Annotated in this window: 53 protein-coding genes, 1 tRNA gene and 1 pseudogene; 32 read left to right on the top strand and 23 right to left on the bottom strand. The window is 73.2% G+C overall.

Annotated elements, in window-relative coordinates; genetic code table 11:
• The 4 genes and pseudogenes from ACXJKA_RS01410 to ACXJKA_RS01425 all read left to right on the top strand — a co-directional run.
• Nucleotides 1–352: pseudogene (locus tag ACXJKA_RS01410) on the top strand (DNA polymerase III subunit gamma and tau); the annotation flags it as partial.
• A 102-nt stretch (nt 353–454) separates the two neighbouring features.
• Nucleotides 455–898: a VOC family protein gene (locus tag ACXJKA_RS01415; RefSeq protein ID WP_456823378.1), complete on the top strand. Its 444-nt coding sequence runs from the start codon at nt 455–457 to the stop codon at nt 896–898.
• 10 nt (nt 899–908) lie between these two features.
• Nucleotides 909–1,508, top strand: a complete 600-nt coding sequence (recR, locus tag ACXJKA_RS01420) for a recombination mediator RecR (protein ID WP_456823379.1) — start codon at nt 909–911, stop codon at nt 1,506–1,508.
• A 9-nt stretch (nt 1,509–1,517) separates the two neighbouring features.
• Nucleotides 1,518–2,084 (top strand): DUF5063 domain-containing protein, encoded by a 567-nt coding sequence (locus ACXJKA_RS01425; RefSeq protein WP_456823380.1) that lies wholly within the window; start codon nt 1,518–1,520, stop codon nt 2,082–2,084.
• 84 nt (nt 2,085–2,168) lie between these two features.
• On the opposite strand, the gene ACXJKA_RS01430 is transcribed toward ACXJKA_RS01425, so the two are convergent.
• The 3 genes from ACXJKA_RS01430 to ACXJKA_RS01440 all read right to left on the bottom strand — a co-directional run bounded on the left by ACXJKA_RS01430 (nt 2,169) and on the right by ACXJKA_RS01440 (nt 5,451).
• A complete protein-coding gene (locus ACXJKA_RS01430; protein ID WP_456823381.1) occupies nt 2,169–3,275 on the bottom strand; it encodes a hypothetical protein in 1,107 nt (368 codons plus the stop codon).
• Between the two features lie 71 nt (nt 3,276–3,346).
• Nucleotides 3,347–4,474: an ABC transporter permease gene (locus tag ACXJKA_RS01435; RefSeq protein ID WP_456823382.1), complete on the bottom strand. Its 1,128-nt coding sequence runs from the start codon at nt 4,472–4,474 to the stop codon at nt 3,347–3,349.
• A complete protein-coding gene (locus ACXJKA_RS01440) occupies nt 4,471–5,451 on the bottom strand; it encodes an ABC transporter ATP-binding protein (protein ID WP_456823383.1) in 981 nt (326 codons plus the stop codon). Before ACXJKA_RS01440 ends, ACXJKA_RS01435 begins: the two co-directional genes overlap by 4 nt.
• A gap of 199 nt (nt 5,452–5,650) precedes the next feature.
• Here ACXJKA_RS01440 and ACXJKA_RS01445 point away from each other — a divergent pair, with 199 nt between their 5' ends.
• From ACXJKA_RS01445 to ACXJKA_RS01495, 11 genes are all read left to right on the top strand, one after another.
• Complete coding sequence (locus ACXJKA_RS01445) at nt 5,651–6,925, top strand: aspartate kinase (protein WP_456823384.1); 1,275 nt, start codon at nt 5,651–5,653, stop codon at nt 6,923–6,925.
• A 4-nt stretch (nt 6,926–6,929) separates the two neighbouring features.
• Nucleotides 6,930–7,979, top strand: a complete 1,050-nt coding sequence (locus tag ACXJKA_RS01450) for an aspartate-semialdehyde dehydrogenase (protein ID WP_456823385.1) — start codon at nt 6,930–6,932, stop codon at nt 7,977–7,979.
• A 260-nt stretch (nt 7,980–8,239) separates the two neighbouring features.
• Nucleotides 8,240–8,596, top strand: a complete 357-nt coding sequence (locus ACXJKA_RS01455; RefSeq protein WP_456823386.1) for a GntR family transcriptional regulator — start codon at nt 8,240–8,242, stop codon at nt 8,594–8,596.
• On the top strand, nt 8,593–9,480 hold the full coding sequence (locus ACXJKA_RS01460) for an ATP-binding cassette domain-containing protein (RefSeq protein ID WP_456823387.1): 888 nt from the start codon (nt 8,593–8,595) through the stop codon (nt 9,478–9,480). Before ACXJKA_RS01455 ends, ACXJKA_RS01460 begins: the two co-directional genes overlap by 4 nt.
• Nucleotides 9,477–10,217 carry a hypothetical protein gene (locus tag ACXJKA_RS01465; RefSeq protein WP_456823388.1) on the top strand — a complete coding sequence of 247 codons (741 nt, stop codon included), beginning with the start codon at nt 9,477–9,479 and terminating at the stop codon, nt 10,215–10,217. The genes ACXJKA_RS01460 and ACXJKA_RS01465 overlap by 4 nt, the downstream gene beginning before the upstream one ends.
• Before the next feature lie 70 nt (nt 10,218–10,287).
• Entirely contained in the window at nt 10,288–11,184 is an 897-nt protein-coding gene (locus ACXJKA_RS01470) for an ABC transporter ATP-binding protein (RefSeq protein WP_456823389.1), read from the top strand.
• 2 nt (nt 11,185–11,186) lie between these two features.
• On the top strand, nt 11,187–11,951 hold the full coding sequence (locus ACXJKA_RS01475; protein WP_456823390.1) for an ABC transporter permease: 765 nt from the start codon (nt 11,187–11,189) through the stop codon (nt 11,949–11,951).
• A gap of 243 nt (nt 11,952–12,194) precedes the next feature.
• Nucleotides 12,195–15,491: a glycoside hydrolase family 48 protein gene (locus ACXJKA_RS01480; protein WP_456823391.1), complete on the top strand. Its 3,297-nt coding sequence runs from the start codon at nt 12,195–12,197 to the stop codon at nt 15,489–15,491.
• A gap of 129 nt (nt 15,492–15,620) precedes the next feature.
• Nucleotides 15,621–16,955, top strand: a complete 1,335-nt coding sequence (locus tag ACXJKA_RS01485; protein WP_456823392.1) for a sensor histidine kinase — start codon at nt 15,621–15,623, stop codon at nt 16,953–16,955.
• The gene (locus tag ACXJKA_RS01490) at nt 16,943–17,602 is read left to right on the top strand and encodes a response regulator (protein WP_456823393.1); all 660 of its coding nucleotides are present in this window, start codon (nt 16,943–16,945) and stop codon (nt 17,600–17,602) included. Before ACXJKA_RS01485 ends, ACXJKA_RS01490 begins: the two co-directional genes overlap by 13 nt.
• Nucleotides 17,599–18,459, top strand: coding sequence for a hypothetical protein (locus tag ACXJKA_RS01495; protein ID WP_456823394.1), 861 nt, complete (start codon nt 17,599–17,601; stop codon nt 18,457–18,459). The genes ACXJKA_RS01490 and ACXJKA_RS01495 overlap by 4 nt, the downstream gene beginning before the upstream one ends.
• Nucleotides 18,460–18,516: 57 nt before the next feature.
• On the opposite strand, the gene ACXJKA_RS01500 is transcribed toward ACXJKA_RS01495, so the two are convergent.
• From ACXJKA_RS01500 to ACXJKA_RS01510, 3 genes are all read right to left on the bottom strand, one after another.
• A tRNA-Pro gene (locus ACXJKA_RS01500) sits at nt 18,517–18,590 on the bottom strand.
• A 48-nt stretch (nt 18,591–18,638) separates the two neighbouring features.
• Nucleotides 18,639–19,598 (bottom strand): metallophosphoesterase, encoded by a 960-nt coding sequence (locus ACXJKA_RS01505; protein WP_456823395.1) that lies wholly within the window; start codon nt 19,596–19,598, stop codon nt 18,639–18,641.
• Nucleotides 19,595–22,084, bottom strand: coding sequence for a penicillin-binding protein (locus tag ACXJKA_RS01510; RefSeq protein ID WP_456823396.1), 2,490 nt, complete (start codon nt 22,082–22,084; stop codon nt 19,595–19,597). Before ACXJKA_RS01510 ends, ACXJKA_RS01505 begins: the two co-directional genes overlap by 4 nt.
• Nucleotides 22,085–22,325: 241 nt before the next feature.
• Between ACXJKA_RS01510 and ACXJKA_RS01515 the strand changes: the two genes are divergently transcribed.
• The 3 genes from ACXJKA_RS01515 to ACXJKA_RS01525 are packed head-to-tail and all read left to right on the top strand — an operon-like array spanning nt 22,326 to nt 23,314.
• Nucleotides 22,326–22,619: a WhiB family transcriptional regulator gene (locus ACXJKA_RS01515; protein ID WP_456823397.1), complete on the top strand. Its 294-nt coding sequence runs from the start codon at nt 22,326–22,328 to the stop codon at nt 22,617–22,619.
• Nucleotides 22,620–22,661: 42 nt separating this feature from the next.
• The gene (locus ACXJKA_RS01520; protein ID WP_146847999.1) at nt 22,662–22,820 is read left to right on the top strand and encodes a DUF4177 domain-containing protein; all 159 of its coding nucleotides are present in this window, start codon (nt 22,662–22,664) and stop codon (nt 22,818–22,820) included.
• Nucleotides 22,820–23,314, top strand: coding sequence for a RidA family protein (locus tag ACXJKA_RS01525; protein ID WP_456823398.1), 495 nt, complete (start codon nt 22,820–22,822; stop codon nt 23,312–23,314). The genes ACXJKA_RS01520 and ACXJKA_RS01525 overlap by 1 nt, the downstream gene beginning before the upstream one ends.
• A 19-nt stretch (nt 23,315–23,333) precedes the next feature.
• On the opposite strand, the gene ACXJKA_RS01530 is transcribed toward ACXJKA_RS01525, so the two are convergent.
• Nucleotides 23,334–24,011 carry a Crp/Fnr family transcriptional regulator gene (locus ACXJKA_RS01530; RefSeq protein ID WP_456823399.1) on the bottom strand — a complete coding sequence of 226 codons (678 nt, stop codon included), beginning with the start codon at nt 24,009–24,011 and terminating at the stop codon, nt 23,334–23,336.
• A 131-nt stretch (nt 24,012–24,142) separates the two neighbouring features.
• The gene (locus ACXJKA_RS01535) at nt 24,143–24,559 is read right to left on the bottom strand and encodes a hypothetical protein (RefSeq protein WP_456823400.1); all 417 of its coding nucleotides are present in this window, start codon (nt 24,557–24,559) and stop codon (nt 24,143–24,145) included.
• A 176-nt stretch (nt 24,560–24,735) separates the two neighbouring features.
• Here ACXJKA_RS01535 and nth point away from each other — a divergent pair, with 176 nt between their 5' ends.
• Entirely contained in the window at nt 24,736–25,434 is a 699-nt protein-coding gene (gene nth / locus ACXJKA_RS01540; RefSeq protein ID WP_456823401.1) for an endonuclease III, read from the top strand.
• A 4-nt stretch (nt 25,435–25,438) separates the two neighbouring features.
• Here nth and ACXJKA_RS01545 read toward each other — a convergent pair whose 3' ends face one another.
• From ACXJKA_RS01545 to ACXJKA_RS01555, 3 genes are all read right to left on the bottom strand, one after another.
• A complete protein-coding gene (locus tag ACXJKA_RS01545; RefSeq protein ID WP_456823402.1) occupies nt 25,439–26,371 on the bottom strand; it encodes an alpha/beta fold hydrolase in 933 nt (310 codons plus the stop codon).
• Between the two features lie 11 nt (nt 26,372–26,382).
• On the bottom strand, nt 26,383–27,663 hold the full coding sequence (gene nhaA, locus ACXJKA_RS01550; protein WP_456823403.1) for a Na+/H+ antiporter NhaA: 1,281 nt from the start codon (nt 27,661–27,663) through the stop codon (nt 26,383–26,385).
• A gap of 67 nt (nt 27,664–27,730) precedes the next feature.
• Nucleotides 27,731–28,459: a winged helix-turn-helix transcriptional regulator gene (locus ACXJKA_RS01555; protein WP_456823404.1), complete on the bottom strand. Its 729-nt coding sequence runs from the start codon at nt 28,457–28,459 to the stop codon at nt 27,731–27,733.
• A 235-nt stretch (nt 28,460–28,694) separates the two neighbouring features.
• On the opposite strand from ACXJKA_RS01555, the gene ACXJKA_RS01560 reads away from it, so the two are divergent.
• On the top strand, nt 28,695–29,429 hold the full coding sequence (locus ACXJKA_RS01560) for a hypothetical protein (RefSeq protein WP_456823405.1): 735 nt from the start codon (nt 28,695–28,697) through the stop codon (nt 29,427–29,429).
• Between the two features lie 308 nt (nt 29,430–29,737).
• Entirely contained in the window at nt 29,738–30,190 is a 453-nt protein-coding gene (locus tag ACXJKA_RS01565) for a DUF4395 domain-containing protein (RefSeq protein WP_456823406.1), read from the top strand.
• Here ACXJKA_RS01565 and ACXJKA_RS01570 read toward each other — a convergent pair.
• Entirely contained in the window at nt 30,187–30,558 is a 372-nt protein-coding gene (locus ACXJKA_RS01570) for a DsrE family protein (protein ID WP_456823407.1), read from the bottom strand. The genes ACXJKA_RS01565 and ACXJKA_RS01570 overlap by 4 nt on opposite strands.
• A gap of 180 nt (nt 30,559–30,738) precedes the next feature.
• On the opposite strand from ACXJKA_RS01570, the gene ACXJKA_RS01575 reads away from it, so the two are divergent.
• The 9 genes from ACXJKA_RS01575 (at nt 30,739) to ACXJKA_RS01615 (ending at nt 37,428) form a co-directional block, all read left to right on the top strand.
• Nucleotides 30,739–31,323 (top strand): FABP family protein, encoded by a 585-nt coding sequence (locus ACXJKA_RS01575; RefSeq protein WP_456823408.1) that lies wholly within the window; start codon nt 30,739–30,741, stop codon nt 31,321–31,323.
• Nucleotides 31,320–32,516 (top strand): CAF17-like 4Fe-4S cluster assembly/insertion protein YgfZ, encoded by a 1,197-nt coding sequence (ygfZ, locus tag ACXJKA_RS01580; RefSeq protein WP_456823409.1) that lies wholly within the window; start codon nt 31,320–31,322, stop codon nt 32,514–32,516. The genes ACXJKA_RS01575 and ygfZ overlap by 4 nt, the downstream gene beginning before the upstream one ends.
• Before the next feature lie 7 nt (nt 32,517–32,523).
• On the top strand, nt 32,524–33,624 hold the full coding sequence (locus tag ACXJKA_RS01585) for an FUSC family protein (protein WP_456823410.1): 1,101 nt from the start codon (nt 32,524–32,526) through the stop codon (nt 33,622–33,624).
• A 33-nt stretch (nt 33,625–33,657) separates the two neighbouring features.
• Nucleotides 33,658–33,924 carry a type II toxin-antitoxin system Phd/YefM family antitoxin gene (locus ACXJKA_RS01590; protein ID WP_456823411.1) on the top strand — a complete coding sequence of 89 codons (267 nt, stop codon included), beginning with the start codon at nt 33,658–33,660 and terminating at the stop codon, nt 33,922–33,924.
• A gap of 1 nt (nt 33,925) precedes the next feature.
• A complete protein-coding gene (locus tag ACXJKA_RS01595) occupies nt 33,926–34,345 on the top strand; it encodes a type II toxin-antitoxin system VapC family toxin (RefSeq protein WP_456823412.1) in 420 nt (139 codons plus the stop codon).
• A 19-nt stretch (nt 34,346–34,364) separates the two neighbouring features.
• On the top strand, nt 34,365–34,706 hold the full coding sequence (locus ACXJKA_RS01600) for a DUF2516 family protein (protein ID WP_456823413.1): 342 nt from the start codon (nt 34,365–34,367) through the stop codon (nt 34,704–34,706).
• A gap of 2 nt (nt 34,707–34,708) precedes the next feature.
• Entirely contained in the window at nt 34,709–35,665 is a 957-nt protein-coding gene (locus tag ACXJKA_RS01605; protein WP_456823414.1) for an asparaginase, read from the top strand.
• A complete protein-coding gene (gene dtd / locus ACXJKA_RS01610; RefSeq protein ID WP_456823415.1) occupies nt 35,662–36,099 on the top strand; it encodes a D-aminoacyl-tRNA deacylase in 438 nt (145 codons plus the stop codon). Before ACXJKA_RS01605 ends, dtd begins: the two co-directional genes overlap by 4 nt.
• A 774-nt stretch (nt 36,100–36,873) precedes the next feature.
• Nucleotides 36,874–37,428 (top strand): O-acetyl-ADP-ribose deacetylase, encoded by a 555-nt coding sequence (locus ACXJKA_RS01615; RefSeq protein ID WP_456823416.1) that lies wholly within the window; start codon nt 36,874–36,876, stop codon nt 37,426–37,428.
• A 76-nt stretch (nt 37,429–37,504) separates the two neighbouring features.
• Here the strand turns inward: ACXJKA_RS01615 and ACXJKA_RS01620 are convergent, their stop codons facing one another.
• The 10 genes from ACXJKA_RS01620 to ACXJKA_RS01665 form a co-directional block, all read right to left on the bottom strand.
• Nucleotides 37,505–40,273 (bottom strand): cation-translocating P-type ATPase, encoded by a 2,769-nt coding sequence (locus ACXJKA_RS01620; protein ID WP_456823417.1) that lies wholly within the window; start codon nt 40,271–40,273, stop codon nt 37,505–37,507.
• 111 nt (nt 40,274–40,384) lie between these two features.
• Nucleotides 40,385–42,487, bottom strand: coding sequence for an MMPL family transporter (locus ACXJKA_RS01625; protein ID WP_456823418.1), 2,103 nt, complete (start codon nt 42,485–42,487; stop codon nt 40,385–40,387).
• 165 nt (nt 42,488–42,652) lie between these two features.
• Entirely contained in the window at nt 42,653–43,705 is a 1,053-nt protein-coding gene (locus tag ACXJKA_RS01630; RefSeq protein WP_456823419.1) for an aminotransferase class V-fold PLP-dependent enzyme, read from the bottom strand.
• Nucleotides 43,706–43,728: 23 nt separating this feature from the next.
• Nucleotides 43,729–44,379, bottom strand: coding sequence for a SanA/YdcF family protein (locus ACXJKA_RS01635; protein ID WP_456823420.1), 651 nt, complete (start codon nt 44,377–44,379; stop codon nt 43,729–43,731).
• Between the two features lie 41 nt (nt 44,380–44,420).
• Nucleotides 44,421–44,960: an alpha/beta hydrolase family protein gene (locus ACXJKA_RS01640; RefSeq protein WP_456823421.1), complete on the bottom strand. Its 540-nt coding sequence runs from the start codon at nt 44,958–44,960 to the stop codon at nt 44,421–44,423.
• The gene (locus ACXJKA_RS01645; protein WP_456823422.1) at nt 44,957–45,763 is read right to left on the bottom strand and encodes a Cof-type HAD-IIB family hydrolase; all 807 of its coding nucleotides are present in this window, start codon (nt 45,761–45,763) and stop codon (nt 44,957–44,959) included. Before ACXJKA_RS01645 ends, ACXJKA_RS01640 begins: the two co-directional genes overlap by 4 nt.
• Nucleotides 45,764–45,775: 12 nt before the next feature.
• Complete coding sequence (locus ACXJKA_RS01650; protein ID WP_456823423.1) at nt 45,776–47,020, bottom strand: allantoate amidohydrolase; 1,245 nt, start codon at nt 47,018–47,020, stop codon at nt 45,776–45,778.
• Nucleotides 47,020–48,234: a pyridoxal-phosphate-dependent aminotransferase family protein gene (locus ACXJKA_RS01655; protein WP_456823424.1), complete on the bottom strand. Its 1,215-nt coding sequence runs from the start codon at nt 48,232–48,234 to the stop codon at nt 47,020–47,022. Before ACXJKA_RS01655 ends, ACXJKA_RS01650 begins: the two co-directional genes overlap by 1 nt.
• Complete coding sequence (locus ACXJKA_RS01660) at nt 48,231–49,754, bottom strand: AtzH-like domain-containing protein (protein ID WP_456823425.1); 1,524 nt, start codon at nt 49,752–49,754, stop codon at nt 48,231–48,233. Before ACXJKA_RS01660 ends, ACXJKA_RS01655 begins: the two co-directional genes overlap by 4 nt.
• Nucleotides 49,751–50,830, bottom strand: a complete 1,080-nt coding sequence (locus ACXJKA_RS01665; RefSeq protein WP_456823426.1) for an acetamidase/formamidase family protein — start codon at nt 50,828–50,830, stop codon at nt 49,751–49,753. The genes ACXJKA_RS01660 and ACXJKA_RS01665 overlap by 4 nt, the downstream gene beginning before the upstream one ends.
• A 29-nt stretch (nt 50,831–50,859) precedes the next feature.
• On the opposite strand from ACXJKA_RS01665, the gene ACXJKA_RS01670 reads away from it, so the two are divergent.
• A complete protein-coding gene (locus tag ACXJKA_RS01670) occupies nt 50,860–51,540 on the top strand; it encodes a YoaK family protein (RefSeq protein WP_456823663.1) in 681 nt (226 codons plus the stop codon).
• 4 nt (nt 51,541–51,544) lie between these two features.
• Here the strand turns inward: ACXJKA_RS01670 and allB are convergent, their stop codons facing one another.
• Nucleotides 51,545–52,885, bottom strand: a complete 1,341-nt coding sequence (allB, locus tag ACXJKA_RS01675; protein WP_456823427.1) for an allantoinase AllB — start codon at nt 52,883–52,885, stop codon at nt 51,545–51,547.
• Between the two features lie 599 nt (nt 52,886–53,484).
• Here allB and ACXJKA_RS01680 point away from each other — a divergent pair.
• Nucleotides 53,485–56,070: an ATP-dependent Clp protease ATP-binding subunit gene (locus ACXJKA_RS01680; RefSeq protein WP_456823428.1), complete on the top strand. Its 2,586-nt coding sequence runs from the start codon at nt 53,485–53,487 to the stop codon at nt 56,068–56,070.
• Nucleotides 56,071–56,228: the final 158 nt, after the last annotated feature.

A 56,228-nucleotide genomic window follows, 5' to 3' on the forward strand; every position in this document is an offset into this window, starting at 1 on the left:
GACCGCGGGCGACCGCGCCAACCCCCGCGCCGTGACGCCCGCCGAGGCCGCGGCGTCGTGGGACGACGCGCCTCCTGCGATCGAGCCTCCGGACGACGAGCCCGGAGAGCCCGGCGAGGCCGCCCCGCCGCCGCAGGACCTCGCGCCCGAGCTACCGGGGGCGACGACGGCGCGCGAGCGCGGCATGGCCGCCGCTCGCGAGTCGGCGGCCCGCGTGATCCCCGGTGTGCCCGACGAGCCGTCGCCGGACGACCCGGACATCACCACGTCGAGCCTCGTCGGCGCGCCCCTGGTCGCGCAGATGCTCGGCGGGACGGTCATCGACGAGCAGCTGGACGACGGCACGTCGTGATCGCCGCGCGGTCGGGACGCGTCACGGGTCGGCTCGACGGAAGCCGGACGTGACGCTCTGCCGGTCGACGGGCTCCACCGGCATGCTCGAGGCGGAGGGCGGGTGACCGCCCAGGCGCGCGGAGGCCTGCACCACGTCGAGATCTGGGTGGCCGACCTCGCGTCGGCGGAGTCGAGCTGGGGCTGGTTGCTCACCGAGCTGGGCTACACCGTCCGTGACCGCTGGCCCGTCGGCGTGAGCTGGGCGCAGGCCGCCGGTCCGTACGTGGTGCTCGAGGCCGGGCCGGACGTGGCGTCGGCACCCCACGACCGCCTCCGGCCCGGGGTCAACCACGTCGCCTTCCACGCGGGCACCCGGGCCGAGCTCGACGGGCTCGTGGCGGCGGCTCCGGAGCACGGGTGGTCCCTGCTGTTCGCGGACCGGCACCCGTTCGCCGGCGGACCCGACCACTACGCCGCCTACCTGGAGGACCCGCACGGCTTCGAGGTGGAGCTGGTGGCCACCGACAGGCCCGCGTCCGACGGTCCCGCGCCCTCGACCCCGTAGGCTGGCGGTCGTGTACGAGGGCGCGGTCCAGGACCTGATCGACGAGCTCGGGCGTCTGCCCGGAGTCGGTCCCAAGAGCGCCCAGCGCATCGCGTTCCACGTGCTGTCGGCGGACCCGGCGGACGTCCGGCGGCTCGCCGACGCGCTCACCGAGGTCAAGCTGCGCGTCCGGTTCTGCGAGATCTGCGGCAACGTCGCGCAGGAGCCGCAGTGCCGCATCTGCCGCGACCCCCGACGCTCGCCGCTGACCATCTGCGTGGTCGAGGAGCCCAAGGACGTCGTCGCCATCGAGCGCACCCGCGAGTTCCGCGGCAAGTACCACGTGCTCGGCGGGGCGATCAACCCGATCGCGGGCGTCGGCCCGGACGACCTGCGCATCGCGCCGCTGATGACCCGCCTGGCGGACGGCAGCGTCACCGAGGTCATCCTGGCCACGGACCCGAACGTCGAGGGCGAGGCGACGGCGACATACCTGGCCCGCCTGCTGGTGCCGATGGGCCTGACGGTCAGCCGGCTCGCGTCCGGCCTCCCGGTGGGCGGCGACCTGGAGTACGCCGACGAGGTCACGCTGGGCCGGGCCTTCGAGGGTCGTCGACGGATCAGCGCGTAGGGGATGCAGATGAGCACACCGGCCGACGCCGACCTCCGCGACATCGCGCACGCCGTCGCGACCGAGGCCCGCAGCTACCTGACCACGATCACCGAGGTGGCGGCGGGCGCCAACCCGGACGCGTCGCTCCCGCTGTTGCTGCTCGCGGTGAGCGACGTGCTGGCCGCCGGCGCGCGGCTCGGGGCGACCACCGACGTCGTGCCGGCCGAGCGGTTCGAGCCGGACCTCGGCCCCGACCCGGACGTCGAGCCGCTGCGGGCCAACCTGGCCAACGTGTTCGAGGGCATCGACGAGTACGCCGAGGTGGTCGACCCGCTGCTCGGCGTCGACGTGCAGCCCGCGAGCGTGTCCGGCGACCTCGTCGCGATCGCCGGCGCGCTGGCCCAGGGTCTGCGGCACTACGAGACCGGCGGGGTGCTCGAGGCGCTGTGGTGGTGGCAGTTCTCGTACCTGTCCGACTGGGGCGAGCGCGCCTCGAGCGTCCTGCGCACCCTCCAGACGATGCTGGCGCACCTGCGGCTCGACGTGGAGGATGACGTCGCTGCCGAGGCGGAGTACGACGCCCTGCAGCCGTAACCCCGCCAGGCGACGCGCGGGCATGGTCGCTGAGGCGGAGTACGACGCCCTGCAGCAGTCACCGCGCCAGGCGACGTCCTCCCGTCAGACGCCCACCCGGCGGACTGAGAGCACCAGGCCACCCGCGCCGAGGGCCGCCCAGAACGCGAGCCCCCACCCCCAGAACGGGTCGGCCGCCACCGTCCCCTCGATCTGGAGGTCGGAGACGGCGCCGTAGCACTCGTCCAGCTGCAGCGGCGATCCGGCGCGGAGCATGCGGACGCCATGTCGGAGCCCGTCGAGCGGGTCGACCGCGTGGCTCACGGCGCTGCGCGCGTACGGTCCCGGGTCGGGGGTTCCGGCGGCGTCGGCGACCAGGACGACCGGGTTGACCGCCTGCAGCCACCACGTGCGCTCCGTGTGGGTGATCCGCCGCACCGCCGGCTCGAACCCGCACGTGGGATTGTCGGTGTTGGTCGGGGACGACGCGAGCCGGGTGAACACCTGCACCGGGCCCGTCGTGGTCACCAGGGGCCGGGTGAGGCCGACGAGCACCGGCGTCGCCAGGGCGACCACGACGAACGTGCCGACGGTCCACCGGACGACCCTGGCCGCAGGCCGGCCCGGGGCCACCAGCCCGCGGGCGATCCCGCAGGCCACGGCGACCAGGGCGGCGGCGACGAGCACCACGCGGACCACGGACGCGGCCGGTCCCGCGCCCGCGACCAGGGTGAGCGCGAGGAACGGCACCCCGACGACCACGAACGCGCAGGCGGCCAGCCACGACGCGAGGTAGGCGCCGAGCGCCCGTTCGGCCGGGGCGGCTGACGGGTGGTCGGTCGACGCCGTCGCGGCCAGGGCGGCGCCCACCACGACGCCGCCGGCGAGGATCGTGAACGCGAGGACCGCGAACAGGGTCGGTCCCGCCGACACCTCGAGCCAGGGGAGCTCGAGCGCGGCGGGTCGCGCGCCCGACGCGAGGATCAGGCCACCGGTGGGGGGCCCGGAGTAGCTGACCGTGCCGGGCGTCAGCAGGGGAAGCAGCGCGGTGGCCACGAGCAGGACGCCGGCCAGGAGCGCGCACCACAGGGCCAGCGCGCGGGCCCAGCGCGACGTGCGACGACGACGGCGCAGCTCGACCGCCGCGACGGCGCACACTCCTGCCGCCGTTGGCCGTCGCGCCGCCGGTGCGGCGGCCTCGGTGCTCGACATCGGCACACGGTAGGGCCCGCGGCACCGGCGCCGACGCGCGTCCGGGTGGCCGTCACCCGACCGGCCCAGGGTCAGGCGACCCGCGTACCCCGGGCGAGGGTGCGCGCCGGGACGCGGAGCCGGCGGACCGCGACGACGAACCCGCCGCCGCCCAGCAGCACGAGCGCGGCCAGCCCCCACGGCCACACGGGCGCGTGGGAGACCACCCGCGGGGTGTTGTCGCTCAGGGGGTCGATCCAGCACTCCTGGAGGGGCAGCTGCGGCCCTGCGCGGAGCTCACGGACGCCGTCGCGGATGGCGCCCAGCGGGTCGTTGCTGTTCGGCGACCGGGCGTCGTACTCCGCGGTCCCGGCCGCGTCGGCGACGACGACGAACGGGTTGAGGCCGAGCAGCCACCACGTGCGCTCGGTGTGCGGGACGGACCGCTCCTGGGTCTGGACCGTGCACTCCGCGGTCCCCTGACCGTCCCAGTCGGGGGGCACCGTGTTCACCTCGACCTGCTGCGTCGCGGAGATCGACGGGTACGTCACCCCGAAGAGGATGAGCGTGAGCAGGGCGAGCCCGGCGACCGAGAGGAACGTGAGGACCGTCGACCCGGCCGTGCGGGTGGTCAGCGCGGAGAACCCGAGCCCGATGCCGCAGACCGCCGCGAGGATGACTGCGACCACGACGACCACGCGGACCAGTGCCATCCCCGGGGTGCCCCCGAGCGCCAGGGCGAGCGCCAGGAACGGCAGGCTCGCGACGAGGAACGCGCACGCGGCGGCCCAGGCGGCCAGGAGCTTGCCGGCCGCGATCTCGGCGGGCGTCAGGAGCGTGACCTGCAGCGCCGCGAGGGTGCCCGCGTTGCGGTCGCCGTTGATCCCGGTCGAGGCGAGCGTGGGCGTCACGAGGAGCCCCAGCCCGAGCACGAGGAACGTCACGGCGCCGAACAGCAGCGGTCCCTGCGACGTCCGGCCGGACGCGCCGCCAGGGGCGAGGTTGCTCAGCGCCCCGGACGTGAGCAGCGTGATGCCGCCGACGACGACGAACCACACGATCAACGCGACGACCCACCGGGTCGAGCGCACGCGCTGCCGCAGCTCGAGCACGGCGACGGTGCGGACGCCGTGCCACGTCAGCCCCCATGTCCCCGACCGGGGTGCGGGCGGGGGAGTCGTCGACGGCTCGTGCTCGAGCTCGACCTCGGACATGGTCATCGCCGCTCCTCCTCGAGGGTCAGGTAGGCCCGTTCGAGCGCGCCGCCCGCGGGGACGAGGGACACCAGCGGAACGCCCGCCGCGACGGCGTCACGCACCAGGCGCGCGGCGCCCTCCTCGCCGTCGACGTCGAGCAGCACACCGCCCGCGCCGGTCGGCGAGACCGGTGCGTCGTCGGGCCGCCACGCCGCGCCCGCGCTGGTCAGCCAGGTGGTCAGGGCCTCGCGCGAGAGCGCGCGAACGTGCCAAGTCCTCGTCGGCGACGCGTCGACGACCGGGACGACCGTGCGGCCCTTCGACAGGAACACCGCGTCGTCGGCCATCTCGTCCAGCTCCGAGAGCACGTGGCTGGAGACCAGGATCGTGCGGCCTTCGTCGGCAAGCCTGCGCAGCAGGATCCGCAGGTCGACGCGCGAGCGGGGGTCGAGGCCGCTGGCGGGCTCGTCGAGCAGGAGCACCGACGGGTCGTGCACGAGCGCGCGGGCCAGGCCGAGCCGCTGCTTCTGGCCGCGGGACAGGACGCTGGCCGGGCGGTCGGCGTACTCGGTGAGGTGGACGGTGGCCAGCAGCTCGGTCGCCCGCCGGGCCGCCGTGGCCGCGTCGAGCCGGTAGGCCGCGGCGAACGTCAGCAGCACCTCGCGGGCGGTCAACGAGTCCCAGGTGCCGAACGTGTCGGGCATCCACCCGGTGCGCGCCCGAGCGGCCGGGCCCTGCGTGACGGGGTCGAACCCCCCCACCGTCACCGACCCGGTGTCCGGCACGAGCAGTCCGGCGAGCACGAGCAGCAGGGTGGTCTTGCCGGAGCCGTTGGGGCCGACGAGGGCGGTGACCGCCCCGGCACGCGCGGTCAGGTCGACGCCGTCGAGCGCCTTGACCGACCCGAAGGCGCGGTGCAGGTCGCGTACCTCGATGCCGTCGCGCGCGGCGGCAGGAGGCGGCGGGGCGGTCGCGGTGTCGTCATCGACGGTGCTCGACATGGCGACAACCTAGGACCCCCCGGGGCTCCGGCGGCGCGTCTCCGCCGCGGAACTCTGTGCAGGTGCTGTGGAGGCACCCGATCGGGTCAGCGGGGGATCCTGAGCGCCGAGGATCCGGCATCTGAAACTCGCTGCCCACCTGATGGGCACGCACGTACACTCGCCCGGTCCCGTCCCGAGCCCGCGAAAGACCTGTCCCGTGGCCCTGATCGTGCAGAAGTACGGCGGTTCCTCCGTCGCCGACGCCAGCAGCATCAAGCGCGTGGCCAAGCGGGTGGCCGAGGCCAAGCGCGCCGGCCACGACGTCGTGGTCGTCGTCAGCGCGATGGGCGACACGACGGACGAGCTCATCGACCTGGCCCAGCAGGTGACGCCCCTGCCGCCGCAGCGCGAGATGGACATCCTGCTGACCGCCGGCGAGCGCATCTCGATGTCGCTGCTGGCCATGGCGATCCACAACCTCGGCGTCGACGCCAAGTCCTTCACCGGGCAGCAGGCCGGGGTGATCACCGACGAGGCCTACGGCAAGGCGCGGATCATCGACGTCACGCCCAGCCGCATCCGGCAGACGCTCGCACAGGGGTCGGTCGCCATCGTCGCCGGGTTCCAGGGCGTCAACCCGTCGACCAACGACGTGACGACGCTGGGTCGGGGCGGCTCGGACACGACGGCGGTCGCTCTCGCCGCGGCGCTCAAGGCCGACGTCTGCGAGATCTACACCGACGTGGACGGCGTGTTCACGGCGGACCCGCGCATCGTGCCGAACGCTCGCAAGCTCGACCGGGTCGGGTACGACGAGATGCTCGAGCTCGCGGCCAGCGGCGCCAAGGTGCTCGTGCTGCGCTGCGTCGAGTACGCCCGGCGCTACGGGGTACCGATCCACGTGCGTTCGTCGTTCAGCACACACAAGGGCACGCTGGTGACCGACCAGCCTGCAGACGAGGGAGAGACCGTGGAGCAGCCGATCATCGCCGGCGTCGCGCACGACCGCAGCGAGGCCAAGATCACGGTCGTCGGCGTCCCCGACGTTCCCGGCAAGGCCGCGCGGATCTTCGAGGTCGTCGCGGGGGCCGGTGTGAACATCGACATGATCGTGCAGAACGTGTCGGTCGCCGCCACGGGCCTGACCGACATCTCGTTCACGCTGCCCGCCACCGACGGCGCGGCGGGTACGGCGGCCCTGACGGAGCACCAGCCCGACATCGGCTTCCAGTCGCTGCAGTACGACGACACCATCGGCAAGCTCTCGCTCATCGGCGCGGGCATGAAGTCGCACCCCGGGGTCTCGGCGCGGTTCTTCGCCGCGCTGTCGGACGCCGGCATCAACATCGAGATGATCTCGACGTCGGAGATCCGCATCTCCGTGGTCACCCGTGCCGACTCGCTCGACGAGGCGGTCCGCGCGGTGCACACGGCGTTCGACCTGGACACCACGGAAGACGAGGCCGTCGTGTACGGCGGGACGGGACGGTAGGGCCATGGGACTGAACATCGCGGTGGTCGGCGCCACCGGCCAGGTCGGCGGCGTCATGCGCCGCCTGCTCGAGGAGCGCGACTTCCCCGTCGCCTCGATCCGCTACTTCGCGTCCGCGCGCTCGGCCGGCACGACGCTGCCGTGGAAGGGCACCGACGTCGTCGTGGAGGACGTGTCGACGGAGGACCTCTCCGGCATCGACGTCGCCCTGTTCTCCGCGGGCGGCGCGGCGTCCAAGGTCCACGCGCCCCGGTTCGCCGCCGCGGGTGCGCTAGTCATCGACAACTCGTCGGCGTGGCGTCGCGACCCCGAGGTCCCGCTGATCGTGTCCGAGGTGAACCCGGGCGCGCTGTCCGGCGCGGTCAAGGGCATCATCGCCAACCCGAACTGCACCACCATGGCCGCGATGCCGGTGCTCAAGGTGCTGCACGACGAGGCCGGCCTCAAGCGCCTCGTCGTCTCCACGTACCAGGCCGTGTCCGGCTCGGGCCTCGCGGGGGCCGACGAGCTCGACAGCCAGATCCGCGCCGCCGTCGAGCAGGACACGCTGGCGCTGGTCCACGACGGCTCGGCCGTGACACTGCCCGCGCCGGTGAAGTACGTCAGGCCGATCGCGTTCGACGTCATCCCCCTGGCCGGCTCGATCGTCGACGACGGGCTGAACGAGACCGACGAGGAGCAGAAGCTCCGCCACGAGTCCCGCAAGATCCTCGACATCCCCGGCCTGCTGGTGTCCGGCACCTGCGTCCGCGTCCCGGTGTTCACCGGCCACTCGCTGTCGATCAACGCCGAGTTCGAGCGCCCCATCACGCCCGAGCGCGCGGCCGAGCTGCTCGCCGACGCCCCGGGGGTCCAGCTGACCGACGTCCCGACGCCGCTGCAGGCCGCCGGCCAGGACCCGTCGTTCGTCGGCCGACTGCGCCGGGACGAGGGCGTCGAGGGCGGTCGCGGCCTCGCGCTGTTCATCAGCAACGACAACCTGCGCAAGGGCGCCGCGCTCAACGCGGTCCAGATCGCCGAGCTGGTCGCCGCCCAGCGCCTCACCACCGTCTGACGCACCACCCGCAACGTCCGAGCGGACGGAGGCCCTGACCCCCGTCCGCTCGGACGTTGCTGTGTGTCTGCACCGTCCGCACATTCGCGCGCCCTGACGACCGGATCTGCGGACGTTCCCCTGGGCAGGAGCACTCGTCCGCACTTTCGAGCGTCCCGACGACCGGATCTGCGGACGTCCGCGGGGCAGGGGGGTCTTGTCGGCGGCCGTGGTTCTGTGGTTAGTTGGTCATGTAATGAACCAGGGAACGGAGGCGCGCGGTGTTCGACGGGCGTGACCCCCTCTACGTGCAGATCGCGGACCAGATCCGCGCCGACGTCATGTCGGGGGCTCTCCGGGCGGAGGAGCAGGTCATGTCCACCACGCAGTACGCGACGACGTTCCGCATCAACCCCGCGACCGCCGCCAAGGCGTTCACGGAACTGGTCGACGAGGGCGTCCTCTACAAGCGCCGCGGCATCGGCATGTTCGTCGCGGCGGGCGCCCGGGAGAAGCTCCTGGCCGAGCGCCGGCAGAGCTTCTTCGCCGACGTGGTCGACCCGGTGCTCGAGCAGGCGCGCATCCTGGGCATCGGCGTCGACGAGATCATCCGCAGACTCCAGGAGGGACCGCGATGAGCGGCTTCGGCGTCGAGGTCCGCGACCTCACCGTCCGCTACGACAGGACGACCGCGCTCGAGGCGGTGTCGTTCGGCATCCGCCCGGGCGTGATCACCGGCCTGCTGGGTCGCAACGGATCGGGAAAGACGACCGCACTGTCGGTGGTCGCGGCCTTCCGGCGCCCGAGCGGCGGGTCGGTGCTGGTCGATGGCGAGGACCCGTGGGAGAACGATCGCGTGCTGGCCGGCACATGCCTGATCCGGGAGAGCGGCGACGTGCTGCTCGACCGACCGCTGCGCGAGACGCTCGACTTCGTCGCGAACCGTCGACCACTCTTCGACCGGAACCTCGCCGATCGACTCGTCGACACCTTCGAGCTCGACCCGAAGACTCAGCCCCGCCGGCTCTCGCGCGGCAAGCGATCGGCCTTCGGCGTGGTCCTCGGCATCGCGAGCCGCGCGCCGCTGACGCTGCTCGACGAGGTCCACCTGGGCATGGACGCGCCCTCGCGGTACGCGTTCTACGACGCCCTGCTGGCGGACTGGGTGGAGCACCCGCGCACGATCGTGCTCTCGAGCCACCTGATCGGCGAGATCGAGCGGCTGCTCGAGGACGTCGTCGTCCTCGACCGAGGCACGGTGCTCACCATCGCCGACGCGGACACGCTGCGCTCCAGCGGGTTCACGGTCACCGGGCCGGCCGAGTCGGTCGCGAACTTCGTCGCGGGCCGGGACGTCGTCGCCCGCCAGCAGCTCGGCCGCACCGCGCAGGCGACCCTCGTGGGCGCCCAGCCCGACGACCGAGAGCGCGCGCGGGCAGCCGGCCTGGACCTCGGCCCGGTCGCGCTGCAGGACCTCTTCGTGCACCTGACCGAGCGGACCACCACGGAGGTGACCCGATGAGCATCGCCACGAGCTCCGTGCCGACCCGACGGACCGTGCGCGCGACCGCCCAGTGGATGCTGACCGTCCACCTGTTCATCGCCGCGTGCTTCTGGGGGATCGCGATCGTGGTCCTGGCACTGGTGATCGCCATCATCGACCAGGTCGGCGCGGCGAGCACCAGCGTCGTCGCCTTCAGCCGGCAGGCCGCCATCTGGCTCCCGTTCTCGATGTTCATCGGTGTCACGGCCGCCTACCTGCCCGTGCACGTGGCCACGGGTCTCACCCGGCGGGTCCTCTCGCTCGGCGCGCTCGTCGCGGCGGTGGTGACCGGGCTGGTCAACGGCGTGGTGTTCGCCGTGCTGCTCGTGATCGAGCGCGCGGTGTTCGGTGCGCTGGGCTGGCGGTGGAACGTCGTGGACGACGTCGTGTGGTCCGGGGCCGACGTCCCGGAGTTCTTCGTCGCCAGCTGCGTCACCTTCGTCGTGGCCTACGTGTCCGGGCTGCTGGTCTGCCTCACCTACCAGCGCCTGGGCGGCTGGTGGGCGACGCTCGCGCTGCCCCTCACGGCCGGCCCGATCTTCGTGGTCTCGGCGCTGTTCTCACAGAACACGGGCCCGTTCGCCACGGCCGGGTGGCTCGGCGGTGGGCAACCGGTCCTCGTTGCCCTCTCGGCGAGCGCCCTGATCGCCGCCGCGATGGCGTTCGTCTTCGATCGGCTCACGCGGGGAGTGCCCGTGCCCAGCCGCACCTCCTGATCCCCACACCCTCGGACGGGACCGGCCGCGCGCCGTTCCCGCGGCACCTCACACCCTCAAGGAGCGCACCATGTCCGTCATCCAGGTCGAGCACCTGCACAAGAGCTACGGCAACACGGTCGCGGTCGACGACGTGAGCCTTGAGGTCCACCGCGGCGAGATCTTCGGCGTGCTGGGCCGCAACGGCGCCGGCAAGACGACGACGGTCGAGATCATCGGCGGGCTGCGGAGGCCCGACGCGGGCACGGTCCGCGTGCTGGGTCTCGACCCGGTGCGGGACCGGGCGCGGCTGCGGGAGGTGGTCGGCCTGCAGCTCCAGGAGAGCCAGCTCCAGCCGAGGATCGCCGTCCGCGAGGCGCTCGACCTGTACGCGTCGTTCTACCCGGACCCCGCGGACCCGGCCGCGCTCCTCGACGAGCTCGGCCTCACGGACCGGGCCGGCACCCGCTTCGAGCAGCTGTCGGGCGGCCAGAAGCAGAGGCTCTCGGTCGCGCTCGCCCTCGTCGGCAACCCGCAGGTCGCGATCCTCGACGAGCTCACCACGGGTCTGGACCCGCATGCGCGCCGCGACACCTGGGACGTGGTGGAGCGCATCCGGGCGCGCGGGGTCACGATCGTGCTGGTCACGCACCTGATGGAGGAGGCGGAGCGGCTCTGCGACCGGATCGCGCTCATCGACGCGGGCCGGGTGGTGGCCACCGGCACGCCCACCGAGCTCGTGGCGCGGGCCACCGTCGAGCAGGTGCTGCGCTTCCGCCCGTCCGCCCCCGTGCCTCCCGGGCTTCTCGACGGCCTCGGCGCCACGACCGAGCGCGACGGCGAGCTCGAGGTCCGGGGCCGCGACAACGTCGTGCAGGACGTGCTCGTCGCGCTCGACCGGCACGGCATCCGGCCGGAGAACCTGCGCCTCGAGCAGAGCTCGCTCGAGGACGCCTTCGTCGCACTCACGAGCCCCCTGGAGGTCTGATCATGTCGCCCACGCACGCCCTCACGCGCCTCACGGTCGTCGAGTCCCGCCTGTACGTGCGGGACCCGTCCGCGGCCTTCTTCGCGATCCTCTTCCCCGCCGTCCTGCTCACGGTGCTCGGCCTCGTGATGCCGTGGGCCGACCAGCCGTTCGACGTCACCGACCCGGTCCTGTCGCAGGTCAACGGCATCACCGGCTACACCCCGACCGTCCTCGCGCTCGCCGTCGCCACCGTCGCGCTGTCCACCTTCCCGACGGCGGTCGCGACCTACCGCGCGCGCGGCGTGCTCAAGCGGCTCTCCACGACGCCGGTGCCGCCGTCGCGGGTGCTTGTCGCCCAGGTGCTGACGAACCTCGCGGCGCTGCTGGTGGCGGCGGTCCTCATGTACGTGCTCGGCGCCGCCCTCGTCGGCGTCGCTGCGCCGGCCGAACCGCTCGTCCTCCTGCTCGCCCTGGTCCTCACGGTGCTGTCGGCGTTCGCGGTCGGGGCCGTGATCGCGGCCCGGGCGCCGACGGCCGCCGCCGCGACGGGCTGGGGCATGGGCGCCTACTTCGCGTCCCTCTTCTTCGCGGGCGTCTGGCTTCCCCTGCCCCTGATGCCGCCGACCCTGCAGACCATCGCGGGCTTCACGCCGCTCGGCGCGGGCAGCGAGGCGCTCGCCGCCGCGTGGTTCGGCCAGCCGTTCCCGACGCAGCCGCTCCTCGTCATGGCGGTGTGGGCCCTCGCCGGCATCCCGCTCGCCTCGCGCCTGTTCCGGTGGTCCTGACCCGGGTGGTCGCGCTCCCATCGAATCGTTTAGGAGTCTGGACGCCGGCTGTGCGCGGCCGGAAAGTGGGCGGCGACCCGATCGTCGCCTGCCCGGAGGTCCGCACCGTAGCGGACAGCTCCGGCACCGGCGGTCAGTTCCTTCGTGCACCTCCGTCACCGCTCCCGCGCGCCCGCGTGCGGGGCGCCGGGCCGTGCCCGCGGCGTCGCGGGGGCGTGCCCGACAGCCAGAAAGGTACGAATGATGTCCTCATCGACCCGACGGCGAACTGCCTGGGTGGCCACGGCCACCCTCAGCGCAGCGTCGCTCCTGGCCATCTGCGGGATCCAGCCCGCCATGGCCGCGACCGGGGCGGCAGCCGCGCTGCCCGCCACGGTCACCGTCCCCGCGGCCGCGCCGCTCGCCGCCGCGGTCCCGGACGGCGAGTACACCCAGCGGTTCCTCACCATGTACACCAAGATCAAGGACCCGGCGAACGGCTACTTCAGCGCGCAGGGCATCCCCTACCACTCGGTCGAGACGCTCATCGTGGAGGCGCCCGACTACGGCCACGAGACGACGTCGGAGGCCTACTCCTACTGGCTGTGGCTCGAGGCCCTGTACGGGCAGGTGACCCAGGACTGGGCCCCGCTCAATCACGCGTGGGACACGCTCGAGAAGTACATGATCCCAACGAGCGCGGACCAGCCGACCAACTCGTTCTACAACCCGGCGAGCCCGGCGACGTACGCCTCGGAGTTCAACAACCCGAACCAGTACCCGTCGGCCCTCAACAGCGGCGTCACCTCCGGCCAGGACCCCATCGCCGCCGAGCTCAAGTCGACCTACGGCACGTCGGACGTCTACGGCATGCACTGGCTCGCGGACGTCGACAACAAGTACGGCTTCGGCGCCACGCCGGGCGCGGGTTGCGAGCTCGGCCCGACAGCGACCGGCTCCTCCTACATCAACACCTTCCAGCGCGGCCCGCAGGAGTCGGTCTGGGAGACCGTCCCGCAGCCGTCGTGCGAGGAGTTCAAGTTCGGCGGCACCAACGGCTACCTCGACCTGTTCACCAAGGACTCGTCGTACGCCAAGCAGTGGAAGTACACCAACGCGCCCGACGCCGACGCTCGCGCGATCGAGGCCGTCTACTGGGCCAACCAGTGGGCGACCGCGCAGGGCAAGCAGGCCGACGTCGCCGGCACCGTGGCCAAGGCCGCGAAGATGGGTGACTACCTGCGGTACGCGCTGTTCGACAAGTACTTCAAGACCATCGGCTGCACCTCGCCGTCGTGCCCCGCGGGGTCCGGCAAGAGCAGCGAGCACTACCTGCTGTCCTGGTACTACGCCTGGGGCGGCGCGCTCGACTCGTCGGCCGGCTGGGCCTGGCGCATCGGGTCCTCGCACGCGCACTTCGGGTACCAGAACCCGCTCGCCGCGTGGGTGCTGTCGACGGACGCGGCCCTGACGCCGAAGTCGCCGACCGCCAAGACGGACTGGGGCACGTCGCTCACGCGGCAGCTCGAGTTCTACAAGTGGCTGCAGGCTCCCGAGGGCGGGATTGCCGGTGGCGCCACCAACAGCTGGGACGGCGCCTACGCGACGCCCCCGGCCGGCACGCCGACGTTCTACGGCATGGCGTACACCGAGGCCCCGGTCTACAACGACCCGCCGTCGAACCAGTGGTTCGGCATGCAGGCGTGGGGCATGCAGCGCGTCGCTGAGCTGTACTACGCGTCGGGCAACCCGCAGGCCAAGGCCATCCTCGACAAGTGGGCCCCGTGGGCCGCGGCCAACATCACGGTCAGCGGCACCACCTGGTCGATCCCGTCGGAGCTGACCTGGACGGGCAAGCCGGACACCTGGAACTCGGCCAACCCGGGCGCCAACACCGGCCTCAAGGTCGCCATCAAGAGCACCGGCCAGGACGTCGGCGTCGCCGGTGACCTGTCGCGCACGCTGCTCTTCTACGCGGCAAAGTCCGGCAACACCGCCATCCAGGCCAAGGTGAAGTCGCTCCTCGACGCCATCTGGGCCTCGAACCAGGACCCCCTGGGCGTCTCGGCGCCGGAGACCCGCACGGACTTCGCGCGGTTCGACGACCCGTACGTCTCGGGCGGCAACGGCGTCTACATCCCCGCCGGCTGGACCGGCACGATGCCCAACGGCGACGCCATCAAGCCGGGCGTGAGCTTCCTCGACATCCGCTCCTGGTACAAGCAGGACCCGCAGTGGTCCAAGGTCCAGGCGTACCTGGACGGCGGCGCCGCGCCGACGTTCAGCTTCCACCGGTTCTGGGCCCAGACGGCCATCGCCGGCGCCATGGCCGACTACGACCGGCTGTTCCCCGGTACCGCGCCTGCCGACACGGTCGCGCCGAGCGTCCCGACGGGCCTGCTCGCCGGCGCCACCACCGCGACGTCGGCCACGATCTCGTGGACGGCCTCGACGGACAACGCGGGTGGCTCCGGCGTCGCCGGGTACGACGTGTACCGCGGCACGACGAAGGTCGGGTCCTCGACCACCACGTCGTTCACCGAGACGGGTCTGACGCCATCGACCGCGTACTCGTACACGGTCCGGGCCCGCGATGTCGCCGGCAACGTGTCGCCCTCGTCGGCGGCCCTGTCCGTCACCACGAAGGCCACGCCGACCGACACGACCGCGCCGAGCGTGCCCACGGGCCTCGCCGCGAGCACGGTCACCCAGAACAGCCTCACGCTGTCCTGGTCGGCGTCGACCGACAACACGGGCGGGTCCGGTCTGGCCGGGTACGACGTCTACCGGGGCACGACGAAGGTCGGCTCCACCACGACGACGACGTACTCCGACACCGGCCTCACGGCGGCGACGGCGTACTCGTACACCGTGCGGGCGAAGGATGTGGCGGGCAACGTCTCGGCCGCGTCGTCGTCGCTCTCGGTCACGACGCTGCCGGCGACGACCGCCGACACGATCGCCCCGTCGGTGCCTTCTGGCCTCGTCGCGACGACCGTCACGGAGACCAGCGTCGCCCTCACGTGGACCGCGTCCACGGACACCGGCGGCTCGGGCCTCGCCGGGTACGACGTCTACCGAGGTACGACGAAGGTCGGCTCGCCGACCGCCGCGTCGTACACCGACAGCGGCCTCACGGCGGCGACGGCGTACCAGTACACGGTCCGGGCACGGGACGTCGCGGGGAACATCTCCGCCGCGTCGTCGGCCCTCTCGGTGACCACGAAGTCCCCGTCGACCACCAGCTCGTGCAAGGTGACCTACACCGCGAACAGCTGGAACACGGGCTTCACGGCCTCCGTCAAGGTGACCAACACCGGCACCGCGGCGCTGAACGGCTGGACCCTCGGGTTCTCGTTCGCCAACGGCCAGCAGGTCACGCAGGGCTGGAGCGCCGACTGGTCCCAGTCCGGCACGGCGGTCACCGCGAAGAATGCGGCGTGGAACGGCACCCTCGGGGCCGGTCAGAGCACCGACATCGGGTTCAACGGCTCCCACACGGGGACCAACACCAACCCGACGTCGTTCACGCTGAACGGTGCGGTCTGCGCCATCGGCTAGTCGCACGACGAGCGGGCCGGTCCTCCGCGCGAGGGCCGGCCCGTTCGTGCGGGGTAGGGGCAACCCCACCCCGGCCCCGTGGGTGGTCAGGCTGTCTGGCAGGAGCCCCGGACCCCTAGCGTCACTGTCATGAGCTCCCCGACGCCCCCGAGCAGCGTGTCCGACGACCTGCGCGTCGTCGCCCCCGCGTTCACGGACCTGCGCTCCCTGGTCGCCGCCCCCGTGTCCGTCGCCACCTGGCGCGGGATCTCGCAGATCGTCGTCGGCTCCTTCGTCATCCTCGTCGCCGCGATCGGTCTGACGGTGGCCCTGTCGCTGTCGCTCTCCCTGGTCGTCCTGTTCGTCGGCATCCCGATGCTGGTCGCCACGCTGTGGGCGGGCCGCCCGTTCGCCCGGCTCGAGCGGGCCCGGCTGCACGCGCAGCTGGCGGTGGAGATCTCGACGCCCACCTACCCGCGGCGCGACGGCACGTGGGCCTCGTGGTGGGCCGTCCTGTCCGACAGCCGCACGTGGGCGCACGTGGCCTACGTGGTGGTCGCCGGCCTGCTCCTCACGCTGCAGAGCGTCCTGGTGACGGTCGCGGGCGGGTTCGCGCTCGGCGGGCTGGCCTACCCGGTGATCGCCGCGGCGGGTGGCCTGCGCCACCCGCCGATCCCGCTGGTGCTCATGGTCCCGGCCGCGCTGGCGTGCGCGTGGCTCGCCGCCCTGGCCACCCAGGCCGGGTCGCTCGCGATCGTGCGGTGCGCCCGGTCCCTGCTCGGCGCGTCGCCGCGGGCCGAGGCCGTCGAGGCGGCCCGGCAGGCGCAGGCCCGCGCGGTGCAGGCCGAGGGTCGGGCCGTCCAGCTGCGCGAGACGCGCACGGCCGCCGTCGGTGCCGCCGACGACGAGCGCCGCCGGATCGAGCGCGACCTGCACGACGGCGCGCAGCAGCGGCTGGTCGCCCTCGGCGTCGAGCTGGGCGCCGCCAAGCGGAAGGTCTCCAGCGACCCCGAGGCCGCTGCCGCCCTGGAGCACGCGCACCGCGAGGTCAAGGAGACCCTGGCCGAGCTGCGCGACCTGGTCCGCGGCATCCACCCGGCCGTCCTCACCGACCGCGGCCTCGACGCCGCGCTGTCTGCGCTGGCCGCGCGCAGCCCCGTGCCGGTCCGCGTCGACATCCCGGACCCGCCGTCCCTCACCCGCGCGAGCACGTCAGCACAGGCCGCCGCCTACTTCGTCGTCGCCGAGGCGCTCACCAACGCCGCCAAGCACGCCGACGCGCACCAGGTGGTGGTGACCGTGACCGCCGACGACACGCTCCGACTCGTCATCGCCGACGACGGACGCGGGGGAGCGCATCCGACGCCCGGCAGCGGGCTCGAGGGCCTGCGCAGCCGCGTCGCCGCCCTCGACGGCACCTTCGACCTGGACAGCCCGGCCGGAGCCGGCACCCGACTCACCGTGGAGGTGCCGTGCGCATCGTGATCGCCGAGGACTCGGTCCTGCTGCTCGACGGCCTGACCAGGCTGCTCGTGGCGGAGGGTCACGAGGTCACCGGCTACACCACCGCCGACGACGTCGTCGCGGCCCTCGGGCCCGACGACCGGCTGCCCGACGTGCTGGTCACCGACGTCCGGATGCCGCCGTCGCACACCGACGAGGGCCTGCGGGCGGCGGTCCACCTGCGCAGCCTGCACCCCCGGCTGCCGGTCCTGGTCCTGTCGCAGTACGTGGAGCAGCGGTACGCCCGCGAGCTCTTCGCCGGCGACGTCCGCGGCCTCGGGTACGTGCTCAAGGACCGCGTGGCCGACGTGGACGACTTCCTCGACGCCCTGGCCCGCGTGGCCGGCGGCGGCACCGTCATCGACCCCGAGGTCGTCGCCCAGATCCTCGCCCGGGCACGCCGCTCGGGCCTCGAGACCCTCACCCCGCGCGAGCGGGACGTGCTCGGCCTCATGGCGGAGGGCCGCTCCAACGCGGCCATCGCCGACCGCCTCGTCGTCGGCCTGCCGGCCGTCGAGAAGCACGTGACGTCCATCCTCACCAAGCTCGACCTCCCGCAGGCCGCCGACGACCACCGCCGCGTGCTCGCCGTCCTGCGCTGGCTCGAGCACGAAGGAGACCACTCATGACCACGACCCTGGAGCGCCCACCCGTCACCCCGCCGCCAGCGCGCACGCCGGCCGCCCGCGCGCTGACCTGGACCGGCGCGATCATCGGCGCGGTCCTGCTCCTGTCCGCCGGGTACAGCGCCGTCAACCTGCTCGTCCTCGGGTCCGACGACGCCACGACCGTCTCACGGACCGCGTCCTACGCCGCGACGTCCGTCGTGGAGCTGGTCGCCGACGGCCACGTCTCCGTGACCACCGGTGGCGATCGGGTCGAGGTCGAGCGGACCGCGCGGACGGCCCTGACCACGGCGCACTACTCGGCCTCGACGGTCGGCGACCACCTGCGGGTGCAGTACCGCTGCACCTGGTGGCGTCCCGGATTCTGCTCGGCGTCGCTGGACGTGACCGTGCCCGACGGGACGTCCGTGATCGTGCGCGCCAGCGACGGGTCCGTCACCGCGACGGCGCTCCGCGGGCCGCTCGACGTGCACGTCAGCGACGGCACCGCGCAGGTGTCGGACATCGACGGCGACGTGACCCTGCGGACCTCCGACGGCGACACCGACCTCAGCAACATCCACGGGAACGTGGTCGTGAGCTCGGCCGACGGCGCCGTCACCATCGGCGACGTCTCCGGGTTCGTCGACGCCCGCTCGAGCGATGGCCCCATCGACATCTCCGGCGTGCGGGGGGACGTCGACGCCCATGCCAGCGACGGCGACGTCACGGTGTTCGGCACCGGGGTGCCCGTCGCCCTCGACATCTCGGCCTCCGACGGCCGGCAGATCGTGGAGGGCCCGGTCGATCCCACGTCGTCGGTGCACGTCCGGATCCGCACCAGCGACGGCGACGCCGCGTACCTGGGACCGCGGGGCTGAGCCCACGAGAAGGGCCCCTGATCAGCAGATCTGCTGATCAGGGGCCCTTCTCGTCTGTCGGGGTGGCGGGATTCGAACCCACGACCTCTTCGTCCCGAACGAAGCGCGCTACCAAGCTGCGCCACACCCCGTGGAGCCTGGTAAGGATAGCCGACGAGTACCCGTGCGACGAAACCGGATCAGGCTCCGACCAGAGTGATCAGCGTCGCTTCCGGCCGGCACGCGAACCGCACCGGCGCGTACGGCGACGTCCCGAGGCCCGCGGACACGTGCATCCACGTCGACCCCGCGCCGCCGGGTTGGTCCGGGCGGGGTCCCGGCCAGCCGTGCAGGCCCTTGGCGCGGCGCGTGTCGAGGTCGCAGTTGGTCACCAGGGCGCCCCAGAACGGCAGGGCCAGCTGCCCGCCGTGCGTGTGCCCGGCGATCGCCAGGTCGACGTCGTCGGCGTGCATGGCGTCCAGCACCCGCCGGTACGGCGCGTGCGTGACGCCGAGGTGCAGGTCCACGGGCGTCGAGCCCGTGCGGGCGTCGTCGTCGCCGTCCGCCGCCGGGAACCGGTCGCGGTCGAGGTGCGCGTCGTCGGTGCCGACGAGCGAGAGCACCCGCCCGTCGACCTTGACGACGTCCCGGCGGTTGGTGAGGTCGATCCAGCCGGCGGACCGGAACCGCGACGTCAGCTCGCGCCAGGGCAGCTCGGCCGGCGGCTCGTGGCTCCTGCGGCGGGCGTCGGGCAGGAGGTAGCGCGCGGGGTTCTTCGGGCTCGGCGCGATGTAGTCGTTGGAGCCGAGCACGAACGCCCCCGGGACGGCCAGGTGCGGTTCGAGCGCCTCGAGCAGCGCCGGCATGGCGTCCAGGTGCGCCCAGTTGTCACCCGTGTCGACGACGAGGTGCGGGTCCAGCGACGCCAGGTCGCGCACCCAGTCGACCTTCTTGCGCTGCCCGGGCGTCAGGTGCAGGTCGGAGAGGTGCAGGATCCGCAGGGGGTCCTGGCCGGTCGGGAGCACCGGCACAGTGACCTCGCGCAGCGTGTACCAGCGCACCTCGATCAGCGAGGCGTACGCGAGCGCGCCCGCACCGGCCAGTGCGAGGGCGCCGGCGGTGCGGGCCAGCGTCGCGGCGGGGCTGGACGAGCCGGTCATCCGTTACCGCCGCCGCCACCACCACCGCCGCCGCCACCACCACCGCCGCGGCCCCCGCCGTTGCCCGGTCCGCCCGGTCCGCCCGGACCGGCCTGGGCAGGCGGCGCGGGCTGAGCGGGATCGACGGCCGGCGGCGCGACCGGCTGACCGTTGGACAGCGTCAGCATGACCGCCGTGCCGCGGGTGGCCGTGCCGGACGGGTTCTGCGAGGCCACGGTGCCGGCCGGGTAGGCCGAGGGCACCTGGGTCGGGTCGACGGCCACGTTGAACCCGGCGCCCTTGAGGATGGCGCGGGCGTCGCCCTCGGACTTGCCGACCACGGACGGGATCGGGATCTTCTCGCCGAAGACCAGCTTGTCGTCGGCTGCACCGAAGCCGGGGTTGGCGGCACCGTCGAGCGCCTGGACCGAGAACCGCTTCCACGTCGGTGCGGCGATCGAGGAACCGAACGCGTACTTGATGTACTTGCCGGCGATCGTGAGCTTCTGCACGGGCGTGAAGCCCTCCTTGTAGCCCACCCACACCGCGGTCGCCAGCAGCGGCGTGTAGCCGACGAACCAGGTCTCCTCGTTGTGGCTCGTCGTGCCCGTCTTGCCGGCGGACGGGAACGGCGGCGCGCCGACCGTCTTGGCCGTGCCGTTCCAGACGTTGCTCAGCGCGAAGTTGATCGTGTTGGCGTACTTGGGCTCGATCGCCGCGTGGCAGTTGGCCTGCGGGATCGGCAGCTCGGCGCCGTTGGCGTCCTTGACGCTCAGGATGGCGACGGGCGTGCAGTACGTGCCGCCGGACGCGAAGGTCGCGAAGGCCGCGGCCATGGAGATGGGTGCGACGGAGTCGCTGCCGATGACGTTCGACGGGTTGGTGCCGGGGGTCGAGGAGCCGTCGGCCCGCGGCTTCGCCGTGTGCATCCCGAGGTCCGCGGCGCCGGTCATGATGTTGCACATGTCCAGCTGGCTGGCCATCGTCAGGTAGGCCAGGTTGACCGAGTTCTTGGTGGCGTCGAGCACGGTCATCATGCCGGCGCCGCCCTCGGAGTTCCCCACGGGCCAGGGCTTGTTCGGGCCCTTCTGGCCGCACGTGGTGAACATGTTCTCGTTCAGCGTGCGCTCCGTGCCGTTGACCTGCTCGTACAGGCTGTGGCCCGACTTGAGCCACTCGAGCAGCGTGAAGGGCTTGAACGTCGAGCCGGGGGCGAAGCCGCCCGAGCCGCCGTACGCGCCGTCCGTGTTGAAGTTGACGGACTCCTCGCGCGTGCCCGGCTGGGCCGCCGCCGCGTAGATGCGGTTCTGCGCCATCGTGAGGATCTTGCCCGTCCCCGGCTCGACCGTGACGATCGAGGTGGCGACGCCGGACGGGTCGTCCACCGGGATGCCGTTCTTGACCTCCGTGTCGGCGAGCGTCTGCAGGCGCGGGTCGAGGGTGGTCGTGATGGTGAGGCCGCCGCGGTAGAGGAGGGACTTGCGCTCCGCGGGGGTCGGGCCGAAGGCGGGGTCGTTGACGATCACCTTGGTGACGTAGTCGCAGAAGTACCCGGAGCCGGCGACGACGTCGCTCGCGCCGACGCAGCCCTGCTTGAGGGCGGTGACGTGCAGGGTGTCGGCCAGCGGCGTGGCGATCCCCGCGGCGTACTCGTCCGCCGTGATGTACCCCTGCTGGTTCATGAGCGACAGGACGGTGTTGCGGCGGTCCTGCGACTTGTCGGGGTTGAGGACCGGGTCCCACTTGGACGGGCTCTGCGTGATGCCCGCGATCGTCGCGGCCTCGAGGTAGGTGAGGTCCTTGGCCGGCTTGGCGAAGTAGTACTGGGCCGCCGACTCCGCGCCGTACACGGAGGCGCCGAACTGCGCGATGTTCAGGTACTTCTCGAGGATCTGGTCCTTCGTGAGCCGCTTCTCGAGCGAGATGGCGAGCTTGGCCTCACGGAGCTTGCGGGCCACACCCTCGGCGCCGTCGGCCTCGCGTGCCGCGTTGATGGCCGCCAGACGCTCGGCCTCGGTGTCCTTGGACAGTGCCGCGTCGATGAGGACGTTCTTGACGTACTGCTGCGTCAGGGTCGAGGCGCCCTGCTGCGGGCCGCTGGTCGTCTGGCCCTTGACGAAGGCGCGGAGCATGCCCTGCGGGTCGACGCCGGCGTGCTTGTAGAAGCGCTTGTCCTCGGTCGCGACGACGGCGTGCTGCAGCTGCGGGGAGATCTCGGTCAGGGGGACGACGACACGGTTCTGGTCGTAGAACGTCGCCAGCAGCGAACCGTCGGCCGCCAGGATGATCGACTTCTCCGGGAGGGTCTGCTCCTGGAGCTCGGTCGGCAGGTCGTCGAAGGCCGTGACGGTCAGGTCGGTCACGCCGTTCGCGGCGGCGACTCCGGGCAGGACGAGTCCGGCGGCGAGCACCCCTGCGACCACCGCGACCAGCACGAAGGACAGCAAGAGGGCCAACGCCTGGAAGACGTTGACCTGTCGGCCGCGCCGGCGCGCAGGGTTCGGCATGCCGTCAGGGTAGTAGGTGCCCCTGTCACCTCTTGTCCGGATCCGCCGTCGACACGTCGACCTGCACCGGACCTGCACATGCCGCCGCCCGTGCCTACGGCCCCCGCGACTCGGTCACACGTCCATCTGACGATATGACCCGAACGGAGTCTCGCCAGGAAGGGCGTCCGACCGCTAGTTTCCGGGCAGGACTCGGGTGCGGTTGCCACGGCACGCCCCCACGGCGTGTTCAGGAGGATGAGTGACGACACTCGTGCAGGACGCGCACTGGACTGCGCTCGCGGCGTGCGGTGCGGGCAAGCTGGCGCCCGACGCGCTCTTCGTCGAGGGTGCCGCCCAGCGTGAGGCGCGCGCGGTCTGCACCGCCTGCCCCGTGCGGCTCGCCTGCCTGGCGGACGCCCTCGACAACCGCATGGACTTCGGGGTGTGGGGCGGTATGACCGAGCGCGAGCGCCGCGCGCTGCTGCGCCGGCGGCCCGAGGTGCGCTCCTGGCGCGCCGAGCTGGTCGGCTCGGACTCCCTCGGGGGCTTGTGAGAGCGCTCCGACCCGTCCGGTGCCCCCGCTAGGGTGACTGCCATGGCAACGACGTGGGAGTACGCGACGATTCCGCTCATCATTCACGCCACCAAGGCGATCCTCGACCAGTGGGGCGCGGACGGGTGGGAGCTCGTCCAGGTGATCCAGGGGCCGGATGCGGGCCTCGTCGCCTACCTCAAGCGGCCCAAGGAGTCCTGATGGGCGCCGCCGCCCGGCTGACCGAGCTCGGGCTGGAGCTGCCGGAGGTGGCCCTGCCGCTCGCGGCGTACGTGCCGGCCGTGCGCTCGGGCGCCTACGTGTACACGTCCGGCCAGCTGCCGTTCGTCGGGGGCGCGCTGCTCGCTACCGGCAAGGTCGGCGTCGGGGAGGGGCTCGTCGCCCCGGAGGACGCCGCCGGCTACGCCCGGGTCAGCGCGCTGAACGCGCTCGCGGCGGTCGCCGCCGTCATCGCGGCCGAGGGTGGTCCGTCGGGTCCCGACGCGCTCGACCGGATCGCGCACGTCACCAAGGTGGTCGGCTTCGTCGCCAGCGACCCGGCGTTCACGGGCCAGCCCGGGGTCGTCAACGGCGCGAGCCTCCTGCTGCACGAGGTCCTCGGCGACGCAGGCGTGCACGCCCGGTCCGCGGTCGGGGTCGCGGTGCTGCCGATGGACTCGCCCGTCGAGGTGGAGATCGTCGTCGAGCTGAGCTGAGCCTCGACCAGGCCGGGCCTCAGCGGGCCCGGCGCTCCAGCCGCTCGACGTCGAGCAGCACGACCGCGCGCCCCTCGCGACGGACCCAGCCACGCGCGGCGAAGTCGGCGAGCGCCTTGTTCACGGTCTCGCGCGAGGCGCCGACGAGCTGCGCGAGCTCCTCCTGCGTCAGGTCGTGCGCCACGCGGATGCCCTCGTCGACGCGCTCGCCGAACCGGGTGGACAGGTCGAGCAGCGCCTTGGCGACGCGGCCGGGGACGTCCGAGAACACCAGGTCCGCGAGCGCCTCGTTGGTGCGCCGCAGCCGGCGGGCGAGCGCCTGCAGCAGGTGCTGCGCGACCGTGGGCTTGTCCTGGAGCCAGCGGATGAGGTCGCTGTGACCCAGCTCGAGCACGACGGCGTCGGCGACGACGGTCGCGGTCGCGGTGCGCGGGCCGGGGTCGAACAGGCTCAGCTCGCCGAACATCTCGCCCGGGCCGAGCACGGCGAGCAGGTTCTCGCGGCCGTCGTTGGAGCGTCGGCCGAGCTTGATCTTGCCCTCGCGCACGACGTAGAGCCGGTCTCCGGGCTCGCCCTCGTGGAAGAGCGCGTCGCCGCGGGCGAAGTCGATCGCCTTCATCGTTGCGACGAGAGCCTCCGACGCCTCCGGGTCGAGACCGGCGAACAGCGGCGCCGACAGCACGATGTCGTCCTCCACGGGGACACCTCACCTTTCTGGCCGCGCGCTGCCCGGATCGTCCCGGTGGCGGCATCGTTCACGACTGAGCACAGACGGACCGACCGCTGGTCAGCGGCTTGATCCGCCCTCAGTCTGCCCCATGGTGGGTGTCATCCGCGGCCCAGAGCGTCCCGCAGCCCGACGACGACCACGTCGGGGTCGACGGCCAGGCGTGCGATGAGGCGGTCGGTGGCGCGGAGGAGGGCTGCGTCGACGCCGGCGGCGTAGGTCGAGAGCTGGGCGTCGAGGGCACGGAGCTCGTCCAGCCGGGCGACGTCGGCGACGGGCTCGGAGCCGCCCAGCACTGCCGCGAGCGCGGCGGGTCGGGGCACCCCGACGCCGATCTCGAGCGGCAGCTGGAAGGCGACGTCCTCGCCGAGGGTCTGCGGGCGTGCCGCCTGGGCCACCGCGAGGTCGAGGCGGGCGCGCACCAGCCGGCGCCACCAGGTGACCCGGGCCTGCTCGGCGCGCAGTGCGCGACGGTCGAGGCGAAGATCGCTGACCCGCTGGTCGACGGGTGGCGCCATGGGGCAGGTCCTCCTCAACCGGGCACCTCGCACGGGCGCCATGTCTCGTTTCGGCCCGGTCCGGTCTGACCTTGAGCGGTGATACCTGTGTGCGCCACGGGATCACTCCAAGGGAGCAACCCCGCAGGTCGCAGGCCCCTCGGACGTGTGTGGGCGCCGCGTCGTACGCTGCCACCGTGACTGGCTACGCAGTGGAGTCCGACCTCGCCCGCACCCGCCGCGCTCGTCGCATCGACCGCGCCCTGGCCGTCCGGTACCCCGACGCGCACTGCGAGCTCGACTTCACCTCGCCGTTCGAGCTGCTGGTCGCCACCGTGCTCTCCGCCCAGACCACGGACGTCCGCGTGAACCTCACGACCCCTGTCCTCTTCGCGCGCTACCCGGACGCGGCAGCCCTCGCGGCCGCCAACCCCGAGGAGCTGGAGGAGATCCTGCGGCCCACCGGGTTCTTCCGTGCCAAGGCCAAGTCGGTGATGGGCCTGTCCCGGGAGCTGGTCGAGCGGTTCGGCGGGGAGGTGCCCGGGCGGATGAAGGATCTGGTGACGCTCCCGGGGGTCGGGCGCAAGACCGCCAACGTCGTGCTCGGCAACGCGTTCGGCGTCCCGGGGATCACCACGGACACGCACGTCATGCGGCTGTCGAAGCGGCTGGGCTACACCCAGAGCGACGACCCGCTGGTGGTGGAGAAGGAGCTCGACGCGCTGATCCCGCGCAAGGACTGGACGATGGCGTCGCATCGGCTGATCTTCCACGGGCGGCGCACCTGCTTCGCGCGCAAGCCGGCGTGCGGCGCGTGCCCCGTCGCGTCGATGTGCCCGTCGGCGGGCATCGGGGAGATCGACCCCGCGAAGGCCGCCGCCATGGTGAAGTCCTGACGCGCTAGACGGGAGCGGCAGTCCGCAGCCACGTCAGCAGCAGGTCCGTGACGAGCTCGGGAGCCTCCTCGGCGAGGTAGTGCCCCGCCGACGGCAGGAGCTCGAACTGGTACTGCGGTCCGATCAGCGCGGCGGTGTCGCGGGAGAGCCCGGCGCGGGACGGGGGCCGGAGCCCGTCCCTGCCTCCGTGGAGCTGGAGCACGGGGAGCGGCCGGGTCTGCTCGAGCGCCGCGTGGTAGCGACGGCCGTCCAGCCGCGGCATCGAGCGGACCAACCAGCGCAGCTGCTCCATCTGGCTGTGCGCGGCGAACGGCACGTTGGCGGCGGAGCGGTACGTGCGCTCGGTCTCGGCGTCGAGCCAGCCGGGGGCCCCGCCCCACTCGCGCAGCAGGCGGGTGACCAGGTCGCCCTCCATGAGCGCGCGCTCGGGGAACGACGGCAGCTGCACGAACGCGAGCCGCCGGACGGCCGACGGCCGCATGGCAACACGTGGGTGGCCCCGGGTGTCCAGGGGGTGCGGGGCCGCCAGCGGCGCGATCGCGCGCACGCGGTCGGGGTGCAGGCCTGCCATCGCCCACGCGATCTCGCCGCCCGTCCCGGTGCCGACGACCACCGCGTCGGCCGCGCCGAGCGACTGGATCACCCCGGCGACGTCGGCAGCCAGCGTCGGGACGTCGTACCCCTGCGGGGGCTTGTCGGAGCCGCCGGTGCCGCGGACGTCCATCGCGGCCACGCGGTAGCCCGCGTCGGCCAGCGGCGGCAGCTGGTGGCGCCACGCCCACCAGAACTCGGGCACTCCGTGCAGGAGCACGACCAGCGGCGCGTCGCGGTCGTCGGGTCCGGCGACGGCCACGTGGAACCGCGCGCCGTTCGCGGCCACGAACCGGTGCTCCCAGGGGCCGTCGATGAGGAGCGAGGCAGAGTCGACGGTGCTCATCGGAGCCGAACCTACCCGGTCCCGTCGGTCTCCGGGTCAGAGGTTGCGGTCACGCGCGAGTGATGTCGGTCGCGCTGGTAGAGCGCAGCGCCGCCGAGCAGGGCCGCGACGAGGGACGCGATGAGCACCGAGACGATCACGTGCTCGTCCTGCGGGCTGCCGTGGCCGAACGCCAGCTCGCCCACCAGCAACGACACCGTGAACCCGATGCCCCCCAGCAGTCCCACGGCCCCGACGTCGGCCCAGCCGAGGCCCGGCGCGAGCGAGGCGCGCGTGAAGCGGGCGACCAGGTACGTGGCGCCGAGGATGCCGAGGGGCTTGCCCACGACGAGCCCGAGCGCGACGCCCTGCGCCACCGGGTCGGCGAACGTCGTCTGCAGCGCGCCCGCGGTCAGGGTCACCCCGGCGGCGAACAGCGCGAAGACCGGCACCGCGATGCCGGCGGACAGGGGTCGCCACGCGTGCTCCCAGCGCTCGGCCAGCGACTCCGACGGGAGGGCGGACAGCCGGAGCGCCTTCCGGGTCGCCTCCTGCGACCCGGGCACGACGAGCCCGAGCGCCACGCCGGCGATCGTCGCGTGCACGCCCGAGGCGTGCACCGCGGCCCAGGCCACCAGCCCGAGGGGGACCAGCAGCCAGCCGCTGACCCAGCCACGCCGGATGACGAGCGCGAACACGACGACCGTCGCCGCACCGACGCCGAGCCAGAGCGCCGAGACGGTGTCGGTGTAGACGACGCCGATGACGATGATCGCGAGCAGGTCGTCGACGACGGCGAGCGTGAGCAGGAAGGCGCGCAGGGCGTTGGGCAGGCTCCGGCCGACGATGGCGAGCACCGAGACGGCGAAGGCGATGTCCGTCGCCGTCGGGACGGCCCAGCCCCGGGGCACCCCGTCCGCCGCGGTCAGGTTCACCGCCAGGTAGAGGATCGCGGGGACGAGCATGCCGCCGATCGCGGCCACGATCGGGACGACCGCCGTGCTCGGGTTCCGTAGCTCGCCGGCGACGATCTCGCGCTTGAGCTCGAGGCCGACCACGAAGAAGAAGATGGCCAGCAGGCCGTCGGTCGCCCACGTGGCCACGGTGAGGTCGAGATGCAGCGCCGCGGGGCCGATGACCGTGTCGGACACCGTGGCGTACGACGCGGGGGCCACGTTCGCCCAGAGAAGGGCGACGACGGTGGCGGTCAGCAGGAGAGCGCCGCCGACACGTTCCTCCCGAAGCGTGTCGAGCAGGTTGCGCTCGGAGCCGGGGGAGAGAGCGGTGAAGAGGCGACTGGTGGGCGTGGACACGGGTGCACCTCCGGGCGGTCTGGGCGCCGACCAGACGTCCCGGCCCACCGGGAGCCAGGCTAGCGGGCTAGGCGTCCGCGGGCTCGGGAACCTCGGAGCGCCCGTCGACCGCGCTGCGGCGGTCCTTGGGCGGGTCGAAGCGGTAGCCGACGTTGCGCACGGTGCCGATGAGCTGCTCGTGCTCGGGGCCGAGCTTGGCGCGCAGCCGTCGCACGTGCACGTCGACCGTCCGCGTGCCTCCGTAGTAGTCGTAGCCCCAGACCTCCTGCAGCAGCTGGGCGCGGGTGAACACGCGCCCCGGGTGCTGCACGAGGTACTTGAGGAGCTCGAACTCCTTGTACGTGAGGTCGAGCGGTCGACCGCGCAGCCGGGCCGTGTAGCCGCCGGCGTCGATGGTGAGCTCGCCCGACGAGATCTCCTGGGGGGAGTCGTCGTACCCCGCGGTGGCGGCGCGCTCCATGACCAGCCGGAAGCGCGTCTCGACCTCGGCCGGGTTGGCCGTCTCGAGGATGATGTCGTCCGCGCCCCACTCGGCGGTGACGACCGTCAGGCCGCCCTCGGTCAGCACGAGGATCAGGGGGACGGTGAGGCCCGTCGCCCGCAGCAGCCGGCACGTGGTCCGGGCGGTGACGAGGTCACGCCGGGCGTCGAGCACGACGATGTCCGCGTCCGGTGCGTCCACGAGAGCCGACGGCTCGACGGGGAGCACACGGACGCGGTGGGACAACAGACCGAGGGCCGGGAGCACCTGGGCGGAGCCCCCGGACGCTGGAGTGAGCAGCAGCAGATCTGCCACCTGGAACCTCCCCGCGTGCGAGTGGGGGCCACGGTACCGCGCGCGTCGGCCACGTTGCGCCCGTATGTCGAGGGATGGCGTCACACGTCCCTGCGAGCGCCGGGCGTAACGCGAGGGAAATCGCGACGAGATGCGACAATCGGCGGCGTGCTCCTCCCCTCCCTGCAGGCCGCCCGCCTGCGCGCGCTCCTGCACCGGTCGCCACTGACCCCGGTCGCGGGACGGTAGGGGACCCATGCAGCTCGCTACCCGCGCGGTCGTCACGGCCGTGCTCGCCGCCGCTGTCGCCGTCGCCGGGTACTTCGGCGGCCTCCCGTTGAGCATCTCCGCCGCGGTCCTCGCCGTCGTGTTCGCCCTCGGCTGGCCCGCGCTCGCCGGTCTGCCCTTCGCGGTCGGCTCGGCCACCGTCGTGGCCCTCGGCGGGGTCGGGGCGGTCGCCGTCGTGCACCTCACCGAGTCCCCACCCTTCCTGCGGTACCTGCCCGTGGTGTTCGCCGCCGCGATCCTGCTCGCCTTCGTCAGCGAGCTCCTGCGGCGCGACGGGCGCACGCGGCTCGTCGAGTCCGTCTCCGGGACCGTGGCCGGGACGCTCGTGGCGGTCGCCGTGGCGGGCTGGGTCGCCATCGGCAAGACGCCCGGCGGCGAGCACCTCGTGGTCGCGGGCGCGCTGGCGCTCGCGGTCGGGTCGGCGGTCGTGGCGCTCCACCTGGCCCCGTGGATCGGGGCGCTGGTCACCGCCGGTGCGGCAGCCGGCGCCGGGGCCCTGGGTGGTCTCCTGCTGCCCGGGCTCGACCCGCTGGCCGGTGCGCTGCTCGGCCTCGCGGTCGGCATCCTCGTCGCCACCCTGCACGCCCTGTTCGACCAGCTGCCGTCGCTGGAGAAGCGCTGGCCCTCGCTCGCGGCCGTGACGCTGCCGGTGACCGTGACCGGCATCCTCGTGTACGTCGTCGGCCGGGTGCTGGTCGGCTGACCCGGCCGCCCGCACGGCGGGCGCCCACACGGCGAGATGGACATGGTGCCGACGGCCGGTCACGTGCGACTCTTCAGCACGATGCGCACCCTGACTCTCCTGCCGCTCGACGCTCCCCGCGTCGCGCGCGGGTGCGCCCCGGACCGTCCCGGCGGGCTCAGCGCGCCGGCGTCCTGTCCGGGCGAGGTCCCCGCCGCCTGACGGTCGGCCCTTTCGAGGGCGATCGGCCGGGCGCGCTGCGACCTCGGCCCCCGGGTCGGCCCCCGCCGATCGACAGCCCCACACCTGTCCCCTCCCCAGGAGTCCCCATGAGCACGCCCAGCACCCCCGCCGGCATCGACCCCCGCGGCCCGCGGTTCGGCGCCGCCCTCACGCTCGTCCTGCTGATCGTCGTCCTGCTGCTCGGCACGACGCCCGCCGCGTACGCCGTGCTCGCCGTGGTCGTCGCGAGCTTCGCCCTCGGCGCGTTCGGCGGCGTCGGTCGCACCTGGCAGGCGTGGGTGTTCAAGAAGGTCGTCCGCCCGCGCCTGGCCCCGCCGACCGAGCTCGAGGACCCGCGGCCGCCGACGTTCGCGCAGCTGGTCGGCCTGGTCATCACGGGAGCCGGGCTGCTGCTCGGGCTGCTCGGGGTCAGCGCCGCCGTCCCCGTAGCCGCCGCGCTCGCGCTCGTCGCCGCGTTCCTCAACGCGGTGTTCGGCCTGTGCCTCGGCTGCGAGCTGTACCTGCTGGGACTGCGGGTACGCGCGGGACGGACCGCCTAGTAGACGAGGGCCTGCGCCCGGTCGGCCAGGGCCTCCTCGACGAACACGGCCGCACCCGCGATCCGCACGCCTGGCAGCACGTGCTCCGGGCCGATGCCGCGACGGGCGGCGCACTGCGTGCACACCGTCACGCGGCCGCCCTCGAGCACCATCGCCAGCAGGTCGGCCAGCGGCGTCGCGTGCTCCAGGACGAGGTCGTCGGCACGCCCCGGCAGGGCGAACCACGCCGACTCGCCCGTGAGCCACAGGCTCACCTCGGCGCCGGCGGCGACGGCCGCGGCGGCGACCGTGAACGCCTGGTTGGCCGCCTCCGGGCGGTCGGTACCGGACGTGGTCTTGATCACGAGTGGGCGTGGCGTCGGGGTCATCGGAACAGGCTAGGGGTGCGCGCTCGTTAGGATCGTCGGCATGACTGCGCTCGAGGGAGTCTTCATCGGCCTGCTGGTCGYGGCGACGTTGACGATCGGCTGGTTCGCCTGCTTCGTCGTCTACCGGCTCTACAAGGGCCAGCGCTGAACTTCATGCCTTGATGCTGGGAGGCCCCGTCCATGCCGTTCGTCCTGCCTGATCCCGAGGGCCTCGCCCCCGAGGTGTACCCGCTGGCGTGGCTGCTCGGCACGTGGCGCGGCGAGGGTGTCGTCGACTACCCCGGAATCGACGAGGCGACGTTCACGCAGGAGATCGTCATCGACAGCGACGGCGGGCCGTACCTGTCGTACACGTCGACCATCCGCCTCGTCACGGCCCCGTCCGACACGGCTGCCCTCGAGAACGAGCCCCCGGCCCCGGTCTGGCAGACCGAGTCCGGCTTCTGGCGCGTCCCGCCCGAGCGGCCCACCGACTGGGGGCTCACGCCGGACCAGCACCCCGTCGAGCTGCTGGTGGCGGACCCGTCGGGCCACGTCGCCCTGTACATCGGCGCCGTCGGCAAGGGGCGCATCGACCTGGTCAGCGACGCGATCGTGCGCACGTCCTCCGGTGCCGCCGTCAGCGCCGGCAAGCGTCTCTACGGCCTCGTGAACGGCGAGCTGATGTGGGCCCACGACATCGCCGCGTTCGGGCACCCCATGCAGTCCTACGCCTCGGGCCGCCTCGCGCGGGTCGAGGCCCTCACCGACGACGAGGCCTCATGACCACCGACGCGACCGTCGACACCCCCGCAGAGCCCGTCGGGCACGGCGAGCCCCCGCGGCACAGCAGCCCGCTGCTCGCCCGGCACGGTGCGGTCCGTGCGTCCGGCCCCGACGACGGCGTCGCCTGGCACTACGGCGACCCGACCGCCGAGCAGCGCGCCCTCTCGCGCGGCGGCGCGGTGGTCGACCAGTCGCACCTCGGCGTCGTCACCGTCACCGGTCCCGACCGCCTGAGCTGGCTGAACTCGATCACGTCGCAGGAGCTGACCACCCTCGCGCCGCGCACGTCGACCGAGCTGCTCGTGCTCAGCCCGCAGGGGCACGTCGAGCACGCGGCGGGCGTCGTCGACGACGGCGAGACCACGTGGCTGCTGACGGAGACGCCGATCGCGCTCGCCGCGTGGCTGAACCGCATGAAATTTATGCTCCGGGTCGACATCGCGGACGTCACGGAAGACTGGGCGGCCATCGGCGAGCCCGTCGACGCCGAGGGCACGCCCGACGAGCCGGTCACCTGGCGCGACCCGTGGCCCACCACGGCCGTCGGCGGCACGCGCTACGGGCCGGCCGACGACGAGCACCCCGGGGCCGACCGCGCCTGGCGGCTGGTGCTGGTGCCGCGCGACCGCCTGGTCGAGGAGGTGCGCGCGCGGGAGGCCGCCGGTTGGCCGCTCGTCGGCACCTGGGCCAGCGAGGCGGCGCGCGTCGAGGCGTGGCGCCCCCGGGCGTCGCACGAGGTCGACCACCGGACCATCCCGCACGAGCTCGACTGGCTGCGCACGGCCGTGCACATGCAGAAGGGGTGCTACCGCGGGCAGGAGACGGTCGCGCGCGTGCACAACCTCGGCCGCCCGCCGCGCCGGCTCGTGATGCTGCACCTGGACGGGTCGGGGCACCTGCTGCCCGAGCCGGGTGCCGCGGTGCACGACGTGGTGAAGACGGACGCCTCACAGGAGCCCGGCCGGGTGGTCGGGCAGGTCACCACGGTCGCGCGGCACCACGAGCTGGGTCCGGTGGCGCTCGCCGTGGTGAAGCGCTCGACCCCGTCGGACGTCGAGCTCGTGGTCGACAGCGACGGCGGCGCTGTCGCGGCGGGCCAGGAGCAGATCGTCCCCGGGGACGGCGTGTCCGTGGACCGGCCCGCCGCCCGCGGACCCCTGACCCGCGGCCTGGGGCAGCACCCGATGCTGTGAGGGTCCTGTGACGGACACGACCTCGCGCGCGCGGGTGGTCGTCGAGGCACGGGTCCGGCAGGGCTGGGCGCGCGTGCGGGCCGCCTGGTTCCCGATCCTTCAGGCGTCGCTGGCCGCGGCCATCGCGTTCGCGATCGCCCGCTACTGGGTGGGCCACCCGTTCCCGTTCTTCGCGCCCGTCAGCGCCTGGGTGGCCCTCGGGTTCACCGCGGACCGGTCCCTGCGCCGCGTGGCGGAGCTCGCCGTCGGGGTCGCGATCGGTGTGGCGCTGGGTGACCTGCTCGTGCACCTCATCGGCAACGGCGCCTGGCAGGTGGCCGTCGTGCTGTTCCTCGCGGCGATCATCGCGCGGTTCATCGACCGCGGGCAGATGCTCACCACGCAGGCGGGCGTGCAGGCGCTCGTCATCGTCGGCCTCCCGGCCGTGTCCGCGTCCGGCGACCCGCTCGGACGGTGGATCGACGCGGCCGTCGGGGGAGTCGTCGCGCTCGCGGTCGCCGTGCTGACACCGCGGGACCCGCGCCGGCACCCGCGCGCACTGGCGCACGCCGCCGTCGAGGAGCTGGCCGGCATGCTGCGGGTCCTCGGCCGCGGTCTGCGGTCGGGGTCGGCCGCCGACGTCGAGGACGCGCTGGTGCGCGGTCGCGCGTCCCAGCCGGCGCTCGACGAGTGGTCCGAGACGGCGCAGAACGCGGGCGAGCTGGCCCGCGTGTCACCGACCATCCGCAAGCATCGCGAGGAGCTGGCCGGCCTGGCCGGCAACGCCGTGCACGTCGACCGCGCCATGCGCAACGCTCGCGTGCTGGCGCGGCGCGCGCTGGCGGCCGTCGAGGCGCAGACGCACGACATGGCGACGATCGCCGGGCAGGTCGACGCGACGGCGCGGGCCACCGACGAGCTGGCCTCGGCCCTCGGCTCCGGCCGGGACCCGGAACGCGCGCGCACCCAGCTGCTCGAGGTCTCCCGCGCGCTCGACCCGTTCGAGCTGGCCGAGCGCGACTGGCAGGTGCAGAGCCTCGTGCTGCTGCAGCGCTCGCTCGTCGTCGACCTGCTCGAGGCGGCCGGCGTCTCCCCGCAGGCCGCCCGCGACTCCCTGCCGGAGATCTGACCGGCAGCCCCAGGTGTTCGATACCGTCGCTCCGTGGACGTCCCGGTCAGCGCGTTGCGCGCAGAGCTCAGGCAGTGGATCGAGGCCGCCAGGGCGGGGGAGGACGTCGTCATCACGGAGCGGGGGATCCCCGTCGCGAGGCTCAGCGGGATCGCCGCGGCCGACCTGCTGACGAGGCTCGAGCGCGACGGCCTGCTGACGCCGTCGGCCGAGACCCGACCACCGGCTCGCAGCGGCGACCGCACCTCACCGGCGGCGAAGGGCGGGGTCTCCGACCTGGTCCGCCGACTGCGCCGCTGAGATGGCGATCGTCTACCTGGACACCAGCGCGCTGGTGAAGCTCTGCGTCGACGAGCCGGGGTCCGCGCTGGCCGTGGCGCTCTGGGACGGAGCCGACCTGGTGGTCACGTCGCGGCTGGCCGACGCCGAGGTGCGCGCGGTGCTCGCGGGCGGCCGGCGTGCGGGACGCCTGGACGACGAGGCGGCCGGGCACGCGCTGGCGGCGTGGGACCGCCTGTGGCCCGGGTTGCACGTGCTCGAGCTCCGGGACGAGGTGACGACGTCCGCGGCCGCGCTGGTCGGTCGGCACCCCCTGCGCGCGGCCGACGCCCTGCATCTCGCGTCCGCGCTGGAGCTGCGGTCGCCCGACCTGGTCGTCGCCGCCTGGGACTTGCACCTCGCGGCGGCCGCGCGGGCCGAAGGGCTGCTGGTCGTCCCGTGATGTCTCGTAGGCTCGCCCCGTGATCGGGAGTCTGCAGGTCCTCATCTTCTTCGTCTTCTACATCGCCATCTTCGGGCTGTGCCTCTGGGCGCTCATCGACCTGCTCCGGCGCCCGGCGGCGGCGTTCCCGCGGGCGGGCAAGCTCACCAAGGGCCTGTGGGGGGCGATCGTCGGGGTCGCCACCGCCGTCTCGTTCAGCGTCATCCCGATCCCCGGCGTGCCGCACCTGCCGTCGTTCCTGGCGCTCCTCGCCGCGGTCGGCGGGATCGTCTACCTCGTCGACGTGAAGCCGGCCGTCACGCCCTATTCGGGCGGTCGTGGGGGCCCGCGCGGTCCGAGCGGCCCGTCCGGCGGCTGGTGAGCGTGGCGGACGTCGGCACCGCGGCGGTCCCGCTCGCACGGGTGCTGCGCGGTGGCCTCGTCGAGTCCGTGCACGCCGGGCACGTCGTGGTGCTCGCGCCAGACGGGTCCGACCGCCTGGTGCTCGGCGACGGCGACGTCACGGTGTGGGCGCGGTCGTCGCTCAAGCCGCTGCAGGCGGTCGCGATGCTGCGGGCGGGGCTGGACGTCGAGGACGTCGCACTCGCGCTCGTGTGCGCCAGCCACAACGCCGAGCAGGGGCACCTCGAGGTGGTCCGCTCGATCCTCGCCGGCGCCGGCCTGGGGCCGGACGACCTGCGCAACACCCCCGACTGGCCGCTGGATGCGGACGCGGCCTGGCAGTGGCGAGCCGACGGGCACGGCACCGAGCCGCTGACGCAGAACTGCTCGGGCAAGCACGCCGGGATGCTGGCGACCTGCGTGGCCGCGGGCTGGTCCACCCACGACTACCTCGAGCCCGACCACCCGCTGCAGCGGGCCGTGCGCGCCGTCGTCGCCGAGCTCACGGGCGTCTCCGTCGAGCGGGTCACGGTCGACGGCTGCGGGGCCCCGCTGTTCTCGACCACCCTGCGCGGCCTGGCCCGCTCGTTCGGGCGCCTGGCCTCCGCCGACGGCCTCGAGGGGCGCGTCGGCGCCGCGATGTCCGCGCACCCGTGGCACGTCGGCGGGACGGGCCGCGACGCGACGCGGTTCATGGAGGCGGTGCCCGGCCTGGTGGCCAAGGACGGGGCCGACGGCGTCTACGCGGCCGGTCTGCCGGACGGCGGCGCGGTCGCTGTCAAGATCGCCGACGGCTCGTCCCGCCCCCGCCCGGCCGTGCTGGCGGCCGCGCTCACCGTGGCCGGTGTCGACCCGGCGCTCGTCCAGCCCGTGGGTCTCACGCCGGTGCTCGGCCACGGAGCGCCCGTGGGCGAGGTCGTCGCCACCTTCGGCCCGTGAGGGCGGTCGTCCAGCGCGTCACGCGCGCCTCCGTCACGGTCGACGGCATCGTCGTCGGCGCCATCGACCGGCCCGGGCTGCTGGCGCTGGTGGGGGTGACGCCCGGTGACGGGCCCGCCCAGGTGAGCCTGATCGCCCGGAAGATCGCCGAGCTGCGGATCCTGCGCGACGAGCAGTGCGCGGTCGACGTCGGCGCACCCGTGCTCGTCGTCAGCCAGTTCACTCTCTACGGGGACACCCGCAAGGGCCGCCGGCCCACGTGGAACGCCGCCGCCCCCGGGCCGGTGGCGCAGCCGTTGGTCGACGCCGTGGTGGCGGACCTGCGTGGTCGCGGGCTCGAGGTGGCCACGGGTGTGTTCGGCGCGGACATGGCCGTGGAGCTGGTGAACGACGGGCCGGTGACGATCCTGCTGGAGTCGGTGCCGGACGACTGACCGGCGGAGCGTTCGCACACGGAAAAGGCCCCTCGGAGTAAGCGTCCGAGGGGCCTTGCCGTGCTCCCAGGTCTTCCGTCTCCGGCGGACCGGCGACCGACGCCGCGCTGACGGTGCGGCTACGTCCCGGCACCCGGTGCGCCACCGGTGCCGTCGACCCCGGAGGGCGTCCAGCACCTGCGGCCCGCCACGGGCGGGACGACTGCGAGCAACCGCCCGGTCCGTAGCGACCCCCGCGGCGTCATCCGCGGGTCGCCGTGTTGCCACGACGATGTGGTCGTCCGTTCTCCGGTCGGCCCGACATCCACAGCCTGTCCACGCCGGCGCCACCTCCCCGAAGGGCGTTCTGCGCCGCCTGCGCGGAGGCCCCGGAGGGCTCCGTGCGTCGAGGTTCCGGCCCTCCCGAACTGACCTCCACCTCGATCCGGTGATCTCCTAAGAGGCCACCTGACCTGCGGTTTCAATCATCCCTGGCGGGGTCCTTCACCTGCGGTTCTCGATCTGTCGATCTCGATGTGAGATTTCTAGTCCTGTTCGAGAAGGGGCCACAAGGGCTTCCAGGAGCTTTCTTTGTCCACCGGTTTCCCCACACCCTTGTCCACAGGTTCACCTGCGGAAACATCCAGTTAACACAGGGCTGTGGACAGAATTTGTGGACGGGCCGTGTGTCGTTCACCCGTCCGCGCGAGGCTCCCCGTACCCTTGAACCAGCGAAGGCCCCTCGGAGTAAGCGTCCGAGGGGCCTTGCTGCGTCCGACCCCGGATGATTGCCTCATGCGCATCGAAGCCGTCCAGGGCGACATCACCACGCAGGACGTCGACGTCATCGTCAACGCCGCGAACTCCTCCTTGCTCGGCGGCGGCGGCGTCGACGGAGCGATCCATGCGGCCGCCGGCCCCGAGCTGCTCGCCGCCTGCCGGGAGCTGCGACGGACCACGCTGCCCGACGGGTTGCCCGTGGGTGACGCCGTCGCGACGCCGGGGTTCCGGCTGCCGGCGCGGTGGGTCGTGCACACCGTCGGGCCGAACCGGCACGCGGGCCAGACCGACCCCGTCCTGCTCTCGTCGTGCTTCGCGCGGCCCCTCGAGCTGGCGGTCGAGCTCGGCGCGTCGAGCATCGCGTTCCCGGCCGTGAGCGCGGGGGTGTACGGGTGGGCCGTCGGCGACGTCGCGCAGATCGCCGTCCGGACGGTGCGTGCCTGGCGGGAAGGGGCCGACGCGGGCTGGTCCGACGGACACCCGCGGCCGGACGGCGTCGAGCTCGTGCGGTTCGTGCTCTTCTCCGTGGACGCCCTGGAGGCCTTCAGGACGGCGCTGAACGGCCGTTAGCGCCCGCAGGACGCCGGAACCGCACGGCGGGCGTCGCCGTGCGGTTCCGGGACTACGACCTCCTACGTCCGGCGGCTCACACCCGGGCGCGCACCGGGCTCACCGTCTCCTGCGTGTTCAGGACGACGGGTGCGGCGGCGCGGCGTCGCTTGACCAGCTTGTCGAGCTCCGCGACGACCGGCAGCAGCAGCGCGAGGCCCAGGCAGGCCAGCCACTGCCCACCGGACAGCGACTGGGTCGTGAGCCACCCCTGCAGGAAGTCCAGCTCGGTCGCCAGCACGACGAGGATCACCGGGGCCGAGAGCACCTTCACCGCCGTCAGCAGGGGGGCGGCGAGGCCCGACTCCGGCTCGCGCCGCAGGACCAGCCCGGACAGGACCGAGCCGAGGCCCATGACCACGAACGCCATCGTCATCGACGCCGTCGGGGTGTCGGCGGCCGGGGTGTCCGGGCCGAACACCAGCGGGATGCCCGAGGAGATGCACAGGACCAGGCCGTAGAGGATCCAGCGGCGAACGGCGTAGCCGTTGCTGATGCCGATCTTCGGGTCGCGCGGCACCCGGTCCATGATCCCGGGGCCGACCGGGTCGAGCATGATCGCGATCACCGGGAACACGGCGACGAAGAAGTTGAGGAACAGCACCATCATCGGGGTCATCGCGACGCCGTCGGCGATGTCGAAGATGCTGGCCGCCAGGAACAGGACCACGAGCCCGATCAGCTGGCTCATCTGGAAGCGGATGTACGCGGTGATCTTCTGGTAGATGCTGCGCCCCAGCTCGACCGCGTGCACCAGGGTGCTGAAGTTGTCGTCGGTGAGCACCAGTCGGGCCGCCTGCTTGGTGACCTCGCTGCCGGAGCCCATCGCGACACCGATGTCGGCCTGCTTGATCGCGGCGGCATCGTTGACGGCGTCGCCTGTCATGGCGACCACCAGGCCCTGGCGCTGCATGAGCTGGACCAGCCGGAGCTTGTCCTCCGGGGTGACCCGGCCGAACACGTGCAGGTTCGGCAGCCGCTCCAGCAGCTCCTCGTCCGTGAGGCTGGCCAGCTCGGGTCCGCTGATCGCTCCCGGGCCGAGGCCCAGCTGCTTGCCGATCGCGCTCGCGGTCACCGCGTGGTCGCCGGTGATCATGCGGACCTCGATGCCGGCCTTCAGGGCGATCTCGACGGCCACCTTGGCGGTCGGCCGCAGCGGGTCGACGATGCCGACCAGCCCGACGAACACCAGCTCCTCGACGTAGGACATCGGGTCGGCGACCAGGGGCGCCTCGTCGGCCGGCGTGAGGAACCGCGTCGCGAAGGCGAGAGTGCGCAGACCCTGCTCGGCGAGCCGCTCCATCTCCGCCTCGATGTCGGCGCGCATGTCCTCCAGCGGGACGGTCTGGCCGGGACCCGCGAGGGCGTGCGTGCAGCGTTGCAGCACGACGTCCGGTCCGCCCTTGACCACCTCGACGAGAGACCGGTCGCCACGCCAGGGCAGCCAGTGGGCCGTCGCCATGAACTTGTACGCCGAGTCGAACGGCACCTCCGCGACGCGGGGGTACGTCCGGCGGCTCTCCTCCGCGTCGATCCCCAGCTTGGCGGCGAGCACCACGAGTGCGGCCTCGGTCGGGTCGCCGATGACGGCACCGTCATCGGACACCGTCGCGTCGCTGGCCAGGCACAGGCCGTACGCGAGCGGCGTCAGGTCCGGCACGGCAGCGCCGGCGGTCTGGAGGATCTTGCCCGTCTTCGCGTAGCCGCTGCCCTCGACGGTGAAGTGCTGACCGATCGTGTACAGCGCGGTCACCGTCATCTCGTTGAGAGTCAGGGTCCCCGTCTTGTCGGAGTTGATCGAGCTGGTCGCCCCGAGCGTCTCGACGTCGTTGAGGTTGGCGACGACCGCCTTCGCGTCGGCCAGCTGGCGGGCGCCGTAGGCGAGCATCGCCTGCACGAACGTGGGGAGACCGGTCGGGATCGCGGAGATGGCGACCGCCGTCGCGAGGAACAGCAGGTCGCTCGCCGACTGGCCGCGCAGGACGCCGATGAGCACGATGACCGCGACCGCACTCCACGCGATGACCCCGAGCACCTTGGTCAGCTTGTCGAGCTCGCGCTGCAGCGGCGACTTCGTCTTCTCCACCGACGACAGCAGCGTGGCGATGGTGCCGATCTGCGTCGTCATGCCCGTCGCGGTGACGAGCATCGTGCCGGTGCCGCGGGTGACCGACGTGTTCTGGAACGCCATGTTGGCGCGGTCGCCGAGCGGGACCTCTTCGTCGGCGAGCGTGATCACGTCCTTGCCGATGGGGGTGCTCTCGCCGGTCAGCGCCGCTTCCTGCGTCTCCATCGTGGCCGTCCGCAGCAGCCGGCCGTCGGCGGGCACGATGTCGCCGGCCTCGAGCTCGACGATGTCGCCGGGCACCAGCTCGTGGGCGGGGATCTGCACCAGGGCACCGTCCCGCCGCACCCGGGACTGCGGCTCCTGCATCGTCGCCAGCGCGTCGACGCTCTTGCGCGCGAGCATCTCCTGGCGGGCGCCGATGACGACGTTGATCACCACCAGGAAGCCGACGATGAGCGCGGTCGACCCCTGCCCGATGGCCGCGCTCACGGCCGCGACGGCGATGAGCATGATGTTCATCGGGTCGCGCAGCTGCTGGAAGACCACGGACCACACGGACGGTGCGGCCTGCGCGGTCAACGTGTTCGAGCCGTACCGGTCGCGCCGGGCCGAGACCTCGGCGGCGGACAGCCCTGTCGAAGGATCGGTGACGAGCTCCGCGGTCGCGGCCTCCGGGTCGAGCGCCCACCACCTGGTGGCGGGCGCGGTGGGGGTCTGGGTCTCAGCGATCTCGGTCACGTCAGCTCCTGGCGCGCGGGGGGCCTGCGAGGGCCCCGGCAAAGGGCCCTGCGCAGACGCTATCCCGAGATGCCCGGATCGTCTGGACGATCCGGGCATCTCGCGTGCCGATCAGCCGACCGGGACGGAAACCTGCTGCTCTGCGGGCACAGGCTCGGCCCGCTTGCTCAGCGCGCTGGGCCACCACATGGTCTTGCCGATGTCGAGGTTCAGCGCTGTGACCAGCACGGACCGGACCACGAGCGTGTCGAGGAGCACGCCGAACGCGACCGCGAACCCGATCTCGGCGAACGCCACCAGGGGCAGGGTGCCGAGCACCGCGAACGTGCCCGCGAGCACCAGGCCGGCCGAGGTGATGACCCCGCCTGTGGCCGCGAGGCCCACCAGCGAGCCGCGGTGGTGCCCGATGCGCAGCGCCTCCTCCCGCACCCGGGTCATGAGGAAGATGTTGTAGTCGATCCCCAGCGCGACCAGGAACACGAAGACGAAGAGCGGGAACGACGTATCGGCCCCGGCGTAGCCGAAGGCGTACTTGAACACGAGCGCACTGATGCCGATGGCGGCGCCGAACGAGAGCACGACGGTGCCGACGAGCACGAGCGGGGCGACCACCGCCCGCAGCAGGATCATCAGGATGACGAAGACGACCAGCAGGATGATCGGGATGATCAGCCTGTTGTCCGCCGACGAGGCGCGCTGGACGTCGAGGTTGACGGCCGTGGTCCCGCCGACGAGCGCGTCGGCCGCCGGCACCGCGTGCACGGCGTCGCGCACCCGGTCGACCGTGGCGTAGGCGTCGTCGCTGTCGGGTGCCGAGGTCAGGGTGCCCTCGATGTACGCGAGGTCGCCCTTGAGGACGGGCTCGGTGATGCTCGTCGGGTCGATGCCCTCGACGTCGGCGAAGACGGAGCCGACCTCGGTGGCCTGGTCCGCGTTCGCGATGACGGCGACGGGCGAGCCGGCGCCGCCGGGGAAGTGGGCCGAGAGCACCTTCTCGCCCTCGATCGACGGCTGGACGCCGCTGAACGACTCCTCGGTGGTCAGGCCGGTCGCGTTGAGCGCGACGATGCCGAGGCACGCCACGGCGAGGGCAGCGGACGTGCCGACCCACGTGGCGCGCGGGCGGCGCTCGATGCGACCGCCGACCCGGGCCCAGAAGCCGTGCACGGACGGCTCGTCGTCGCCGAGCCGCGGGGTGCGCGGCCAGAAGATCCACCGGCCGCACGTGACCAGCAGCGCGGGCAGCAGCGTGAGCATGACGAGCAGGGCGACCACGATGCCCACCGCGGCCACCGGGCCGAGACCCGCCGTCGAGTTCATCGTGGCGAAGAGCAGGCACAGCATGCTGATGGCGACCGTGGCACCGCTCGCGATGATCGCCGGGCTGGCCCGGTGCAGCGCCAGGGCCATGGCCTCGTGCCGGTCACTGTGCTTGCGGAGCTCTTCCCGGTATCTCGCGACGATCAGCAACGCGTAGTCGGTCCCCGCGCCGAACACCAGGACCGTGAGGATGCCGGCGCTCTGCGCGTTGACGGTGAGGTCGAAGTTGTCCGCCAGCAGGTAGATGACGGCCTGCGAGACCGTCAGCGCGACGCCCGCGGAGATGACGGGGAGCAGCCAGAGGATCGGACTGCGGTAGGTGATGAGCAGGATGACGATGACGACCGCGACGGCCGCGTACAGCAGCGTGCCGTCGACGCCCTCGAACGCCTTCGACGAGTCGGCGGCCGAGCCGGCCGGGCCGGTGACGTAGACGTCGAGCCCGTCGGGGCCGTCCTCGGCGGTCGCCCGCAGGTCCGTGACGGCGTCGGCGGCGAGGTTCCAGCCGTCCTTGCCGAGGTCGAGCGGGACGATGATCTGCGCCGCCTGCCCGTCCTCCGACGGGATCGGGCCGACGACCTGCCCGTCGAGGGTGTCGAGCGTGCCGAACTCCTGGGCGTCGGCCTGGATCGCCGCGAGGTCGTCTGGGGTCAGGCCCGAGGCGCGCGCGTAGACCATGACGGCGGGGATGGTGTTGGCGGACACGAAGCTGCCGGCGACGTCGAGGACCTCGGTCGACTCGGCGTTGGACGGGAGCCAGGACTTGGCGTCGTTGTCCTGCGCGCCCGTGAGCTTGCCCGCGAGCGGACCCAGCAGGGCGACGACGACGAGCCAGAAGGCGATGACGGCGAACTTGAGGTAGCGATGGGTGATCCATCCGGCGACGTGAGACATAGCGATTCCTCTGTGGGGATGTCGACGACGACTGGGAGGGGCGGCTCGCGCGACGGGTGATACCGCGTCGGGGCGCCGGTGCCGGTGCTGCTGTGATCCTAGGATTCCGGCGCCGTCGGGCCCAGGGATATCAGGGAGACCCCCGAATCGACCCTCAGGTTCCCCTCAGGAGTTGCTCAGGGCAGCCACAGCCTGGGCGACGTCGGYGGCGTCGTTCCAGACGTGGAACGCCAGCCGGACGCCGCCACCCCGGCCGGCCGCGCGCGTCCCGGCGGCGGCGAGGAGGGCTCGTCGGGTCCCCGCCGCGTCGTCGGGCAGCGCGACGATCGCGCTGCCGCCCGGCTCCAGGCCGAGACCCGCGCGGAAGATGTCGGCCAGGCCCACGTCGTGGCGCCGGACCTGCTCGGCGTCGGCGTCGGCGAAGGCCTCGAGCACCGGCACCGCGCCCACCCAGCACAGCCACGCGGGGGAGACGTCGAGCCGCCGGGCGTCCCGCGCGAGGACCATGCCGGGGCCGTAGACCGACGACCAGATCTCCTCGCCCGCGTACCAGCCGGCGTTGCTGGGCCGCAGGTCGGCGAGGAGCTCGGGCCGGACGGTCATGAAGGCGGTGCCGCGCGGAGCCGAGAGCCACTTGTAGGCCGAGCACACGGTGACGTCGAACCGGTCGGCGTCGACGGGCAGCCAGCCGGCGGCCTGCGTGACGTCACAGAGGGTGCGGGTGCCCGCGGCGGTGGCCGCCGCGATGATCGCGTCGACGTCCGCGACCCGCCCGTCGAGCGACTGGACCAGCGCGAACGCGACCGTGTGCGTGGTCGGCCGGATCGCCGACGCCAGCTCCTCCAGCGCAGCGTGCCGGACCGTGACGCCCCGGTCGGCCTGGGCGAGGAACGGGAAGACGACCGACGAGAAGTCGCCGTCGACCACGAGGACCTCGGCGCCGTCCGGCACGGTCGCCGCGACGACGCCGACCAGGGCGGACGTCTGCGAGCCGATGGCCACGCGCGACGGATCGGTCCCGACGAGCCGCGCGTACGCCGCGCGGGAGGCCACGACCGCCTCGTCGTAGACCGCGAGGTCCGCCTTGCCCGCCGCCCAGATGTCGATCGCCTCGTGCATCGCCTCCGCGGTCGCTCGCGCCGGCAGCCCGCAGGTGGCGGCGTCGAGGTAGCCGGGCACGCGCGTGAACGCGGCGCGCAGGGTGGTGAGGGTGTTCACGGACACGATCGTCGCACCCGGCGTCAGCGCGCGAGGGCGTCCTGCACGGCGGTCTCCTGCGGTCCGGGGTACACGGGGTCGCGGCCGGTCACCGCGTCCCACGCCGCTCGCCACGACGCCGGCAGCTCGCGGGCGCGCCACGTGAACGCCTGCACGGGCCGCACGGAGGCGGACGAGACGCCCACGCCGATCACCGAGATCCCCGCCTCGGTGCAGGAGAACAGGGCCCGCCGCAGGTGGTAGTCCTGCGTCACGACGACTGCGGCGTCGACCCCGAACACGTCGTGCGCGCGGACGCAGGAGTCGTGGGTGTCGAAGCCGGCGTGGTCGCGGACGACGTCGTCCGTCGGGACGCCGTGGGCGACCAGCCAGTCGAGCATCGCGGTGGGCTCGTCGTGGTCGGTGCGGGCGTTGTCGCCGCTGACCAGGACGACGTCGACCGCGCCGCGCGCGTACAGCTCCCGGGCCGCCTCGAGCCGACGGGCGAGGTACACCGACGGACTGCCGTCGGGCCGGAGGCCGGCGCCGAGCACGAGCGCGACGGACGTCGGCCGCACGTCGTCGGCGGCCCGCACCTCGGTCTGGCCGACGCCCTGCACCCACACGATCGGCGTCGCCACCAGCACGAACGTGGCCGCGACCGCGATCCAGGTGGCGCGACGGCGGGTGCTCACGGACGGAGCGTAGAGCGGCGGACCGGGCTCGGGAGGGCGTTTCAGTCAAGGATCGAGAGCGTCGCGAGCCAGTCGCGGACGGCCGCGGCCACGGCGGCCTGGCTGGTCGGCAGGTGCGGTCCCGGCAGGAAGACGGTGGTGACCGGGCCGGGGATCGCGGCCAGGTGCTCGGTCAGCTCCGCCGGCGAGCCGAACGGGTCCGTGGAGCCCGAGACGGCCAGGACCGGCACCCGGATGTCGGCCAGGTGCGCGATGCGCAGGGTGGTCGGCCTGCCGGGCGGGTGCAGGGGATAGGACAGGAGCACCAGGCCGGCGGCGGGGAGGCCGGCGGCGACGGCCATCGAGCACATGCGGCCGCCGAACGAGCGGCCGCCGAGCACGACGGACTCGGTGCCGACCCCGAGGGAGGCCGCGAACGCCGACGCCTGCTCCCGGACGCTGGCGATGGCGGGCGCCGCGGTCTTGGGGAGGTCGACCCGCAGGACGGGCAGCGGGGCGACCGCCTTCTCGACCGCGACCAGCGCGGGGCTCGTGCGGCTCCCGCCGAAGCCGGGGGTGAGCAGCAGGCCCGCGGCGGTCACGACAGCCCCAGCACCGAGCTGATCGTGCGGACGACGCCGTTCTCCGTGTTGGCGGGTGCGACGAAGCGGGCGTGCGCGCGGACGTCGGGGTGCGCGTTGTCCATCGCGAAGGACCAGTACGCGGCGTCGAGCATGCCGATGTCGTTGAAGTAGTCGCCGAACGCCATGGTCTGCGCGGCGCTGACGCCGAGGGCGGTCTGGACCGCGCGCAGGGCGTGGCCCTTGTCCGCGGTCGGGCTCATGACGTCGACCCAGTGCTCACCGGAGACCAGGGCGTCGAACGGCTGCAGCAGCGGACCCGCGCCGGTGGCCGCCGAGCCGAAGTCGTAGACGGCGACCTTGAGCACGTCGTCCTCGACCGCGAGCAGGTCGTCGACCACCTCGAGCTTCGCGTAGTACGGCGTGGCCTGGTCGAGGAACGCGTCGTCGGTGCGCTCGACGTGGGCGGAGCGCTTGCCGCACAGGACGATGCCGAGGTCCAGGTGGGTCGCCGCGCGGACGACCTCGATCGCGGCCCGGGCCGTGGCCAGGGACAGGCCGTCCGAGCTGACCTCCTCGTCGTGCTGCACGACGTAGGAGCCGTTCTCCGCGATGTACACCAGCTCGTCGCGGCCGAACTGGCGCCGCAGGGTGGCGTACTGCCGACCGCTCGCCGGGCACAGGCGGATCCCGCGGCGGTCCAGCTCGTCCAGCAGCGGCCAGAAGTCGTCGTGGATCTTCTTCTCGTCGTCGAGCAGCGACCCGTCCATGTCGACGGCGATCAGCCGGATGTCGGGCACGGGGTCGAAGGCGAGGGGCTCCACCGGGCGATCCTCTCAGGCGGCCTCGCGGGCCAGGTGCTCGACCGTGGCGGTCAGCGCCTGCAGGCCGGTCTCGACGTCCGCCAGGCTCACGCCCTCGTCCGGGTGGTGGCTGATGCCGTCAGGGTTGCGCAGGAAGAGCATCCCGACGCCGGTGACCGCCCCGATCGCCATCGCGTCGTGGCCCGCGCGGCTGAACAGCGCGGGGACGTTCCGGCGGCCGGTGTCCTCGATCCCGGCCCGCACGACGTCCTGCAGCAGGGCGTCGCACATGACCGCGGGCGCCTCGTGCAGCTCCCGCGCCGACCAGGACAGGCCCCGGCGGCCGGCGATCTCGTCGAGCTCCCGGGTGATGGAGCCCCACACCCGGTCGCGGTCGTCGTCGTGCTCGCCGCGCAGGTCGACCGTCAGCCGGGCCTCGCCGGGAACGACGTTGACCGCGCCCGGGAACGTCTCCAGGCGGCCGACCGTGCCGATGATGTGGTGCTCCGCCCGGCACAGCCGCTCGACCGCGAGCGCGACCTCGCTGGCGCCGAGCAGCGCGTCGTGCCGCTTCTCGTACCGCGCGCCGCCGGCGTGCCGGGCCTCGCCGTCGATCTGCACGGCGAACCGTCGGGCGCTTGCGATCGAGGTCACGACGCCCAGTGGGGCGCCGCCGTCGTCGAGCTCCGGACCCTGCTCGATGTGCGCCTCGAGGTACCCCGCCAGCGATTCGGGTGAGCGCGCGGCCGCACCGATGCGGCCGGGGTCGAGGCCGAACTCGCTGAACGCGGTGCGCAGCGAGGTGCCGTGCTCGTCGGTGAGGTCCCACCACGACTCGTTCCACTTCCCGGCCATCGCGGAGCTGCCGAGCAGGGCGGTGCCGAACCGGGCCCCCTCCTCGTMCCAGAACGCGACGACGTCGAGCCCGAACCGCAGGGTCGCGGCCCGGGGCTTGAGCGCGCGGACCACCTCGATCGCCATGAGCACGCCCAGGATGCCGTCGTAACGGCCCGCGTCGCGGACCGTGTCGAGGTGCGAGCCCAGCAGCAGGGAGGGCGCCTCCGGGTCCTGGCCGTCGAGGTGCCCGCAGAGGTTGCCGGCCGCGTCCTGCCACGTGTCCAGCCCCACCTCGCGCATCCAGCGCGCGGCCACCCGGTTCACACGCGCGTGCTCGGGGGACAGGTAGACGCGCTCGATCCCGCCGGTCATCGACGTGTAGGTGGCCAGCTCGTCGCAGCGCGCCATGATCCGTCGGGCCGCGGTCCTGACGTCGAGCATCAGGCCGCCCACGAGGCGTACGCGGCGTCGACCCCGCCGCCGGCCGGTACCCGCGCGCCCGCCCGGCGCAGCACCTGCTCGAGGGCGGCCAGCGTGACCAGCACGGTGTCCAGGCGGGCGTTGGCGCCCATGGTGCCGATGCGCCAGACGCGGCCGTGCAGCGGGCCGAACGACGTGCCGATCTCGATGCCGAAGTCCTGGAGCATCGCGCCTCGCGCGGCGTCGCCGTCCACCCCGTCCGGGATCTCGACGGCGACCACGTTGTTCATCTTGTGCGCGACGTCCCCGAACACCTGCAGGCCCAGGCCGCGGACGCCCGCGAGCATCGCCGCCCCCGCCCGCCCGTGCCGGTCGATGACGGCCTGCCGCCCCTCCTCGAGGATGATCCGGGCGCACTCCCGCGCGGCGTAGAGCATGCTCGTCGCCTCGGTGTGGTGGTTGAGCCGCCGCGGACCCCAGTAGTCGAGGACCATGCCGAGGTCGAAGTAGTTGGAGTGCACGGGCTCGCCGGTGTCCTCGTCGGACTCCTCCCGGATGCCGGCCTCGATGCGGCGGCGGCCGCGGATCACGTCGACCGCGCGGTCGGACAGGCTGATCGGCGCGCTTCCCGACGGTCCGGACAGGCACTTCTGCAGGCCTGCGGTCGCGGCGTCGATGCCCCACGCGTCCATCTCGAACGGGTTGCCGCCCAGGGACGCGGTGGCGTCGGCGTAGAGCAGCACCCCGTGCTTCCGGCAGATCGCGCCCAGCTCGTCCAGCGGCTGGTTCATCGTCGTGGACGTGTCGCCCTGCACCATCGCGAGCAGGTGCGGCCGGACGCGGACGATGGCCTCCTCGACGGCCGCCGCGGTGAACACCTGGCCCCACGGCACCTCGATGGTGTGCACCTCGGCCTGCGCGCGCATCGCGATCTCCGCCAGCAGGTGCCCGAACCGGCCGAACACCGGGACCAGAACGCGCTGCCCGGGGCGCACGAGCGAGACGATCGCCGCTTCGATCCCCGCGCGAGACGTGCCGTCCACCAGCAGGGTCGCCTCGTTGCTCGTCGCGAAGACCTCGCGGTACAGCGCCATGGTCTCGGTCATGTACCCGGTCATGACGGGGTCGTACTGGCCGATCAGCGGCGTGGACAGCGCCCGCAGCACGCGCGGGTCGGCGTTGACCGGCCCGGGGCCCATGAGCAGGCGGGGTGGCGGGTTGACCGGGGCGGTCATGCAGGGCCTCCAACGGTTCGTGCTAGGCGCAGGGAGCGGGCGTGGCGGACGAGGGACAGGTCGGTGCCGCGGGGGCCGACGAAGCAGACGCCGACCGGTGCCGGCCCGAGCGCCGACGGGAACCGCAGCGCGGGGACGGACAGGGCGGGCAGGCCGCCGACGCCGGCCAGGGCCGTCATCCGCAGGGTCGCCGCGCGCACGAGGTCGAGCTCCTCGGCGCTCGCGGTCCGGGCGGGGGCCGGGCCGGGCGTGGTCGGCAGCACGAGGACGGCCTCGTCGACGATCGCGCGGATCACCTCAGCGAGCCGCTCGACCTCGGCGCGGGCGGACTCCTCGTCCGCGGCCGTCACCTGGCTCGCGATCGCGAACCGCTCGCGGACGCCGGGGCCGACCGCGTCGGGGTGCGCCGTGAGCCAGGCGCCGTGCGCGCGCCACGCCTCGGCCGCCTGCAGCACGCGGAACGCCTCGAACCACTCGTCGAGCGGGCCGACCTCGATCTGGTCGACGGTGCCCGCGGCCCAGGCCTCGAACGCCTCCCGGGTGGCCGGCTCCACCAGCTGCAGGACCTCGACCGGCACCACCCGGCGGGCCGGCAGCAGCGGGGCGTCGTCCTCGAGGCACCAGGTGGCGACGGCCTCCAGCGTCGCGCCGTCCCGGGTCAGCCAGCCGACCGTGTCGAACGACGGCGCGAGCGGCACCATCCCCTGCCGCGGGACCAGCCCGTGGGTGGTCCGTAGCCCCCAGAGGCCCTGGTACGACGCGGGGACTCGGATGGACCCCGCGGTGTCGCTGGCCAGCCCGACGTCGGCCTGCCCGGTCGCGACCGCCGTCGCGGGCCCGCTGGACGAGCCGCCAGGCAGCGCGCCCGGCACGGCTCCGTTGGCCGGGGTGCCGTAGTGCGGGTTGGCGCCGGCGATCGAGTAGGCGAGCTCGTCGGTCCGGGCCAGGCCGCGCACCGAGGCCCCGCCCTTGAGCAGGTCGAGCACCACGGGGGCGTGCTCGCGCTCGCGGGCGGCCTCGCGCAGCCAGGTCGGGTTGCCGGCGCCGACGCGGTAGCCGCGGACGGCGAACACGTCCTTGACCGCGACGCGCAGCCCGAGCAGCGGACCCTCGAACGCGCCCTGGTAGAGCGGGTCGCCGACCGTCCGCCACACCGACCGGTCGAAGCTCGGCGTGCGCCCGGTGACGTGCGCGGCGGTGATGCGCCAGCGTCCGTCGGCCAGCTGCCACACCTGGGTGTGCAGACCCGTCCCGCCGCCCTCGTAGCGCGAGGTCGCGACGATCAGCCAGCAGTCGTCGGCGAGCCTGCGGGACTCCACGCGGTCCAGCACACGGGGCGCGATGCCGCCGCGGGCGACGCGGAACGCGCTGATGGCGTCGTGCCCGACGAGCAGGCCGCTGCTGTCGCCGCGCATCGTCTCCGGCCCGGGCGCGAACGCGTCGTCGAGCGCCGCGACGTCGTCGTCCGCGAGCGCGCGCTCGTAGGCGTCGAACGCCTCCTGCAGGTCATCGGGGATCACGTCGGAACCCTCTCGAAGTCGGCTTTGCGGATGCGCGCGTGGGCCCCGCAGACCTGGTCGACCACCTGCGAGATGTCGATGTCGGTGGCCGCCGACAGGTACGCGTACGCGAGGTGCTCGTCGAGTCCCCAGCGTGCCTGCAGGAGCGCGAGCGCGGCCCGGACGCACTTCTTGACGGCCTCGGTCAGGTCCTTGTCCAGCCCGGTGGGGACCAGGTAGTCCGGCGTCTCGACCAGCGGCCCCTCGAACGGACCGAACCGCGCGAGCGCCTCGATCGCGGGGACCACGTCGAACCGCAGCGTCACCCGCAGCGAGGCCTCCAGGGCGGTGAGCGCGACCTCGCCGTCGCCCTGCGCGAAGTGGGGATCGCCCACGTACGCGAGGGCGCCCGGCACCTGCACCGGCAGGTAGAGCGTCGTGCCCACCTGCAGCAGGTTGATGTCGATGTTCCCGCCGTGCGCACCGGGCGGCACGGAGTGCGGACGCTCGTCGCCGGCCACCGCGACGCCCATGATCCCGAGGAACGGTGCGAGCGGGAACTCGATGAGCCGCTCCCCGCCCTCGACCGCCGGCAGGCGGCCGACGAGCTCGCCGTCGCGTTCGCCGACGGTCGCGAAGACGGAGACGTTCTCCGGCCCGCGCGGCAGCTCGCCCGGCAGCGCGCCACGGCCGTGCCGGTTGGAGATCACGCCGTACGGCACGCGGGGCGTGGTCTCGAGCACGGTGATCACCAGCAGGTCGCCCGGCTGCGCACCCTCGACATGGATGGGGCCGGTCACCACGTGCGGGCCGTCGTGCGCGGAGCGCGTCAGGGTGCCGACGATCTCGACGGCGTCGGTCAGCACGTCCTGCGGGGCGACCCCGTGGCCGGTGAAGAACGCCAGCGGGTCGCTGCCCTGGTCGTCGAGCAGGCCCTCGTGGCTGACCGTGTCGATGGTGACCTCGCTGCCGGCCGCGACCCGCAGCACGGGTGCGTCGGCCGCGCACGGGAGCCGGCCCCACAGCACCGTGGCCGGCGTCGACGGCAGGTAGGCCGCCCGGATCGCGCCCGTGCCCGGCTGCAGCGTTGCGCTCATCGGTCCCTCACCCCCACCATGACGCCGTGATGAAGACATGGGACGACGCCCGCCGCCACCTGGTGCTCATGCTGGCACTGACCTTCACGACGGGCATCGTCGACGCCGTCGGCTACCTCGGGCTGGACCGGGTGTTCACCGCGAACATGACCGGCAACGTGGTCATCCTCGGCATGGCGCTCGCGGGTGCCGACGACCTGCCGATCCTCGGCCCGTTGCTCGCTCTGGCCGGCTTCCTCGGCGGCGCGGCCCTCGGCGGCCGGGTGCTGCGCACGGCACCGGCCGGCTGGTCGCACCGCACGAGCATGACGTTCGCGGCGACCGGGGTGCTGGCGGTCGCGCTCGGGGTGGGCGCCCTCGTGGTCCCGCCCGAGCAGGGCACCGCCTGGGCGCTCGTCGTCACGGCCCTGCTCGCCGTCGCCATGGGCCTGCAGGCCGCGACCGCGCGCCGACTGGCCGTCAAGGACGTCACCACGGTGGTCGTGACGTCCACGCTCACCGGGCTCGCGGCGGACAGCCGGCTGGCGGGCGGCACGGGCGACGGCTGGGCGCGGCGCACGCTGGCGGTGGCGCTGATCCTGGTGGGCGCGGGGGTCGGTGCGCTGCTGCTGCGCGTGGGCGGCGACCAGGGTGTGGGCGTCGGCATGCTGTTCGCGGGCGTGCTCGCCCTCGTCGCGGCCGGTCTCGGCCACCGGCACCGCGAGGCCTGAGGGCTCACGCACGCGCGGCCTCCGGCAGGAGGACACGGCCGGTCCCGGGGGAGGTCACGATGCCGCCCTCGACCACGGGCGAGCCGTGCAGCCACACCGTGCGGACGGTGCCGGCCAGGGTCGCGCCGTCGTACGGCGAGACCGGGTTGCGGTGCTCGAGGCGGTGCACATCGACCACGCGCTCGTCGTCGGGCGCGAACGCCACGAGGTGTGCGGGTGCCCCGACCGCCAGCACGCCGAGCCCGTCCAGGCCGGCGACCTGCGCCGGGCCGGTGGTGAACAGCGGCAGCAGCGCCTCGAGCGGGATCCCACGGGCGCGCGCCTCGGTCCACACGACCGACAGGCCCAGCTGCAGGCCGGCGATGCCACCCCACGAGAGCCCGAAGTCGGCGCTCTTGAGGTCCGCGGTGGACGGTGAGTGGTCGGACACGATCGCGTCGATGCTGCCGTCCAGCACGGCGGCCCACAGCAGGTCCTGGTTGGCAGTGTCGCGGATGGGCGGGCAGCACTTGAACTGCGTCGCCGCATCGGGCACGTCCTCGGCCCGCAGTGCCAGGTAGTGGGGGCAGGTCTCGACGGTCAGCGGGAGGCCCTCGGCCTTCGCCGCGCGGATGAGGTCGAGCGACCCGGCGTCGGACAGGTGCAGCACGTGGGCGCGGGCTCCCGTGCGTCGCATCGCGTCGATGACGCCGGCGATCGCGTGCCGCTCGCTCAGGGCGGGGCGGCTGGCCAGGAAGTCGGCGTACCGCGGCCCGAGGGCGCCGTCGCCGTGCAGGTCGGCGGGGTCCTCCGCGTGCACGATCAGCACGCTGCCGAGCGCCGCGACCTCGGCCAGCGCGAGCTCGAGGCGGTCGGCGTCGAGGTACCCGAACTCGTCGACACCCGACGGCGTGAGGAACGCCTTGAACCCCCGGACGCCCGCGGCGTGCAGGGGGCCGAGCGAGCCGAGGTTCTCCGGCACGGCGCCGCCCCAGAACGCCACGTCGACGCTGAGCTTGCCGTCGGTGGCGGACCGCTTCGCGTCGAGCGCGGCGACCGTCGTCGTGGGCGGGATCGAGTTGAGGGGCATGTCGACGAGCGTCGTCACTCCGCCCGCCGCGGCCGCCCGGGTCGCGGACGTGAAGCCCTCCCATTGGGTGCGGCCCGGCTCGTTGACGTGGACGTGGCTGTCGACGAGGCCGGGGAGCAGGACCTCGTCGTCGGCGAGCGTGACGACCGTCGCCCCGGGCGGCACGGGGCCGTCGACCGCGGTGACGACGCCGTCGGTCACGTGGACCTCGGCCGGGCGCAGCGCACCGTCGATCCAGGCGCGGCGGGCGCGTACGACGAGGTCAGGCGAGGTCATCCAGGCTCCTTGCGGTCGTCTGCTGCGCCAGGCTACGGCCACCGTGCGTCGGCGCGGACCACCCAACCTGCGATCGATTTCGGGTGTGTGAACAGCGGGCGTCTGTCATGAGTCCCTGGGCGCGACGAAGGGCCGAGCCCGCGGCCCGACCCTTCGCGTGTGGAGTCAGTGCCCGTGACCGTGGAGGTCGACCCACCTCCCCGCCGAGCGTGACGTAGGCCGTGCCGCGGATGAGCTGGAACGACACGGGCTGGTTGAGCCCGTCCGCGATGAGCTCGAGCGACCCGTGCCGACCGACCCGGAACAGCTGCCCCGTGCTCGGCGCTGAGGGTGAGCCCGCCTCGCCGCCCAGCGGCCAGTCGCCCTGCGCGAGCGCGTAGAGGGCATGCCCGGGGCCGACCTTCACGGGTCCGCCCTCCGTCGCGCTGGTCGAGCGCTGGGCGATAGGTGACCCCGGGCAACCCGGCGACGTCGTCACGCCTGCGGCGAACACGGGCAGTCGAGGCACCACCCCGCCGTTAGCATCGATCAACGCCGCTCGTAGAACCCCGGTGCGCCAGCCCGGGGATCGGTGGGCACGCAGCTCGTGAGGAGTGCACATGTTCGAGAGATTCACGGACCGAGCCCGTCGCGTGGTCGTCCTTGCCCAAGAAGAGGCACGGATGCTCAACCACAACTACATCGGCACGGAGCACATCCTGCTGGGCCTGATCCACGAGGGTGAGGGCGTCGCCGCCAAGGCCCTCGAGTCGCTCGGCATCTCGCTCGAGGCCGTCCGCGCCCAGGTGCAGGAGATCATCGGCGAGGGCCAGCAGGCTCCGTCGGGCCACATCCCCTTCACCCCGCGCGCCAAGAAGGTGCTCGAGCTGTCGCTGCGCGAGGCGCTGCAGCTGGGCCACAACTACATCGGGACCGAGCACATCCTGCTCGGCCTGATCCGCGAGGGCGAGGGCGTCGCCGCCCAGGTCCTCAACAAGCTCGGCGCGGACCTCAACCGCGTGCGCCAGCAGGTCATCCAGCTCGTCTCCGGCTACCAGGGCAAGGAGCCCGTCGCCGCCGGCGGTCCGCAGGAGGGCCAGCCCTCGGGCAGCGCCGTCCTCGACCAGTTCGGCCGCAACCTCACGCAGGCTGCGCGCGACGGCAAGCTCGACCCGGTGATCGGGCGCGAGAAGGAGATCGAGCGGGTCATGCAGGTGCTGTCCCGCCGCACCAAGAACAACCCGGTCCTCATCGGGGAGCCCGGCGTCGGCAAGACCGCCGTCGTCGAGGGCCTCGCGCAGGACATCGTGCGCGGCGACGTGCCCGAGACGCTCAAGGACAAGCAGCTCTACACGCTGGACCTGGGCGCACTCGTGGCCGGCAGCCGCTACCGCGGTGACTTCGAGGAGCGCCTGAAGAAGGTGCTCAAGGAGATCCGCACGCGCGGCGACATCATCCTGTTCATCGACGAGATCCACACCCTCGTCGGTGCGGGTGCCGCCGAGGGTGCCATCGACGCCGCGAGCATCCTCAAGCCGATGCTGGCGCGCGGCGAGCTGCAGACCATCGGTGCCACCACGCTCGACGAGTACCGCAAGTACGTCGAGAAGGACCCGGCCCTGGAGCGTCGCTTCCAGCCGATCCAGGTGGCCGAGCCCAACCTGCAGCACGCGATCGAGATCCTCAAGGGTCTGCGCGACCGGTACGAGGCCCACCACCGCGTGTCCATCACGGACGCCGCGCTGGTCGCCGCCGCCACCCTGGCGGACCGGTACGTCAACGACCGCTACCTGCCGGACAAGGCGATCGACCTGGTCGACGAGGCCGGCGCCCGCCTGCGCATCCGCCGCATGACGGCTCCCCCGGAGCTGCGCGAGCTCGACGAGCAGATCGCCGAGACGCGCCGCGACAAGGAGTCGGCGATCGACGAGCAGGACTTCGAGAAGGCAGCCCGTCTCCGCGACGCCGAGAAGCAGCTCGGTCTCAAGCGCGTGGAGAAGGAGAAGGCCTGGAAGTCCGGCGACCTCGACGCGGTCGCGGAGGTGGACGAGGAGCTCATCGCCGAGGTGCTGGCGATCGCCACGGGCATCCCGGTGTTCAAGCTCACCGAGGAGGAGTCCAGCCGCCTGCTCCACATGGAGGAGAACCTGCACAAGCGGGTCGTCGGCCAGGACGCCGCCATCAAGGCGCTCTCGCAGGCCATCCGTCGCACGCGTGCGGGCCTCAAGGACCCGAAGCGTCCCGGTGGGTCGTTCATCTTCGCCGGCCCCACGGGCGTCGGGAAGACCGAGCTGGCCAAGGCGCTCGCGGAGTTCCTGTTCGGCGACGAGGACGCGCTCATCCAGCTCGACATGTCCGAGTTCTCGGAGAAGCACACGGTCTCGCGGCTGTTCGGCTCGCCCCCCGGCTACGTCGGGTACGACGAGGGCGGCCAGCTGACCGAGAAGGTGCGGCGCAAGCCGTTCTCCGTGGTCCTCTTCGACGAGGTCGAGAAGGCGCACGCGGACATCTTCAACTCGCTGCTGCAGATCCTCGAGGACGGTCGCCTGACCGACTCGCAGGGCCGGGTGGTCGACTTCAAGAACACCGTCATCATCATGACCACGAACCTCGGCACCCGGGACATCGCCAAGGGCCTCATGACCGGCTTCCAGGCCGGCGGGGACCTCTCGACGTCGTACGAGCGCATGAAGTCCAAGGTCAACGACGAGCTCAAGCAGCACTTCCGGCCTGAGTTCCTCAACCGCGTCGACGACGTGGTCGTGTTCCCGCAGCTGTCCCAGCCGGAGATCTTCGCGATCGTCGACCTCATGGTCGCCAAGCTGGACAAGCGCCTGCGGGACAAGGACATGGCCATCGAGATCACGCCCGCGGCCAAGAAGCTGCTGTCGGAGAAGGGTTACGACCCGGTCCTGGGTGCTCGGCCGCTGCGCCGCGCGATCCAGCGGGACATCGAGGACGCGCTGTCCGAGAAGATCCTGTTCGGCGAGCTCAAGGCGGGCCAGCTGGTGATCGTGGACGCCGAGGGCGAAGGCCTGCTCGGGGAGTTCACGTTCCGCGGCGTCCCCAAGGGCGCCACGGTGCCGGAGCCCGTCGCCGTCGGTGCGGCGTCGTCCTACGGCACGCCGACCTCGGGCACCGACCTGCCCGCGGCCGGTCCCGCCGTCAGTGACGGCGGCGCGGGCACCCTGCCCCAGGTGGGCTGACACCGCACGCACGACGAAGCCCCGGTCCGCTCGGCGGGCCGGGGCTTCGTCGCGTCCGGGGTCGGCCTCGACCCGCAACGTCCGCACTCGTGCGGCACAGGACCCGCCGGAGCGCGGACGTTGCGGGAACAGCCTGCGCAGCGTCCGCTCTCGTTCGG

Source organism: Cellulomonas sp. P5_E12 (genome assembly GCF_054049315.1).

What these genes read in the sequence shown, in the direction of transcription:
- ACXJKA_RS01425 (WP_456823380.1), top strand. Translation starts at nt 1,518, where the DNA reads ATGAGCACACCGGCCGACGCCGACCTCCGCGACATCGCGCACGCCGTC.
- ACXJKA_RS01430 (WP_456823381.1), bottom strand. Translation starts at nt 3,275, where the DNA reads ATGTCGAGCACCGAGGCCGCCGCACCGGCGGCGCGACGGCCAACGGCG.
- ACXJKA_RS01435 (WP_456823382.1), bottom strand. Translation starts at nt 4,474, where the DNA reads ATGACCATGTCCGAGGTCGAGCTCGAGCACGAGCCGTCGACGACTCCC.
- ACXJKA_RS01440 (WP_456823383.1), bottom strand. Translation starts at nt 5,451, where the DNA reads ATGTCGAGCACCGTCGATGACGACACCGCGACCGCCCCGCCGCCTCCT.
- ACXJKA_RS01450 (WP_456823385.1), top strand. Translation starts at nt 6,930, where the DNA reads ATGGGACTGAACATCGCGGTGGTCGGCGCCACCGGCCAGGTCGGCGGC.
- ACXJKA_RS01460 (WP_456823387.1), top strand. Translation starts at nt 8,593, where the DNA reads ATGAGCGGCTTCGGCGTCGAGGTCCGCGACCTCACCGTCCGCTACGAC.
- ACXJKA_RS01465 (WP_456823388.1), top strand. Translation starts at nt 9,477, where the DNA reads ATGAGCATCGCCACGAGCTCCGTGCCGACCCGACGGACCGTGCGCGCG.
- ACXJKA_RS01470 (WP_456823389.1), top strand. Translation starts at nt 10,288, where the DNA reads ATGTCCGTCATCCAGGTCGAGCACCTGCACAAGAGCTACGGCAACACG.
- ACXJKA_RS01475 (WP_456823390.1), top strand. Translation starts at nt 11,187, where the DNA reads ATGTCGCCCACGCACGCCCTCACGCGCCTCACGGTCGTCGAGTCCCGC.
- ACXJKA_RS01480 (WP_456823391.1), top strand. Translation starts at nt 12,195, where the DNA reads ATGTCCTCATCGACCCGACGGCGAACTGCCTGGGTGGCCACGGCCACC.
- ACXJKA_RS01485 (WP_456823392.1), top strand. Translation starts at nt 15,621, where the DNA reads ATGAGCTCCCCGACGCCCCCGAGCAGCGTGTCCGACGACCTGCGCGTC.
- ACXJKA_RS01495 (WP_456823394.1), top strand. Translation starts at nt 17,599, where the DNA reads ATGACCACGACCCTGGAGCGCCCACCCGTCACCCCGCCGCCAGCGCGC.
- ACXJKA_RS01505 (WP_456823395.1), bottom strand. Translation starts at nt 19,598, where the DNA reads ATGACCGGCTCGTCCAGCCCCGCCGCGACGCTGGCCCGCACCGCCGGC.
- ACXJKA_RS01510 (WP_456823396.1), bottom strand. Translation starts at nt 22,084, where the DNA reads ATGCCGAACCCTGCGCGCCGGCGCGGCCGACAGGTCAACGTCTTCCAG.
- ACXJKA_RS01520 (WP_146847999.1), top strand. Translation starts at nt 22,662, where the DNA reads ATGGCAACGACGTGGGAGTACGCGACGATTCCGCTCATCATTCACGCC.
- ACXJKA_RS01525 (WP_456823398.1), top strand. Translation starts at nt 22,820, where the DNA reads ATGGGCGCCGCCGCCCGGCTGACCGAGCTCGGGCTGGAGCTGCCGGAG.
- ACXJKA_RS01535 (WP_456823400.1), bottom strand. Translation starts at nt 24,559, where the DNA reads ATGGCGCCACCCGTCGACCAGCGGGTCAGCGATCTTCGCCTCGACCGT.
- ACXJKA_RS01545 (WP_456823402.1), bottom strand. Translation starts at nt 26,371, where the DNA reads ATGAGCACCGTCGACTCTGCCTCGCTCCTCATCGACGGCCCCTGGGAG.
- ACXJKA_RS01560 (WP_456823405.1), top strand. Translation starts at nt 28,695, where the DNA reads ATGCAGCTCGCTACCCGCGCGGTCGTCACGGCCGTGCTCGCCGCCGCT.
- ACXJKA_RS01565 (WP_456823406.1), top strand. Translation starts at nt 29,738, where the DNA reads ATGAGCACGCCCAGCACCCCCGCCGGCATCGACCCCCGCGGCCCGCGG.
- ACXJKA_RS01570 (WP_456823407.1), bottom strand. Translation starts at nt 30,558, where the DNA reads ATGACCCCGACGCCACGCCCACTCGTGATCAAGACCACGTCCGGTACC.
- ACXJKA_RS01575 (WP_456823408.1), top strand. Translation starts at nt 30,739, where the DNA reads ATGCCGTTCGTCCTGCCTGATCCCGAGGGCCTCGCCCCCGAGGTGTAC.
- ygfZ (WP_456823409.1), top strand. Translation starts at nt 31,320, where the DNA reads ATGACCACCGACGCGACCGTCGACACCCCCGCAGAGCCCGTCGGGCAC.
- ACXJKA_RS01595 (WP_456823412.1), top strand. Translation starts at nt 33,926, where the DNA reads ATGGCGATCGTCTACCTGGACACCAGCGCGCTGGTGAAGCTCTGCGTC.
- ACXJKA_RS01615 (WP_456823416.1), top strand. Translation starts at nt 36,874, where the DNA reads ATGCGCATCGAAGCCGTCCAGGGCGACATCACCACGCAGGACGTCGAC.
- ACXJKA_RS01625 (WP_456823418.1), bottom strand. Translation starts at nt 42,487, where the DNA reads ATGTCTCACGTCGCCGGATGGATCACCCATCGCTACCTCAAGTTCGCC.
- ACXJKA_RS01655 (WP_456823424.1), bottom strand. Translation starts at nt 48,234, where the DNA reads ATGACCGCCCCGGTCAACCCGCCACCCCGCCTGCTCATGGGCCCCGGG.
- ACXJKA_RS01665 (WP_456823426.1), bottom strand. Translation starts at nt 50,830, where the DNA reads ATGAGCGCAACGCTGCAGCCGGGCACGGGCGCGATCCGGGCGGCCTAC.
- ACXJKA_RS01670 (WP_456823663.1), top strand. Translation starts at nt 50,860, where the DNA reads ATGAAGACATGGGACGACGCCCGCCGCCACCTGGTGCTCATGCTGGCA.
- allB (WP_456823427.1), bottom strand. Translation starts at nt 52,885, where the DNA reads ATGACCTCGCCTGACCTCGTCGTACGCGCCCGCCGCGCCTGGATCGAC.
- ACXJKA_RS01680 (WP_456823428.1), top strand. Translation starts at nt 53,485, where the DNA reads ATGTTCGAGAGATTCACGGACCGAGCCCGTCGCGTGGTCGTCCTTGCC.